A 57,671-nucleotide genomic window follows, 5' to 3' on the forward strand; every position below is an offset into this window, starting at 1 on the left:
GCCGGTGCGCGGGCCTGAGGACAGCAGGCGCAGGTCGTTGCAGATCTTGGACAGCTTGACCGCCAGGCGCTTGAGCATGCCGTGGAACAGCACGAAGGCGCCCATGTCGCTGGTCGCCTCGACCAGGTCCGACGCCGGACGGAAGTCGATGCCGGAACGACGCGCCAGAGCCTCGATCGCCAGTGCGCTGTAGCGCGGGTCGGCATTGATGCCGGTGCCGATCGCGGTCCCGCCCAGATTGACCTCCTTGAGCAACTCATTGAGGTTGGCGATGCGATCGACATCTTCTCGCAGGGTGTTGGCGAAGGCTCGGAATTCCTGGCCCAGCGTCATCGGCACCGCGTCCTGCAGCTGGGTGCGACCCATCTTGACCACGTCATCGAATTCCAGCGCCTTGGTGGCGAAGGCATTGGCCAGTTCGCTCAGCGCGTCCACCAGCATCGAGTGGCTGCGCAGCAGGCCGACACGGATGGCGGTCGGGTAGGCGTCGTTGGTGGACTGCGCCATGTTGACGTGATTGTTGGGATGCAGCTGCTGGTAATCGCCTTTCTCGTAGCCCAGAAATTCCAGGCCCAGATTGGCGATCACTTCGTTGGCATTCATGTTGGTCGATGTGCCGGCGCCGCCCTGGATCATGTCGACCACGAATTGATCATGGTGATCGCAATTCATCAGACGCGCACAGGCGTGCTGAATGGCATCGTGTTCGCGTGTCTTGAGATAGCCCAGCGCATGGTTGGCTTCGGCGGCGGCGGCCTTGACCAGTGCGAGCCCTTCGACGAGACGCGGGAAGTGCGACAATGGCACACCAGAGAGGTGGAAGTTGTTCAGCGCGCGCTGGGTCTGCACACCGTAGTAGGCGTCAGCCGGCACCGGCTCGCGCCCGAGGAGATCCTTTTCAAGTCGGAAGCCGTTGGCCAGTGCCTCACGCTCGGCATGGCTCAAGTCGGCCGGCGTGGAAGTGGCCGGGGTGGCATTGGCGGCGATGGGGGTTTCCGAGAGATGGTTCACTTGGGCGGAACTCCTGGCTGAAGTACACTGTGGCGCTTGAATGGCGGCTAGGTGGACAAGGGTAACCAGCGCAGCCCCTCGGCGGCCAATGCCATTCAACGCTGCCGTATACGTCAAGCGCATAAGACGAAGGTGGTGGTGCGCCGCGACGCACCATTCTCCATGACAAGACCCTGCATGACCGGCCAGGCAAGCCTCGCTCGGGCATGTTCGACATTTTGGGAGTTCGGGTGAACCTGGAAACTAAGTGGTTGGAAGATTTCGTTGCGCTGTCCAATACCCGCAGCTTCTCCACCTCGGCTCGCCTGCGACACGTTACCCAGCCTGCGTTCAGCCGCCGCATCCGTGCGCTTGAACAGGCCGTGGGCACTACGCTGGTCGACCGCTCGACGACCCCGGTCAGTCTGACGCCGGAGGGCCAGTTGTTCCTGGTCACCGCGCGCAACCTGACAGAGCAGCTGTCAGAGTGTCTCGCCCACCTGCGCGGGCTGGGCATGGCCAACGAAACCCTGGATATCGCGGCCGCGCATTCGCTGGCGCTGGCCTTCTTCCCCAAGTGGATCTCGCGTCTCCAGCAGGGCCTGGGGGAGTTGCCGACACGCCTGTCCGCGATGAATGTCGGCGACGCCATTCACTCGCTGCGTGAAGGCAACTGCGACTTGATGCTCGCCTATTACGACCCTTACGCCAGCATGCAGCTGGACGCCGAGGCCTTCCCGTCCTTCTCGGTCGCCAAGGTCAACATGCTGCCGGTGTGCGTGCCGCTTGAGAATGGCGAGCCACGCTTCCCGCTGACCGGGCAGAGCGAGACCAGCCAGGATGCGATTCCCTTGCTGTCCTATACCCAAGGGGCATTTCTGGGCCGCAGCGTGAAGATGCTGCTGAAGAATGATCCGCTGCGCCTGCGCCTGCGCACCGTCTATGAAATGGCGATGGCCGAGGGCCTCAAGGGCATGGCTCTGCAGGGCGTCGGCATGGCGTGGATTCCGGATTTCTGCATTCGTGATGAGCTGGAAAGCGGCAAGTTGGTGCGGGCGGGCAACGAGGCGTGGGATATCCCGCTGGAGATTCGTCTCTATCGTTGCTCCCTTGTCCACAAGCCCGGCATCGACAAGCTATGGAAACAGCTGATGAACCTGCCGCGAGATTTCCTCGAAGCCTGAGCCTGAGTGTTGCAGGCAAAGACAAGGACAAAGGCGAAGGCGAAGACACAAGCAAAGCCAGGTGTCTTGTGACGAAAACGGCAGCCCCGCGGGGCTGCCGTTTTCGTTGTGCTGATGCAGGGAAGTGCGCGCGCGCCTGCGTAGGCCGTTCCGGGTAGTCAGAAACTGCTTTGGCCTGCATGCAGGCCGAGGAAATTCTGAATGATGAAGAAGTGGTCCTCGAAGAGGGTATCGGGCTCCAGATCCGCCAGCGCGACCCAACGTGCCTGCTCCTCGTTCTCGCCGCCGCCGCTTCTGAGCTTGGGAAGCTGCTGCTCCGGGCGCAGGGCGAAGTAGAAGGCCTCTGCCAGAGTGCGTCCGCGCCAGCTGCGATGTGGCGCGTCAAACAGACGCTGTCCGCGCAGAGAGCCACGCAGTACCGGTTCCGGCACCTTGAGGCGCACACGCTCCTTGAGTTCACGCAGACAGGCATCCAGCAGGCGCTCCTGGGGTTGCACGAAGCCGCCAGGCAGAGCGTAAAGCCCCTTGCCGGGTGCCGCGCGACGTGTGGTGAGCAGAACATGGCCGGACTGCACCACCACGGCGTTGACCGTGATGAACAGTGGTGGGTAGGGCGCATCGCTCCAGGCGGCGCGATATTGCTCCAGCAGGCGACGTTCCTCGACCAGCCCTTGCCACGCGGTCTCATCCAGGAAGCCATGCAGGTGCTGAGCCACCGGCGGTGGCAGCAGCTCCAGTCCCTCGTTGTCCAGCCAATCCTCGGCGCGGGCGCGCTCGGTGAAGATGACCTCACGAATACGGCTGGCCTCCATCCCCTCGCGCAGTGGCACCGCCACTGACTCCCATTGCGGGAAGAGGCTCAGGTAGTAGCTTGACTGGCTGTTGCTGTCACGACGATTGGCACCGATCAGCGCGATTCTCGGCATCCGGTTGGCCTGCGGACGCGCGATATCGCGTACCTTGCGCTGCACATCACGCACCCAGACATCGTCGTTGTAGAGCGCATCCAGCAACGGCACGATTTCCAGGCGCGCATTGTCGGCATCGTCAAAGCAGCTGCGGATCATGCGCGTGCGTTCAGAGAAGGTGAACGGGTTGCGCAGTGAACGTGCCTGCCAGGCAGAACCGACCAGCACGATGACCTGCCGCGCGAGGCGCAGGGCCTCTTCCATCACGGCAACATGGCCATGGTGCATGGGCTGGAAGCGACCGATGAAGACCAGGCAGTCGTACTGGGTGTCGGCGATCGCGGGAGAATCCTGAGTGCGAAGCGTTGCAGCGGGGGCAGAGGGCAACGTTGTCGTCGAAGGCATGATGAGCTCCGTGGCAGGCAGGATGGGGCGGCGTATGAGGCGCTTGCCCAGTGAGATTTTGCTAGCGTATCAGATTATGTGCATGCGCCGAACGGCTCGCCATTCACTCTCGTCTGGTAAGGGTTATTCAAAAGTTTATCCCGTTATCTTGCTGAAAGAGTTTCCATAACTCAGCAACTTCTCGGTATTCGGGGCGTAGGAAGGCCGTTGCGGTAAAGGAGAGACGCCAAAGAGGAGAAGAGGGAAGGAGGAAGGGGAAAGTGAACAAGCGCGAGTGCTCAAACCGAGACAACGCCCGCCAGCAATGACGCTGACGGGCGTTGTCTCGGTTTGATGGCAAGGCCGATGGCAGGCCCCAGGAGGGCCTGCCGGGCGCCGGATCAGGACGCCTTGGCGGTCAGCACGTCGGTGATCCACTCGACAACCTTGTCGCCCTGGGCATTGACGCAGACGTCGACCAGCGGCGTCTGGGACCACTGATTGCCGAGGAATTCGCGACCCTCAGGGGCGAACAGCGTCTGACCTTCGGCCAGGCCTTCGACTTCGACATTCAGGTGGCCGCGCTCGGTGGTGAACAGCTCCGGCTTCATCAGCCAGGCGAGGGCGCAGCTGTCGTGCGGGCAGCAACCATCGATGCCGCGCGCTTCCTGATAGAAGGCCTTGTAGAACTGATAGCTGCCGGACAGCACTTCGCCGAGTGCGCCTTGCGCGACACGGATGCGCTCGACATGGGCCGGAGACAGCACGCAGCGGTGCGTCGCATCGAGACCGACCATGGTCAGCGGCCAGCCGGCGGTCAGCACCTTGGCGGCGGCATGCGGGTCATTGAAGATGTTGGCCTCGGCGACCGGTGAGACGTTGCCGCCTTCACGGATGGAACCGCCCATGATGACGACCTGCTTGACCTTGCTGATGATGCTCGGGTCCAGCTGCAGTGCGGTGGCCAGATTGCCCAGCGGGCCGACGGCGACGAGGGTGATCTCGCCCGGACGCGCATTGACCTGCTCGACGATGAACTGCGGTGCGCTGATGGACAGCGCCTTGCCCTTGGGCTCCGGGATCTCCATGTTGCCCAGGCCATTGGCGCCGTGGATGTGCGCCGGCGCAGGGAACTTGTCCTTGACCAGCGGCTGGGCAGCACCCTGGGCGACCGGAATTTCCTGACCCGCCAGTTCGCCCAGCAGCAGGGCGTTGGAGGTGGCCGTCTCGATGGTGACGTTGCCGAAGGTGGTGGTCATGCCGAGGAATTCGATGTCCGGATGCGCCAGACAGATGGCAATCGCTTGGGCATCATCCACGCCCGGATCGGTATCAAAGATAATCGGTGTTTTCATGCTGACCTCGTGAAAGAAGTGACCTGCAATAGAGGGCGTTATTCCAACAGGGCGCCCATGAGATGACACGGGCACGGCACGGGCCACGTGGTGGTGCCCCGTGCAGGTAGTTCAGTTGTTCAAAGACTCAGTAGCCCAGAACGTCAGTTGCTCAGGACGTCGAGCGTCGGCCATTCGGCCAGGGCAGCGGCGACATCACTGGCCAGCGGAATGCTCGGCGCTGCACCTTCGCGGCTCACGCACAGGGCAGAGGCGGTGCTGGCACGACGCAGGCTTTCCTCGATGCTCTGGCCTTCGATCTGGCTTGCCAGGTAATAGCCGATGAAGGTGTCGCCCGCCGCGGTGGTATCCACGGCATTGACGCGGTGTGCCGGCAGCTGGATGCGCTGTTCCCCCAGCTGGTAGCAGACGCCTTCACTGCCCAGGGTCATGACCACTTCGGTGTCAGGCAGGCGTGTGTGCAGCGCGGCGAGCAGGGTGGCGACAGGCGCGCTCTCTTCCAGCTCGACCAGCTGTGCCGCTTCACCGCGATTGAGGAACAGCACCTGGCAGTGTTCCAGCGGCAGGCGCAGGACATCAGCACCCATCGGGGCGGGGTTGAAGGCGATCTTCATGCCCTTGGCATGTGCCAGCTCGATGACCTTGCCCAGTGCGTTGCACTCATTTTGCAGCAGCAGCCAATCTCCCTGCGTCACGCCGGAGAACAGCGTCGCAAGATGTTCATCGGTGAAACCGTGGTTGGCGCCCGGATGCAGAATGATGCTGTTCTCGGCGTGGTCGTCCACCTGGATGATGGCGTGGCCACTGGCGCTGGCGCTCAGCTCGACTTGCGAGGTGATGACACCGGCGCTTTCCAGCGGCTCAAGTGCCCAGCGATCACTGTTGCCAAGGCGGCCCCAGTGCGTGACGTCGCCTCCGGCGCGCGCAAGCGCGAGCGACTGGTTGGCACCCTTGCCACCCAGTACCTGACGGTAGGAGAGACTCGCCAGGGTTTCACCCGGTCGTACCAGGTGAGGTACCCGATAGACATGATCGATATTGATAGAACCGTAGTTGTAAAGCATGCAGCCTCCTTGGGGGCGAGCATCCTAGCAAAGCCTTGGCCGCCTGTCCCCAGTCGTATCACCAAGGTCTGACCTTCAGGTCATGTTTAAGCGTTGAAGCTATTAGCCTCTTGGAACGCAAGAGAAAGTGCATACTTCCTGTCATCTCGCTGGATTCAGGATAGTCGCCCATGTCGGAGTCGAAGCAACCCGCCGTCACGATCAAGAAGTGGGTCTGGCGAGCGCTCTTCACCAGTACCATGATTCCGTTGCTGTTGGTCGAGACCGCCCTGGTAGCGGTGTATTTCGTGTCCAATGACGAGATTCGTGATGCCAACCTCAATTACCTGCAATCCCAGTCGAGCAGTGAGCTCAATCTGGCGATGCTGCGGGAGGCCAAGTCACTCAGCCAGCAACTGGAGCATGTCCAGAACCTGTCGCGCGGGCTCGGTGCCCAGGCAGGCGAACTGGCCATGGGCGACACCGGTACCGGGGTAGCGGCGCGTGAGGTTGCCCGTCACGCAAGCCTGCCCAGCGGTGTCTGGGCCAGTCAGCAGACGGCTGACAATCAGGGCAGCGGCTTCTATCCCGCCTTGCCAGGTCTCGAGCAGGACATCCCCATGGCGCTGCGCATGACGGCGGTCGACCCGATCATGCGCAGTGTCGTGTCCTCGCACTCGGCCGTGGTGCAGTCCTTCGTCACGATGGCCGACTGCTATGTCCGCCTCTTCCCCTATGTCGATCTGGCCTCGCTGGTGCCAGCCGACCACGACTGTCGTGACTTCTCCTTCTTCTATCTGGCCGCACCAGAGGCAAATCCCTCGCGAAACACCATCTGGACCGACATCTACGAAGACCCGGCCGGCAATGGCTGGATGACGTCGGCCGTCAGTCCCTTCTATTCCGAGCAAGGCGAGTTTCTCGGCGTCGCCGGCGTCGACATGACCCTGGACGTGATCGTCAATCAGGTGCTCGCGATGGAGCTGCCCTGGCAAGGCTTCGCGATGCTGTTCGATGCCGAGGGGCGCTCACTCGCCGTCCCGCGCGCCGGTGAGCAGTTGCTGTCGCTGCTGCCGCTGGAGATTCCCGATGCCAATGACCTCCAGGAAGAGGATGTCATTCGGCCCGCCCAGCTGGAGCTGAAAGGTCATGACGTCTTCAAGAGACTCGCGCCCCGTATCCTGGAACAGCGGCGTGGCCTGGAGAGCGTCAATGTGGCGGGAGCGCCCTACAAGGTGGCGTGGGAGCGCTTGCCGGGCAATGGCTGGATCATGTTGAGCATGGTCGAGGAGAGCGCCGTCTTCTTTCGTACCGCCGAGATCGGGCGCAACTTCCAGCTGGTCGGCATGGCGCTGGTCGGTGGCCTGATCCTGTTCTATTTCACCTTCTTCATTCTCATGAGCTGGCGCACGCACCACATCAGCCGTCGTCTTTCGGTGCCGCTGGCCGAGCTGCGTGAGCGTCTGCATCGCATCGGCATGGGCGCGGAAGTCGAATCCGCGGGCGGCAGTGGCATCGTCGAGCTGGATGATGCCAACGCCACCGCCGAAGAGATGTACCAGCGCCTGCGCCAGACCCAGAAGGAATTGCAGTCCAGCGAGCGTCGCTTGCTGGATTCCCTCGAAGCCAGTGGCGATAGCCTGTGGGAAATGGACATTCCTGAGCGCATCGTCCAGATCCACCCCAATCTCTGGAAGATGCTCGGCGCTTCGGGCCACGAGCCGTTGGCGATGCGCGAAATGGACTTCGATCGCTTGATTCACCCGGAGGATCTCGAGCAGGTACATGCGCTCAGACACAAGATCATCACTACCTACGGCGAAAGCTGTGAGTGTCAGTACCGGATGCGTGCGCCGCAGGAAGAGGACCTTCAGCAGATCGAGGCGATGGGGATGAACGAGGTAGGCGTAGACGCCGGGACAGGCAAGGCTGGCGACAAGCTTCTGCAACAGCGGGGCTTGGCCGCTGACGGTGTGCTAGAGGGAGGCGCGCTAGAGGGCGACGAGAAGGAGGGTGAGGAAAGAGCGAGCGGCACCCGGTGGGTACTGTTGAGCTCACGCGGTCGTGTGGTGTCGTGGGACGCTGAAGGCAACGCCCTCAAGGCGGCGGGCATGCATATCCGCATCCGCTGACGCCAGGCCACTCATAAAAAGCCCCCGACTCGGCGCATATGCCGGTTCGGGGGCTTTTTTCGTGACGTACCGCTCACACCTGCCACTCGGCGTCAGTGGCTGTCATCGCGAGGTTGAGGCCGCGAGGCTGTGGCCGTGTCAGGCGTGTTCGCTCAGGAATGTCTCGATATTGGCCAGACTGAGATCGAGCATGTTCTGGCGCGCCTCCTGGCTGATCCAGGCATTGTGCGGCGTGACGATCAGGTTCAAAGGCGCACTCGCCGAATGGTGCTGGCTTTCCAGGGCCGAGAGCAGCGAGTGGCCTTCACGTGGCGGCTCCTCCGGCAGGCTATCCACCGCCAGGCCGCCGAGTTGTCCGGTGGCCAGTGCCTCCAGCGCTGCGTCCTCGTCGATGATGCCCCCGCGGGCGCAATTGACCAGCAATGCACCGGGCTTCATGGCGGCGAGCGCCTGCTCATCGATAAGATGCTGCGTCTCTGGGGTCAGCGGGCAGTGCAGGCTGATGGCGTCAGCCTGGGGCAGCAGGCTTTCCAGCGCGGGGCGCTCGGCAGTGGGGGCGGTGCCCGGACGAGCGGCAAAGGTCACGCGCATGCCGAACGCCTCGGCCAGCCTGCCCACCGCGGTGCCCAGCTCCCCCTTGCCGATGATGACCAGATGCTTGCCGGACAGCTGCACCACGGGGCGGCCCATCAGGCAGAAGGTCGCGCTGCGTTGCCACTCGCCCGCGGCGATGTCGGTCTGGTATTCCGGCAGGCGGCCTGCCAGTGCCAGCAGCAGCATCCAGGTGTGCTGCGCCACCGAATGAGTGCCATAGGCATTGACGTTCATGACCCGAATGCCGCGTGCTTCGGCGGCCGCCATGTCGATATTGTTGGTGCCGGTCGCCATCACCGCGATCAGCTTGAGGGTCGGCAGCTCATCCATGTGGTGCGCCTCGATGCGTACCTTGTTGACCAGCACGATGGAGGCACCGCTCAGTCGTGGCACCACTTCCACGGGCGCGGTCGCGTCATGACAGACCAATCCTTCCAGGCGGGCCTCGAGACGCGAGAAGTCCAGCCCGTCACCGACGGAGCCGGCATCGAGCATGACGGCCTGCGGTGCGCCGGTGGACGAGGCAGGTTCACACTGAGAGGAAGCGGGCGTGGAAGAATGAGAGGGAGACTGCGCAGTACGATCGTGATCGGACATAGGTGCCTCATGATGGCGTAGGAAGATAGATAGGAAGACAGAAAGGCTGGCCCGGAAATGACGAGTACGTAGCGTCTGGGCCGGTTTGTGCTTGGGTGTTGCCCCGCACGGGGCCGAGCACGCTATAATGTGCCCCTTTCGCTTTGACTTGAAAGCCGCTCAACTGGCCTTATTGTAGGCGTCTCTTGCTAGTGCTTGCGAAAGCTCTCATGTTGGGGCCGCAGGTGCGCTGAACGCAAGACGCGCCGCAAGGCATAACATTGTCATGGTTCACGGTGCTCAGACAGCCCCGTGACCAGTATTGTCAGGAAAGAAAACCATGCCGATCTATGAATACCACTGCAAGGCCTGTGGCCATCGGATGGACAAGTTGCAGAAGATCAGCGCTGCGCCGCTGACGGAGTGCCCGGAATGCAAGACGGACCAGCTCGAGAAGCTGGTCTCCGCCGCCGGGTTCCGTCTGGCAGGCAGTGGCTGGTACGAGACGGATTTCAAGTCCGGCAGCAAGAAGAATCTGGCCGGTGGTAGCGACAGCACCGCCTGACACAGCTGGGATAGTGCGTCAGGCATCAGCATGATGAGGGTCAAGGGCGCCCAGTGGGTACCCTTGACCCTCATCGCCAACGGCAGGCCCTCTGAGACAGATGCGCATCAGCGCGTCGATCATGAATTTGAGCAACAAGGAATCAACATGCGCAGCCACTATTGCGGCAAACTGAACGAGACCCTGATCGATCAGGATGTCACTCTGTGCGGGTGGGTGCACCGCCGTCGCGACCACGGTGGCGTCATCTTCCTCGACATGCGCGACCGTGATGGCATCGCCCAGATCGTCGTCGATCCGGACACCGTCGATGCCTTCGCCACTGCCGACAAGGCGCGCAGCGAGTTCGTGCTGCGTATCAAGGGCCGTATCCGTCTGCGCCCGGAAGGCACCCAGAATCCGAACATGCCGACAGGCATGATCGAAGTGCTGGCCAAGGACGTCGAAGTGCTCAACACCGCACAGACGCCGCCGTTCCAGCTCGACGACCACAACAAGGTCGGTGAGGAAGTCCGCCTCAAGTATCGTTATGTCGACCTGCGTCGTCCCGACATGATCGAGAAGCTGCGTCTGCGCTCGCGCATCACTCACAGCGTGCGCGCCCAGCTCGAAGCCCTGGGCTTCCTCGACATCGAAACCCCGATCCTGACACGTGCCACGCCGGAAGGCGCTCGTGATTATCTGGTGCCGAGCCGCACCTACGCCGGCAGCTTCTTCGCACTGCCGCAGTCTCCGCAGCTGTTCAAGCAGCTGCTGATGGTCGCCGGTGTCGATCGTTACTACCAGATCGCCAAATGCTTCCGTGATGAAGACCTGCGTGCTGACCGTCAGCCGGAGTTCACCCAGATCGACCTCGAAGCCAGCTTCGTCGACGAGCAGGACATCATGGGCATGACCGAGACCATGATCCGTGGCCTCTACAAGGAAGTGCTCGATGTCGAGCTGGGCGACTTCCCGACCATGCCGTACTCCGAGGCCATCAGCCGCTTCGGTTCCGACAAGCCGGACCTGCGCATCCCGCTGGAACTGGTCGATGTCGATGACCTGATGAGCGGCGTGGACTTCAAGGTCTTCTCCGGTCCGGCCAAGGACGACAAGGGCCGTGTCGCCGCACTGCGTGTGCCGGGCGGTGCCAGCCTGTCACGCAAGGAAATCGACGCCTACACCAAGTTCGTCGGCATCTACGGTGCCAAGGGCCTGGCGTGGATCAAGGTCAACGAACGTGCCAAGGGCATTGAGGGTCTGCAGTCGCCGATCGTCAAGTTCATGGAAGACGTCGTGGATGAAGTGCTGGACCGCTGTGGCGCCGTCGATGGCGACATCGTGTTCTTCGGCGCTGACAAGGCCAACATCGTGGCCGAGGCCATCGGTGCGCTGCGCGTCAAGCTGGGTGAAGACCTCAACCTCTACACCCGCGAGTGGGCACCGCTGTGGGTCGTCGACTTCCCGATGTTCGAAGCCGATGCCAATGGCCGTCTGAGCGCGCTGCACCACCCGTTCACCGCGCCGTCCTGCACGCCGGAAGAGCTCAAGGCCAACCCGGAAGCGGCACTGTCTCGCGCCTACGACATGGTCATCAACGGCACCGAGCTGGGTGGCGGCTCCATCCGTATCCACGATCAGGCCATGCAGCGTACCGTGTTCGAGGTGCTGGGCATCGGTGAAGAAGAAGCGGAAGAGAAGTTCGGCTTCCTGCTCGACGCCCTGAAGTTCGGCGCGCCGCCCCATGGTGGTCTGGCCTTCGGTCTCGACCGTCTGGTGATGCTGATGACCGGCGCCAAGACCATTCGTGAAGTGATTGCCTTCCCGAAAACCCAGAGCGCCGGCTGCATGATGACCGACGCCCCGGGCGTGGTCAGCGGTGAGCAGCTCAAGGAGCTGAACATCCGTCTGCGTCAGAAGGTCAAGGTCGAGGACGAAAGCGGTCAGGCCTGATTCAGCGGCGCATGACCGAGAGAGTGACAGGTGGGGCCGTCTGGACTGATTCGATCAGACAAGGGCGGTCCCGCAGTGGCAGGTTTGCCCCTTTGGCCTGGTAGGCAAAGGGGCGAGCAAGCCCGACAAGGCGGTGCGAGACTGTTTGCTGGCGTTCACGTCAGGCAATGACAGTGTCGCACCGCCTTTTTTGTGGCATGGTGGCTGGTTATATACACAGTAAGAGCGATGGCGCGATGACGACAGCGAAGACGCAAGGTGTGAGAAGCGAGGCGGCAGCATGATCATTCTTGGCATCGACCCGGGCTCACGTCTGACCGGGTATGGGGTATTGGATGTCTCTGCGGCCCAGCCTCGCTATGTGGACAGTGGCTGCATTCGCATGTCACAGGTCAGCCTGGATCAGCGCCTGGCGCAGATCTATGCCGGTATCAGCGAGGTGATCGCCCTGCATCGCCCCGCGGAATTCGCCATCGAGCAGGTCTTCATGTCCAAGAACGCCGATTCGGCGCTCAAGCTGGGCCAGGCGCGCGGGGCTGCCATCGTGTGTGCGGCCAATCACGGCTTGCCGGTATTCGAATATGGGCCGCGGCAAATCAAGCAGGCCGTGACCGGTACCGGTGCGGCCGAGAAGTCTCAGGTGCAGCATATGGTCACGCATACGCTCAAGCTCTCCGCCACGCCGCAGGCCGATGCCGCCGATGCGCTGGCCATCGCCTTGACGCATTGTTTCGCGCGTCGACGCTTGACGCCCGGCAATGACCAGTTGGAAGCCTTGGGGCTGGGGAATACCAGTCGACGCAAAGGAACCCGTGTACGGCGTAGTAGCAGTTGGCGAGACTTCGAGCCCGACGCCTGACATGCCGCTGAGCGACAAATGCGGTATTGTGCTCAATTAATAGCGATTTTTCAGTCACTTGTAGAGTGTCTGCCGAGCCTGGCAGCAGCCGATTGCGTGATGCGCCAAACCGCGTGGCATCAGGCTTCGTGCCATCACCCAAGGTATGACTGTCAGAAAGATGCGACAAATTCGTCGTGACACTGGGACATGCCGCCTACGCTTCATCTTTGGTAGGCTTGCCCGCATTGTAACAATCCGTGCAGAGAATCGGGTCTGCGAGCAGTACGATCCCACTGAACACGTTCTCTGCCGAGCAAGGACAGCCGCAACATGATTGGACGCCTGACCGGGACATTGCTGGAAAAACAACCGCCGCAGCTGGTGCTTGACGTACAAGGTGTCGGTTATGAACTGGAAGCTTCGATGAACACCCTGTTGGGCTTGCCGGCCGTGGGCGAACATTGCCAGCTTTACACCCACCTGGTGGTGCGCGAAGACGCGCAGTTGCTGTATGGCTTCGGCAAGGAGCCCGAGCGTCGTCTGTTCCGTGAATTGATCAAGATCTCCGGTGTCGGTCCGCGACTGGCGCTGGCGATTCTGTCGGGAATGGAGCAGTCCGATTTCATTCGCTGTGTTCACGATGAAGACAGTCGGGCGCTGACACGTCTACCGGGCGTCGGCAAGAAGACGGCGGATCGCCTGATCATCGAGATGCGTGATCGCCTCAAGCATTGGACGCTGCCGGCGGATGATGGGCTGGATGAAATGGCGCGTGCTTCGCAGCCACAACCGCCGGTCACCCATCCTCTGGCGGATGCCGAAGCCGCGCTGGTGTCTCTGGGCTACAAGCCTGTCGAGGCGGCCAAGATGCTCTCGGGGCTCGAGACCGGCGCCTCCACGGAAGCGCTTATCAAGGCGGCGCTGGCGCGCAAGATGGCCAGCTGAGGCCCCGCCAGGGCAGCAAACATGCGCCCTATAGTTTCCGTGAAGGAAACGGCGCATCGTGATTGGATTTATTGACTAGGGGTTGGCAGGTTACTGGGGTAGAAAGTGCGCGCTTGAACGCAGATGCGCTAGATCGTTGCACCGCCCTGGCAAACCTTGCCACCTGCCACTGACGCACGTTCATGGCCCATGACCCGCGTCATGTGCGTGACCTGCGTCATCAGGAGTTGAGCAAGCATCATGATGGAGTCGGACCGACTGATCTCCGCGGCGACGCATGATCCGGAAGAGCGGATCGATCGCGCCAACCGGCCACGCACGCTGAGTGACTACATCGGACAGCCCATCGTCCGCGAGCAGATGGAAATCTTCATCAGTGCCGCGCGAGGACGAGGCGATAGTCTGGATCACACCCTGGTCTTCGGCCCGCCCGGTCTCGGCAAGACGACGCTGGCGCATATCATCGCCAGCGAGATGAGTGTCGATATCAAGTCGACCTCTGGGCCGGTGCTGGAGCGGGCAGGGGACCTGGCAGCGATGCTGACCAACCTGCAGGAAGGCGATGTCCTGTTCATCGACGAGATTCACCGCCTGTCACCGGCCGTCGAGGAAGTGCTCTATCCGGCGATGGAAGATTATCAGCTCGACATCATGATCGGTGAAGGCCCCGCGGCCCGCTCGATCAAGCTTGAGCTGCCACGATTCACCCTGGTAGGCGCGACGACGCGTGCGGGGCTGCTGACTGCGCCGTTGCGCGATCGCTTCGGCATCGTCCAGCGCCTCGAGTTCTACGATATCGAGTCACTTACCGACATCGTGGCGCGCAGTGCCAGGCTTTCCGGCATGGAAGTCGAGATGGAAGGGGCGCTTGAGATTGCACGTCGCTCCCGCGGTACGCCACGTATCGCCAATCGCCTGCTGCGTCGGGTGCGTGACTTCGCCGAAGTGCGCTCGGATGGTCGCTTGACGCTGGAAGTGGCCGACAAGGCGCTCAACATGCTCAACGTCGACAGCCACGGCCTGGATCACATGGACCGTCGACTGCTGCTGGCGATGATCGAGAAGTTCGATGGCGGGCCGGTCGGGGTCGATTCATTGGCGGCGGCCATCGGGGAAGAGCGCGATACCATCGAGGATGTGCTGGAGCCCTACCTGATTCAGCAAGGCTTCATGATGCGCACGGCGCGTGGGCGACTGGTTACGCGCTCGGCCTATCTGCACTTCGGGATCACCCCGCGTGAAGAGCAGGCGCGGCTGGGACAGGAAGGAAGTGACGCGCCATGACATCTGAAGGCGCAGGAAATACGTTGAAGGGTGAAGCTGCATGTTTTCACCACACTGTGCGCGTCTACATCGAGGATACTGATGCTGGTGGCATCGTCTACTACGTGAATTATCTGCGCTTCATGGAGCGCGCTCGCAGTGAATGGTTGCGAGCAAAGGGTTTCACGCAGCAAGCCTTGCTTGAAAAAGGCATTCAGCTGGTAGTACACAGCGTAACAAATCGTTATCTTCGTCCTGCGCATCTGGATGACCTGCTGACCGTGACGGCAACGGCAGGCGCCTTGCGCGGTGCACGCTTGACGTTCACCCAGAAGGCGCTGCGCGGTGAGCAGATATTGAGCGAAGCGGAAGTCGTGATCGCTTGCGTCGATGCCACGACCTTGCGCCCCAGACGTTGGCCCGGGGAATTGCTTGCGGCTCTTGAGGTCTGAGATCACAAGGCGCAGATGAGGCCGCAGCCAGTCAGGTGCTGAGACGCCAGGCTGATGAACAGATTATTTATCGTGTCACTGATTGACGGTGGCACAGACTGAACCAAGTAAAGAGGGATTTCCGTGGAAGATTCGATGTCGATCATTTCGCTGTTCGTGAACGCCAGTCTGGTCGTTCAGGCAGTCATGTTGCTGTTGCTGGCAGCTTCCATTGCATCCTGGGTGGTGATCTTTCAGCGCGGGATGGCATTGTCCCGTGCCAAGCAGGCTTACGCGGCCTTTGAAAAGCGCTTCTGGTCCGGGGTCGACCTCAATCACCTCTATCGTGAATTGCCGACGGATGAAGAATCCACCCCGGGCGCCTCTGGCGTCTTCCGTGCCGGCTTCCGCGAGTACAGCCGCCTCAAGCCCAAGTCCAGCAATGCCGATGCGGTGATGGATGGCGTGCAACGCAGCATGCGCGTCACGCTGTCACGTGAAGAAGAGCGCCTGAACATTCACCTGCCGTTTCTGGCCACGGTCAGCTCCGTCAGCCCCTATGTCGGTCTGTTCGGTACCGTGTGGGGCATCATGGGCTCCTTCCAGGCACTGGGTACGGCTCAACAGGCAACTCTGACCACCGTCGCCCCCTGGATTGCCGAAGCACTGGTCGCGACTGCCATGGGCCTGTTCGCGGCAATCCCGGCCGTCATCTTCTACAACCGTCTGGCCAGCCGTGCTGATCAGCTGCTGGGTCGCTATGAAGACTTCGCCGAAGAACTTCACTCCATTCTGCATCGTAATCTGCACGGTCGTGGCAGCAACGACGCTTGAAGGGAGGCGAGTCAATGAAAGGACCGTATAGCAGAGGCCACAAGCGCAAGCTGTCCTCCGAGATCAATGTGGTGCCCTTCATCGACGTCATGTTGGTGTTGCTGGTCATCTTCATGATCACCGCGCCGATGATGACGCAGGGGGTTCAGGTCGAATTGCCCAAGGTCACCTCCAAGCCGATCGACAATCCCGATGATGTGACGCCATTGATCGTCTCGCTGGATGATAGCGGCAATTACTACATCGATCTGGGATCGGATGAAGACAAGCGCACGCCGGTGGCACTGGATGAACTGGGCAGCAAGGTCGCGTCCATCGTGGCCGAGAAGCCCAAGACGCCCGTGTTGGTCAAGGGTGCCAAGACGGCACCCTACGGCGATGTCATGGGGCTGATGAGCACGCTGCAGGGTGCCGGTGTTCCCAATGTCGGGCTGATTTCAGAACCACCGACCGAGGGCTGATGGATGAGTCAGCCAGAGATAGAACAGCGGGTCGGGTTGGGATTGCCTGTGGTGCTGGCCGTTGGCCTGCACCTGGGCATCCTGATTCTGACTCTGGTGAGTTGGCCAGAATCCGAACCGGAGAAGACCAACACCACCATCGTCAACGCGACACTGGTCAGTACCGAGACCACGACCAATCAGGCCCAGCAGGCGAAGTCCAGCAAGGCGCGTGATGCGGCCGAAGAATCCGATCAGCGCCAGAGCGCCAAGGAAGAGGCGGCCAGAGAGGCAGAGCTTGCAGCGGAACAGCAGCGCAGCGCCGCTGAGGAAAAGGCGGCTGCCCAGAAGGCGCAACAGCAAAAGGCGGCTGAGCAGGCCAAGGCGGCGGAGCAGTTGAAGGCTGAGCAGGCGGCGGCCGAAAAGGCCAAGGCAGAAGCGGCCAGGCGTGCAGAGGAAGCCAAGGCAATTGCCCTTGATCGCAAGAAAGCCGAAGCGGAAAAGCAGGCCAAGGCCGATGCCTTGAAGAAGGCGGAAGCCGAGAAGGCTGCCAAGGCCAAGGCGGAAGCCGAAAAGGCCGCCAAGGAAAAAGCCGCAGAAGAAGCGCGCAAGAAAGCCGAAGCGGAGAAGGCGGCCAAGGCCAAGGCAGACGCTGAAGCCAAGAAGGCGGAAGCCGAAAAGGCAGCCAAGGCCAAGGCAGCAGCGGAGAAGGCCGAGAAGGAAAAGGCGGCCAAGGCGGCAGCCGACAAGGCCGCCAAGGAGAAGGCAGCCAAGGCCAAGGCGGCGGAAGAAGCGCGCAAGAAGGCGGCCGCTGAAGCCGCACGCCAGAAGGCACTTGCCGAGAAAGCGGCGCAGGCCTCTGCCGGCTCGCTGGATAGCCTGATAGACAATGAAAGCGACGCCATCAGCGGCGCCAAACAGGCCGCTCAGGCAGCCAACAGCTTCGAGAACCTGCTCAAGAAGTATGTCGGACAGAATTGGAATCGGCCCTCGGGCTCTGTTCCCGGCATGACGGTCACGCTGAGAGTGTCATTGTTGCCGACAGGCGAATTGGTAACGGCAGCGGTCAGCAAGAGCAGTGGCAACGCCGCCTTTGATCGCTCCGCGATTCAGGCGATCCAGAAAGCAGCGCCGTTTACCGAGATGCAGGACCTGCCGGCTGGTGCCAAGAGCCAGTTCCGAAACTTCAACCTGTACTTCAATCCAGAGGACCTGGGCCGATGAGACGATTGACCGCATGGATGATGGCAGCCGCCTTGCTGGCAGTGACCAGCCTGGCAAGAGCTGACCTGACCATCGAGATCACCAAGGGCAATGACAGCGCCACACCTATCGCTGTCGTGCCGTTCGAGAATCTGACCGGGGGAAGTCTGCCGCAGGATCTCGCACGCATCATCTCCGATGACCTGGCGCGCAGTGGCCAGTTCGACCCGATCAAGCGCGACAATCTGATTGCCTTGCCGGGTACGACCCAGGACGTCTTCGTCAATGACTGGAAGCGTCTGGGGGCCAGTTACCTCGTGGTGGGTCAGGTAAAGACGGCCAGCAATGGCGGTTATAGCATCCAGTATGAGCTGATGGATGTGCTGGGCAACAAGCGCATGCTTGGCGAAGTCATCACCGGAAGCAATGGTGAGCTGCGCGCGCGCGGCCATTATATGAGTGATGAAATATTTGAGGAAATCACTGGAATTCGCGGTGCTTTCTCGACAAAAATCGCATACATTACCGCCAATGGTGTTGGCGACAATATTCGTTTTGCCCTGTACGTGGCGGATTCAGATGGCCACAATAGTCAGGAGATTCTGGCGTCCGATGAACCGATCATGTCACCGGCATGGTCGCCGGATGGCAAGAAGCTGGCCTATGTCAGTTTTGAAGCCGAACGTCCCGCTATCTATGTGCAGGAATTGGGCAGTGGTCGTCGTGCAAAACTGACAGGTTTCCGAGGCATCAATGGTGCCCCGGCCTGGTCGCCGGACGGACGTAAACTGGCAATGGCATTGTCAAAGGATGGCCAGCCGGAAATCTATGTGATGGATATTGCCAGCCGTCAGTTCCAGCGTCTGACCAACAATCCTGCGATCGATACCGAGCCGGATTGGTTGCCGGATGGCAGCGGTATGGTGTTCACCTCTGATCGTGCAGGCTCCCCACAGATCTATCGTCTTGATCTGTCCGGCGGCACGGAACGTGTGACATATACCGGCAATTACAACTCCCGCGGGCGCATCTCACCCGATGGAGAGAACCTGTTCATGATCAACCGCGCAGGCAACGGTTATCAGGTTGCCAAGCAAGATCTGAAGAGCGGTCGGGTTACCTCCCTGACCGATACTCAGTGGGATGAATCACCAAGTGTTGCGCCGAATGGCACTATGGTGATATATGCCACTCAGCAAGGAACCCGCGGGGTCCTGGGCCAGGTGTCGGCAGACGGAAGGGCACAATTCTCCCTGCCGTCAGCACAAGGCGACGTGCGTGAACCTGCGTGGTCGCCGTTCCTGAACTAAACCACTAGAATGCAACTGAGCCACCAAGAAAGGCTTGGCATTCGTACCCATTAGAGCAAGGAGTTTCACAATGCAGTTCACCCCGTATGCAAAAGGTCTGTTGGTTGCCCTGTCCCTGAGCGTCATGGCAGGTTGTTCCAGCAGCGGCGGCGCTCAGGACGGCGACATGGATTCAGCCAACAGCGGTGCGAACACTGCCGGCATGAACACTGGTGCCAACAGCAACGCCAACCAGATGAGCAACGCCACCATGCCTGACGTGCGTACCATCTACTTCGCCTTCAACAAGGACACCATCCGTCCTGAGTTCGAAAGCGTCCTGATGGGTCACGCTCAGTACCTGAAAGCCAACACCAGCGCCAATGTCGTTCTGGAAGGCCACGCTGATGAGCGCGGTACTCGTGAATACAACCTGGGTCTGGGCGAGCGTCGTGCCAAGTCTGTCGCACGCTTCCTGACTGTCCAGGGCGTGTCTCCGTCACAGATCGAGATCGTCTCCTACGGTGAAGAGCGTCCGGCAGTCCAGGGCCACGGCGAGTCTTCCTACGCCAAGAACCGTCGTGTGGTCTTCGACTACTAAGCGCGGTTCCTCTCCGCGATTCCCTGAGGAGGCGCGGAGACGCTAGAAACTTGTGTTGAGCTGGCCCGGGCAAGAGGCGTGACCTTGAACCCCGGGCTTGCTTGCGCGATACCATGATGATTCGGCGGAGCCGACAGCATGAAACACAGCCTGAAAGGGTTGTTCGGTGCGGGAGCCTTGTTGCTCCCGTTGTCCGTTTTGGCCGCACCGACGGTCGAGGACCTCACTGGGCAATCAAACTCGCTCTATCAGCAGGCCAATACTCGTTTGAGTGGCGGCGGCACCCTGACCCTTCTCAATCAACTCGACGAACAGGCACAGGAAATTGCCCGACTTCGCGGCCGGATCGATGAGCTGGAATACCAGTTCAAGCGTCTGACCGAGATGTCGCAGCAACGCTACCTGGATCTGGAACAGCGGGTTTCTGGCGGCGCTTCCGCCGGGGAGAACGGTCAGGTTGTCAATTCGCAGGCAGCAGCGGCAGTCACTGGCGGCGCAAGTGCCGGTGGTGCAGCGAGCACCAATGGCGCCAGCAATGCCGACAGCGGTGCAGCTGCCCAGAAGGATTACGAGAATGCCTTCGCCAAGGTGCAGTCTCGCGACTTCGACGGTGCCATTGTCGCCTTTGAAGCCTTCGTAGTGGACCATGGGGATTCCAACCTCGCAGCCAATGCCCATTATTGGCTGGGCGAGCTGTATTCGGCCAAGAACCAGCTGGATGCTTCTGCCCAGGCCTTCGACACCGTGATCAGCGAATTCTCGCAATCCAGCAAGGTGCCGGATGCGATGTACAAGCTGGGTCTGGTCAAGGCGCGTCAAGGCAAGGCGCAGGAAAGTCGCTCCTTGCTCGAGAAGCTGGTCCAGCAGTATCCGGACAGCAAGGCTGGCACCATGGCCAAGGACTTCCTGTCCTCCGGCGCCTGAGTGCCCGTGGCCATTGGCTACCTGTATTCCCCAAAGCCCGCGCTTGGTATTCTACCAGGTGCGGGCTTTGTGTTATGTGGCGCTCGGCGCCTCATGCCATCGGCAGGCAACCCGGGTGCCATCGGCAGGCGACCCGGGCGCGCTTCATGTGGCCGAGCAAGTAATAATGTCGGTGCGGAGACAGTCACTCTCATCGGCGGTTGACGACAGATCTCAGACAGGGATATCACCATGGCAGAGTGCAAGATCGACTATCAGGCCCCGGACGACATGCTGAAAGGGCGGATCATTCTGGTGACCGGGGCGGGGTCCGGCATTGGGCGTGAAGCGGCAGTCGAATATGCGCGTCATGGGGCGACGGTGATATTGCTGGGCAGAACCATTGCCAAGCTGGAAGAAGTCTACGACGAGATCGAGGCCTTGGGGGCACCACAACCGGCCATCTATCCGCTCAACTTCGAAGGGGCATCCCTCAAGGATTATCAGCAGATGGCTGATACCCTGCACAGCGAGTTCGGTCGTCTGGATGGCCTGCTGCACAACGCGAGCCTGCTGGGCAAGATCACTCCATTCGAGCAGTATGATCCGGCGCTGTGGGAGCAGGTCATGCAGGTCAATATCAATGGCCCCATCTGGATGATCCAGGCATTGCTGCCGTTGCTCAAGGCCTCGAAGGATGCCTCCGTCGTGCTGACAAGCTCCAGTGTCGGGCGCAAGGGGCGTGCCTTCTGGGGCGCCTACAGTGTCTCCAAGTTCGCTACGGAAGGCTTCTCGCAGATGCTGGCACAGGAACTGGAGAATACCAGCCAGGTGCGCGTCAATACGCTCAATCCCGGTGGGACGCGGACCCCGATGCGCAAGTCGGCGTTCCCGGCCGAAGACCCCGATACCCTGCGTACGCCCGCCGACATCATGCCGACCTATCTGTGGTTGATGGGGCCGGACAGTCGTGGTCATACCGGCGAGATGTTCGACGCCCAGCCGCCGAAAGTCTGAGCCATTGTCAGCTGTCATCTCCTTACTGGATGACGAGTGACGCCGCCAGGCGGGTCAGTCGTCATACCCTGCAACAAGAACGCCGACTGCATTGGCCGTCGGCGTTCTTGTGTCTAGCTGCTTATTTCTAGCTGCTTGTGTCTATCTTCTGATGTTCATCTGCGGATCACTCGCTCATGGGGGCTGGTTCGTGCGAGCTTCGTGTGAGCTACGTGCGTGTCGCTCGGTCAGCGCAGGTCCGCTGCCCGTAGCGCGGCATTGATGACTTCCTCCGAGGTGTCAAACCACACATCGGCAGGCCAGGCATCCACATCGTCGCCCTCACGGACATAGCCGTAGCGCACAGCAACTGCCAGCATGCCCGCCGCACGCGCCGCCTGCATGTCACGGTCGTGATCCCCCAGATACCAGCATTCGGAGGCCTCGACACCGAGGCAGCGTGCCGCCTCCCACAGAGGCTCTGGATGCGGCTTCTTGACCGGCAGGTCATCGGCACACAGCAGGCAGCCGGGCGTGAGCTTGAGCGCGGCGATCAGCGGCTCGGCGAACTGACGGGGCTTGTTGGTCACGATGCCCCACGGCAGGTCTGCGCGCTGACAGACCTCGATCAGGGCGTCATAGCCCGGGAACAGCACACTGTGAGCCGCGACATCGCGGGCATAGAACTCCAGCAGGCGAGTGCGCTCGCTGGCGTGCTCGGGGTGATCGAGCTCATGGCCCAGGGCCAGCGTCACCAGAGCGCTGCCACCATGCGAGACTTCGGCGCGAATCACGTCGTAGTCCAGCGCCGGCAGGGTGTGATGCTGACGCAGCTCATTGGTGGCGCGCGCCAGGTCTGGCGCGGTGTCCACCAGGGTGCCATCGAGGTCGAAGATCAAGGCGGCGGGGCGAGGTAGCGCTACCGGCAGGCTCACGCAAGCTCTTCCTCGGTCGGGCGACGCGTGTGCATCAGGTAGTTGACGGTCAGGTCGGAGGAATTCAGGCGATATTTGCGCGTCAGCGGGTTGTAGGTCATGCCGGTGGAGCCTTCCATCTTGAGGCCCGCATCGCGTGTCCAGCGACCCAGCTCGGCCGGACGGATGAACTTGCGATACTCGTGGGTGCCACGCGGCAGCATCTGCAGCACATATTCCGCGCCGAGAATCGCGAAGGCATACGCCTTGGGATTGCGGTTGATGGTCGAGAAGAACACCATGCCGCCGGGCTTGACCAGCCGTGCGCAGGCCGCGATCACCGAGGATGGGTCCGGCACGTGCTCGAGCATTTCCAGACAGGTGACGATGTCGAACTGGCCGGCCATCTCTTCTGCGGCGGCTTCGGCGGTGGTCTGGCGGTAGTCCACCTCGACACCGGACTCCAGCTGATGCAGGCGGGCAACGGACAGCGGCGCCTCACCCATGTCGATACCCGTTACCTGGGCACCACGATGCGCCATGGCTTCGGAGAGAATGCCGCCGCCGCAGCCGACGTCGATCACGCGCTTGCCTGCCAGGCCAGCGTGGGTGTCGATATAGTCGACCCGCAACGGATTGATGTCATGCAGCGGCTTGAATTCACTGTCACGGTCCCACCAGCGACTGGCCAATGCCGAGAACTTGGCGATCTCGCTGGCATCGACATTGCCCAGATGGTCTTGGGGCTGGGCATCTTGCTGGGTGTCGTTATCGCTCATCTTTGCATCCTTACCGTTACGGAAGTGCTGTTCGGGAAGTGGCAGGCCTGTACAGGCACCTTACCCTCGGGCACGATTCCACCATTCTAATCCGACTGCCGTCGCGGGTCAGCGTCCAGCGCAAAAAACTCATCATGACGGGCACTTGCGTTACGATGGGGCGGGACGTCGCGCCACGCGCGATGACCAGTCGTCATTATTGTCATGTAGCAACGGGGAGTGGTCATGAGCCTGGTTCCGATTCGCTGGGTAAGCCAGCAAGAGTGTGCGTCGCGGGAAGAAGACACGGCAGGCACCCCGCCCGATGCCTGCGCTGACGTCACTCATGATGTCACTTCTGATGTTACTCAGCCGGCGGTGAAGCTTGCGCTGCTCGACCAGCGCCTGCTGCCGGGTGAGACCCGCGAGGTGCTGCTCGAGGATGCACGCGGGGTCGCGACTGCCATTACCGACATGGTGGTCCGCGGTGCACCGGCCATCGGGATCGCCGCCGCCTATGGCGTGGCGCTGGAGGCTTTCGTCATCAACCGTGAGGGCGGCGACTGGCAGTCACGCCTGGCCAGTGCTTGTGATGTGCTGGCTGCCTCGCGCCCGACAGCGGTCAACCTGTTCTGGGCGTTGGATCGCATGCGCACGGTGATTGCCGCACACGCCACCCGGTCGCAGGTCCCGTATGAGGCGCTGCTGAAGGAGGCCGTGCGCATCCATGAGCAGGATCTGGACGACAACCTGCGCATGGCCGAGTTTGGCGCCCAGGTGATTGCGGCCTCCCTCGCGCAAGGCGAGACGCGGTGCGAGGTCATGACCCACTGCAATACCGGCGCGCTGGCCACCGGCGGCCATGGCACGGCATTGGGCGTGATTCGTACCGCCTACGCCCAGGGCATTCTCGGCCGTGTGCATGTCAACGAAACGCGCCCCTGGTGGCAAGGCTCTCGCCTGACGGCGTGGGAGCTGGTGCAGGAGAAGATTCCCGCGCGTCTGGCCGTGGAAGGCGCAGCCTCGCTGATCATGCAGCAGGGTGCCCGGACGCCGGAAGGGGTTCGCTGGTTGATCGTCGGCGCGGACCGCATTGCGGCCAACGGCGATACAGCCAACAAGATCGGTACCTTCTCACTGGCCGTTCAGGCGCGCGCCCACGGCATCAAGGTCATGGTGGTGGCCCCGCTGGCCACGTTCGATGGCAGCCTGGCCAGTGGCGCGGACATCCCTATCGAGACGCGCGACGCCGCCGAGCTGCGCGAGGCAGGCGGTCGTCAGATCGCGCCGCAGGACATCGATGTCTTCAATCCGGTCTTTGATGTCACACCGCATGAGTATATTGATGCCATCGTCACGGAACATGGCGTGGTAGAGTCGCCCGATAGCGACAGTGTCGGTGCGCTGCTCGGGCGCGCCATGCGCCGCTGATGGCGTTTCACAGGGTGGTAGCGCTTACCAAGCCTCGGATAGTGCAGGAATTTCGCACTCCTTGATCAAACTGGCATAATCTCTGCCTATGATGAAGGATGGTCGTTGATTGGCTTCGACGACAGTAACCCGGTGGAGGTCCTTCGACGGGCTTCACCACGACATAGACACAAGGAAGACGCTACATGATACGCAAGGCTGTTCTGCCTGTTGCCGGTCTCGGCACACGTTGCCTCCCGGCCTCCAAGGCCATCCCCAAGGAAATGATCACCATCGTCGACAAGCCGGTGATCCAATATGTGGTGGAAGAAGCGGTCGCAGCCGGTATCAAGGAAATCGTGCTGGTCACCCATTCCAGCAAGAATGCCATCGAGAACCACTTCGACAAGCACTTCGAGCTGGAAACCACCCTGGAAGCCAAGGGCAAGCTCGAGCTGCTCGAACAGCTGCGTAACATCATCCCGGATGACGTCAAGATCATCAGCGTGCGCCAGCCGGAGCCGCTGGGCCTGGGCCACGCCGTGCTGTGTGCCAAGCCGATCGTCGGTGATGAGCCGTTCATCGTCATGCTGCCGGACGTGCTGGTCGATGGCGAAGGGCTCGAGAAGAATGACCTGGCGCGCATGATGGAGGCCTACGAAGCCACCAACGCCGCCCAGATCATGGTCGAGAATGTCCCGCAGGACATGGCCTACAAGTACGGTATCGTCGCGATCGACGGTGACACGCCGGAAGCCGGCAAGTCCGCCCTGATCAACGGCATGGTCGAAAAGCCGGCCCCGGGCACCGAGCCGTCGACCCTGGCGGTCATCGGCCGTTATCTGTTGCCGGGTCGTATCTTCGAGCTTCTGGAGAACACTCCGCCGGGCGCGGGTGGTGAGATCCAGCTGACCGATGCCATCGACGCCCTGCGTGACGACAAGGCCGTCGCGGCCTACCGCATGGCCGGTGATACCTACGATTGCGGCCACCAGCTGGGCTATCTTGAAGCGACTCTTTCCTTCGCCAAGCGTCACCCGACCTTCGGTGAAGGCTTCCGCGAGCTGCTGACTCGCTACCAGGAGAAATAAGCCATGCAGGTGCTGGTGCACGGAAGCGAACTGGCGGCGGCAACGGCCAGCGCCGCTCTGGCGAGCGTGGGTCACCGTGTCTGGTGGTGGCCGCATGAGGACATGGACTGGGCTGCCCTTGAACGCGTCGACTGGTTGAACAGTGAGCCAGGCCTGCGCGAACGTCTTGATCGCCATCGGGAGCGGGGCGATCTCACTCTCATCGAGAACCTCGAGTCACTGCGGCGCATCGATATCCACTGGATCGCCGTCTCGCCGGACCAGCGCGAAAGCGCGCTGAGCCGTGTCGAGCAGCTGGTGGTGACCCTGGATGAGCCGCTGGTGCTGGTCAACAACTCGACCTTCCCGGTGGGCACGACCGAGCGTTTCGAGGCGTTGCTGCCGCGTGACGACCAGTACGCCGTCGCCTTGCCGGACATGCTGGAGGAAGGCCGTTCACTGGCCACCTTCGAGCGTCCGGCCCGTTGGTTGCTGGGCAGCGAAGCGGAACCTGCCACTCTGCGGGTGCAGGAGCTGCTGCGTGCCTTCAACCGGCGTGAAGATGTCTTCCAGATCATGCCGCGCCGCGCCGCCGAACTGACCAAGCTGGCCATCAACGGCATGCTCGCGACGCGTATCAGCTACATGAACGAAGTGGCGGGTCTGTCCGACTCCCTCGGCGTCGATGTGGAATATGTGCGTCAGGGCATGGGCGCCGATCCGCGTATCGGCTTCGGCTATCTCTATCCGGGCTGTGGGTTCGGCGGCCCGAACTTCTCGCGTGACCTGATGCGTCTGGCCGATGTCCAGCACCAGACAGGGCGTGAATCGATGTTGCTCGAGCATGTGCTCGACATCAACGAGGCCAAGAAGGAGACGCTGTTCCGCAAGCTGTGGCAGCACTTCGATGGTGAATTGCGCGGTCGTACCGTGGCGATCTGGGGCGCGGCGTTCAAGCCGGGTACCGCGCGTATCGACCATGCACCGGTCTTGACCTTGCTTGAGGCGCTGTGGGCCCAGGGCGTGCGCGTGCGCGTGCATGATCCCGCGGCCTTGTCGGCGCTGGGTGATGCCTGTGGTGCGCATCCGCTGCTGGAGCTGGTCGATGGCAACATGTATGACGCCCTGGAGGGCGCTGATGCCCTGATGCTGGTCACCGAGTGGAAGTGCTACTGGAACCCGGACTGGCAGCGCCTGAAGCGTGAGCTGGGCGCGGGCCTGGTACTCGATGGCCGCAACATCTTCGACCCGCGTTACGTGGCAAGCCAGGGACTGGTCTATCGCGGCATCGGCCGCCGTGCCAGCCCCTGACGGGCATTTCGGTGGGTCAGGCTGACGCACTCTGCAGCTGATGTTCTTTCAGACTGACGCTCTTTCAGGCTGACCCTTTCGTGCTCGGTATGCAAAAGCCCTCATCCGAAACCGGATGAGGGCTTTTTGTCGTGGGCGTCAGGCTTTTTATCATGGGGCCCAGGCTTTACATCATGAGTGCCAGCCCTTTCATGCAGACCGCCAGGCTGTCTTCAGGCCCAGGGCTCGAGCACGAACTTGCCCACGTGGCCCTTGCTCAGAAACTGCTGTTGGGCAGTGACGATCTCGGTCAACGGGAAGCTGGCCGCGATCAGCGGGCGAATCTCGCCTTGCTCCACATAGCGGATCAGATTGGGGAAGGTGGCTTCACACCAGGCAGTGGTGCCAAGCAGGCGCAGGTTCTTCAGGTAAAGATCGCGCAGATCCAGCGTTACCATCGGGCCGGCGATGGCGCCGGTGGTCACCAGACGGCCGCCACGCGCAAGCAGTTTCATCATGACCGGGAAGTTGTCACCCGCGACATTGTCGACCACCAGGTCGACGCTTTCATGGCCCAGCTGCTCGAGCAGGTCGGCCTTGCGGTCCAGAAGCTTGTCGGCGCCAAGTTCTGCAAGAGCCTCATGTTTGGCGACGCCCGCCACCGCATACACCGTCGCGCCGCGGCGCTTGGCCAGCTGCAGTGCAGCGGAACCGACCCCGCCCGAGGCGCCCAGAATCAGCACACGCTCGCCCGCCTTGAGCTCTGCCTGTTCGAGCATGTTCTCCGCCGTGCCGTAGGCACAGGGCAGGGAGCCAAGCTCGACATCGCTCCAGTCACAGTCCACCGCGAACACTTCACTGGCGCGCACGCTGACGAATTGCGCGAAGGCGCCGTCGAAGTCCGAGCCCATCCATTCATTCTCCAATGAGTCCCAGCCCTCGCTGCGCATGCAGGAGCGTACCAGCACGCGCTTGCCCAGCAGGCTGGCATCCGCATCCGGGCCCAATGCCACCACCTCGCCACAGCAATCCGTGCCCTGTATCAGGGGGAAGGGCGTCTCACCCTTCCAGCCACCTTCCGGCGGCGCCGGCTTGTCAGTCGCCGCGTCTGCATCCGCGTTGTCATGCAGGCTGCTGGCCTGTTGTGTCGCGGTAGTGATCGTGGAGGAATACCAGCCCAGACGCGTATTGATCTCGGTGTTGTTCATGCCAGCCGCCAGCACCTTGATCAGCACCTCGCCTTCACCGGGTGTCGGCACCGGGCGCTGCTGCGTCTCGAGGCATTCATAACCCCCATGGCCGGTGGTCACGATCGCCAGCATGGAGTCGGGCAGTGAGGAGGTCGAGGTGTCAGTGGGCATCGGTATTCCCTTTTTTCAAAGTATGTATTTCGCGCAGTCAAGGAATGCATTTCAAGCAGTGTGTGCCAGCAATGTCGTCGAGTCTCTTGTCGTCGAGTCCCTGTGAGCGATCAAGGGTACGCAACGAGGTAGAGCATGCGTTCTACTTGTCAGTCATTAGATAGGGGCACCGCCGGCATTTGCAAGTCGACAGACGAGATTCTTCTCCTGGTGGTGCACTCCCAAGCTTAGCCAAGCCTTGCGTGTAGCAGGCTCGCGGCTGGGTGACATTGTCTTGAACGAAAAAACCCCGCCAGGTGGCGGGGTTTTCAGAGCAGGGCATCCAGGCGTCATATCAGGGTGACGTTAAATGCCCTAGCTCAGCTGGAGTTCCGAGCGGTAAACGACTCGGCTTCCTGAGGCTAGCCAATCTCGGTCTAGCCAAACTCAATCTGGAAAAGCTCAGGCTGCGAAGTTCTGTGCAGCGAATTCCCAGTTGATGATGTTCCAGATGCTTTCCAGGTACTTCGGACGCGCATTGCGGTAGTCGACGTAGTAGGCGTGCTCCCAGACGTCGACGGTCAGCAGCGGAGTCTGACCAGACTTGGCGATCGGGGTGTCAGCGTCGTCAGTGTTGACGATTTCCAGCTCGCCCTGGGCGTTCTTGACCAGCCAGGTCCAACCGGAACCGAAGTTGCCAGCGGCGGAAGTGTTGAAGGCTTCCTTGAAGTCAGCCACGGAGCCCCACTTGGCCACGATGGCGTCTGCCAGCGGGCCGGACGGCTCGCCACCACCATTCGGGGACAGGCAGTGCCAGTAGAAGGTGTGGTTCCACACCTGAGCTGCCTGGTTGAACAGACCACCCTGGGCGCTCTGGATGATCTCTTCGAGAGATTTTTCTGCGTCAGCAGTGCCTTCGACCATGCTGTTCAGCTTGGTGACATAGGCTTGGTGATGCTTGCCGTAATGGTACTCAAGGGTCTCGGCAGAGATGGTCGGCTCGAGTGCGTTCTTTTCGTACGGCAGTGCTGGAAGTTCAAATGCCATGGGGATCAGCTCCTTTTCCTCACCAATTGGGTCGTACTCTGCCTTCGTGGGGCTTGGGGCTGAGTATTTCAATGCCTGACCTGCCATCGCGTGATGGAAGTGGGTCAGACAAGCACAGACTCAAGCTCCGCGACCAGCATCACTCCCGGCCCTGAAACTGGCCACCCGCTCAGGCAGCGGGCAAGGGCGAAAGTGCATGTCTCGCCGTGCATCCTTCATGCCGTGGCTACGCGCATGAAATGTGCAATCAGCGTGAAAAACCTTGTGAATCCAGATAGCTACGAAGACAGAGGCTGCGCGTATCGCAGTGTCTGGCACTATAGCACCCAGACACCGACAGGCCAACGCTGGTGGGCACTGACCGCGGGATCCTCTCAAGCGTCTTGCAGGGCTCACGTTCATTGCCAGGCTTTTGCCACATTCCTGCCACTCTGCCCACGATGACGGGCCGTGGCGGGAACCTGATGAGATGACCGAGGTCAGCTGTTAGACTCGATTTCCTGTACGTGAACCGTGACTTATCTTTTGCAGAACCTGCATTACTGTATTTTTATACAGCAAGGCGAAAAAGCGCACTTCCGGTCGTCTTGCGCCGCCCTGAAGATGCTGCGCTGAACCTTTCGCTGCTGATCGTTTGCCGGACCTGGAGCCAGAATGCGGCCGCACAACGCTGAACCGTCTCTCAATGACTCACCGGACGATGCGCTGGTCGCGCGTCCCGACGATGCGCTTGGCGTGCATCACACCCGTTCCCCCGCGCCCAGACGCTGGCCGACGTGGCTTTGCCTCCTCGCCCTGGGGGGCGTGGTGGGCTGGCAGCAATGGCAGCTGCATGACCTGCAGACCCTCGGGGGCGATCAACGCGATCAGCTCGGCGCGCGTGTCAGCCAGCTCGAACGTTCCGTGGCCCAGCTTGAGCAGCAGGGCGATGAGCGCCTGAGCGAACTGCGTGATGCACTGGGTGAGCAACTCAGTGCCCTGGACAGCCAGTTGAATGACACTGTCGTGCCGGCGCTGACCACCCTGCAGGAGGACAAGGCGTCCCTGTCGAGTGAGGCCGTCGCGCGCCTCGAGACGCTGGAAGACAAGGTGGCGAAGGACGCTGATGGCGCTCAAGACCGTCTGACCGCCATGGACGAGGCGCTTGATCGCCTTGATAGTCACGTCATGACGCTTGCCCAGACAGGTGACAACCACGCGACCCTGATCACGGCGCTGCAGGGCTCGATGGCGGCGCTGGAATCCCTCAGTCGTGATGGCCGTGCAGCGCTGGGCGCGCGCCTGGACGCCCAGTCGGCCACGCTTGAGCACCTCGAGCCGCTGGTGGACAAGACCTCCAGCACCCTGGACACGCTGGCTACCCGCATCGAGAGCTTGCAGAGCGATGTTGAGAGCGACAGCGCCAAGCAGTTGGCCTCGCTCGAGACACGCTTCACGGCCCTCAAGACGGACCTGGCCACGCAACAGACCCAGACGCGTGACTTGCAGCAATCGCAGCAGCAACTGAGCGAGACGCTGAAGGCACTGCCGGAGCCGGTGGCGGCCGCTGATGGCGATGAACTGGCCAGCAAGCTCAAGGGCCGTTTCGCGCCGCTTGACGAGCTGGCTTCGCTTGAGACCGCGCAACGCTCACTGGCCTCCCAGCTGGGTGAGCTGCGCCGTCAGCAGACAGCACTCAGTGCCGGCCTGGAAGCCAGCTCACAGGGGGCGTCAGAGGACACGCGCGAGCAGTTGCGCTCGCTGGACGCCAGCCGCCGTCAGCTGAGTGGCCGTGTCGCGTCGCTGCTGGGCCAGGTATCTGAGCTTGAGCAGCGCGTCAATCGATTGGAACGTCGCTGAGCCGGTGCCGCAGGGATACAAGTAACGACGATATGGCGTGGTCCGCCACTCTGGCGGGCCATGTGACACGCCCCGTGATGACCGAGCGCCGCACGACATGATGAATGGGAACGATGGACAGTGCTTTCCACCAGCACTCAACAAAGGACGAATCATGAGTGGCGACAACAAAGAGTCTGCTCGAGCGACCGGGACGCGCGGTTTGCCGTATCGCTATCTGACGCCGCTGATCGTGTGTGGCGGCCTGTGCTTCGCGCCGCAGGCGCTGGCGATCGATGCCGCCGTCAAGGGCGTCAAGGGCGCGACGGCCACTAACGTGGTCAACTTCCTGGCCGGGATGACGCTTGAGGGCGATGCGCCGGCCGAGCGCTATGAGGATGAGATCATCCGGCGCACCCAGGAAGCGCTGCAGGCCTTCGGTTACTACGATGCCCAGATCACGCTCAGCTATCCCGAGAAGGGGCTGTTGGGCGGCGATGCTGTGGTCGTGACGGTGGATGCCGGTGAGCCGGTCACCATCGAGACGCTGGAGCTGCGACTCGAAGGCGACGCCGCGCGCGACAAGGTCATGAAGAAGGTGCTGGCCGACGCCGACCTCGAGGAAGGCGATGTGCTGCGTCACTCACGCTATGACAGCCTCAAGTCGACCCTGACGTCGCTCAGCCTCGAACGCGGCTATTTCGACACCTCCTTCTCCCAGCAGCGCATCGAGGTACGCCCCTGGCTGCACTCGGCACGCATCTATCTGGTCATGCAGAGCGGTCAGCGCTACCGCTTCGGTGATATCACCTACCTCAACAGTCAGATAGAGCTGGATCGCGTCAGGGCCATGCAGCCGTTCGAGACTGGCGATTATTACGAAGCCGGCAAGTTGACCCAGTTCAACCAGCGGCTGAGTGAGGCCGGCTGGTTCCGCTCGGCCGCGATCAAGCCACAGCTCAACCCGGGCGCCGAACTCAAGACCACCAGCCCCGACAGCGAGATCAAGACACCTTATGCCGAGGCACAGGGCTATGAGGGGTCATGGCTTGCCGATGTCGAGAGGACTGAAATCGAGAGAGCTGAAGTCGAGGGTGCTGAGGTCGAGCAGACGGGGGATGAGAGTCGTCGCGCTGACGCGGCGTTCCCCTCGGACTCGACGGCGCCCGCCGCGCAGGCCGCCGTGGAGGCTGATGACGCTGGCTCCGCTGTGGCTGGCACTACCGTAGCCGCCGGCAATGACACGCCAGTGCTGACGGGCGATGCGCTGGAGGCCGCGGTCAAGACGGCCAACGGCCCCATCATCCCCGTGGACATCAGCCTGATTCCCGCAGACCGTCACAAGTTCGAGACCGGTATCGGCTACGCGACGGATGTCGGGCCACGCCTGCAGTTCAGCTGGGAGATGCCGTGGGTCAATCGCTATGGCCATAGCCTGACCAACAGCCTGTTCCTGTCCTCGCCGGAACAGACCTTCGAGGGCGAATACCGCATGCCGCTCGAAGACCCGCTCAAGGATAGCTATGTCCTCGAGTACGGGATGTCGAACACCGATGATGAAGATACCGAGAGTCTCGAGACCACCGTGCGCTTCACCCGCGAGTGGAAGTTCGACAATGGCTGGACCCAGCGCGTGTTCTTCGGTTCCACCTATGAGGACTACACCCAGGCGGACGAATCCGGGGCCGTGCTGCTGCTGTATCCCGGCGTGAGCTGGAACCGCACCCGCACCCGCCCCAAGACTTTCCCGATGTGGGGCGACCGCCAACAGCTGACCTTCGAATACGGCGATCAGATGTGGGGCTCGGACGTGACCTTCCTGCGCTCCCAGTTCAACACCAACTGGATACGCTCCATCGGCGACAACCATCGTTTCGTGGCGCGCATGGGCGTCGGCCACGTCGATACCGACAACTTTGATGACATGCCACCCTCGATGCGCTTCTTCACCGGGGGCGACAACAGTGTGCGTGGCTATTCCTACGAGACACTCGCCCCGGAAGATGACGACGGCGATCTGGAAGGCGGTAGCTCGTTGCTCACCAGCAGCCTGGAATACGATTACCGCCTGACCGGCGACTGGTGGGGCGCGACCTTCTACGACGCCGGTAATGCCTTCAATGGCTGGGACGCACTCGAGCTCAAGACGGCGGCCGGCATGGGGATACGCTGGATCTCGCCGGTAGGGCCGATTCGTCTCGATATCGCCCATCCCTTCGATGACGATGACAACGATTACCGTATTCACTTCTCGATCGGGCCGGAATTCTGAGCGGCTCGCGCATCGTGAGCGAGTGTCGTGCGGATCAAGCGCCAGCAAAGGACCATCAGCTGAGCGGGTGAGCTGATAAAAAAGATATGGAGATGTTGGAATTGTCTAATCCCTATGTACGTCGGGGCGGCCTGGTCATCCGGTTGCTGATATGGCTGCTCGTGTTCCTGATCGGGCTGACGATGCTGCTGGTCGGGGGCGTGCTGTCTCCGTGGGGCACCGGGCTGGTGCTCGATCAGGCGCGCTCGCGTGGCTTCATCGATTATTCCCAGGCCTCCGGCTCTCCGCTGGAAGCGCTGTCACTCAAGGATGTCTCGCTGGACCTGCCGGGGCTGGCCGTCAATGCCGACTCGTTGTCGCTGGCCTGGGGTGAGGACTGCCTGCTCAAGGGCAAGCTGTGTCTCGAGTCGCTGGAGTCCAGTGGTCTTGCGATCACCCTGAGCGATAGCGGTGCCAGCAGCGAGCCGGAAGCGGAGAGCGGTGAGAGTCTCAATGTGCCCATCGTGGTGCCGATTCCCATCGAGGTGCGCAAGGTCGCCATTGATGACTTCGCCCTGGCGCTGGCGGATGGCAGTCGCGTCACCTTCGATCACTTCCATACCTCGGCCGCGCTGTCAGTGAGTACGCTGACGCTGGGCGAGACACGCCTGATCACCAGTCGTTTCATTCCGGCCGATGCCGCCGCGGTTCAAGCGACGTCAGACACTGCCACCCTCAAGGGAGTGAGCATCACGCCTGAGGCTCAGCAAGCGGCAAGTGCAGTGGTCAACACTCAGGTCGTGGCGCCTCAAGCCGAGAGCGCCGCCAAGGCTATTTCGAATAAGACCATCTCGAACAAGGCCATCACGGATGAGACCGCCACTGATGACACCGCAGATGTGTCTGACAAGACTGCCGCTGAAACCACGGATGAGACAGCACAGGCCGAGCGCATCTCCTTGCCGGAAGTCTATATTCCGCTGACCATCGAGGTTCCCGACCTCGCCATCGAAGACTTTGCGCTCGAGGGGCCAAGCCCGTATGAGGTCAGTCGCCTGTCGCTGGCGCTCAAGGCGGAAGGGCATGACATCACGCTCTCGCGTCTCGAGGTCGACTCCCGCGACGTGAACGCCGATCTCGTGGCGCAGGTCACCTTGAAGGACGAGTATCCCCTGAGCGCCACGCTCAATGCCGAGACCCTGATTGACCCCGTGCGTCATGAAAAGCTGCGCCTGTCTCTGGAAGGCTCGCTGGCGGATCTTGAAGCCTCCCTCAAAGCCGACGGTCCGCTGGCCGCTGAGCTTGTGGCCAGCGCGGATGTACTGGACAGTGATCTGCCCTTCGAGGCACGCCTGAGCTCCGAGCGGATCACCTGGCCCTTTGCTGCCGTCACTGATGCCTCTGATGCCACCTCCGCGGATGCGCAGACGAGCGCCCAGACAGCGACCCAAGCCAAGGGTGGCAACAACACGTCTGCCTCCGCTGCCGCCTTCACGCCTGACTATAGCGTCGAGAATCTGGCGCTGGTCGCCAAGGGCTCACTGTCGGGGTATACGACCACACTGGATGCCATCATCGAGGGGCGTGACATTCCGCGCGCTACCTTGTCACTGGCAGGCGACGGTGATCTCTCGCATTACCGCTGGCAGCCGCTCAAGATCGCCCTCAAGCGTGGCTCCGCGACCACCCGTGGCGAGATTCACTGGCAGGAAGGTATTCAGGTCGCCGCCGAGCTGGCCCTCGACAAGCTGCATCCCGAAGACTTGCTGCCGGCCCCGGCCGGAGGCGGTCAGAAAGCCGTGCGCGGTGAGCTGAGCGGCAATCTCGTGGCCAGCTTCAATCAGCCGCAGCAAGGTCCGTGGGCCGTCGATGTCAGCAAGCTGGATATCCATGGCACCTTGCTCGAGCGTCCGCTCACGCTGACCGGCAAGCTTTCAGGCAATGCCGACATGCAGTGGGACGTCAACGCTCTGGAGCTGCGTCAGGGCCAGAACCGGCTGAGCGCCAATGGCAAGATTGCCAAGACCATCACCCTGGCGGCCAACATCGATTTCCCGGCACTCTCGACCCTGATGCCGGATATCGCGGGTGAGCTCAAGGGCAAGATCGATGCCTCGGGCACGCTCGACAAGCCTCAGCTGGCGAGCAACTTCACCGCACGGCGCCTGCAGATCGGTGAGAACCGAATCTCCGACATGGCGCTGTCGGCCGGGGTCGATGCTCGCAAGCGGGGGATTGATGACCCGGCACTGGATATCGCCCTGAATGCCGATGATGTCAGAGCTGGCGGACAGCAGGTCGCGACGGTCGCGCTGACGCTGGGAGGATTCCTGAGCGATCACACCCTTCAGTTCGATACCGAGATGGCCGGTGAGATGCCGTTGTCCCGTCTGGGACTGACCCTCAAGGGTGGGCTCGACAAGGCGCGTGAGCATTATCGTGGTGCGCTGTCTCCGCTGACGGCGAATACCGATTTCGGGGACTTCAACTTCGACACGCCGGCGAGCTTCGATGCCAATCTCGCCAAGGGCAGCGTGCTGGTGCAGCCGTTCTGTCTGAGTCGCGAACAGGGCGGCCAGATCTGTGTCGCCGAGCCATTGAGCGCGGGTAACGACGGTCAGGCCGTGGTGACTCTCGAGGGGATTCCCCTGGACATGGCCCAGAGCGCCATGCCGGAGAGCTGGACCATCGGCGGTGCCACGGGCGGCAAGATCACGGCAAGCTGGAAGCAGGGTGGCCAACGCTGGAATGCTGACGCGGAGCTGGCGGGCAAGTTGACGCTGGCCGGCGAAGACGCCGACGGCAATGCCTGGTCACTGCCCGAGACCACCCTGCAACTGGCGCTGGAGGCCACACCCGACAAGGCCGATCTCGATACCCAGATTCGCCTGGACAGCGCTGGCGGCATCGGTCTCACCGTGTCGGTCCTCGACCCGGCAGGCGCAGGTCAGCTGGATGGCTCGCTGGCCATCCGCGACATCGACCTCTCGCCGTATCGTCCGCTGGTGGCGGGCATGACCCAGCTGGAAGGCAAGCTGGCGGGTGACGTCGAGGTCGGCGGCAACCTGAGCCTGCCGTCGTTGACCGGCCCGATCGCGCTGACCGGTGTCAAGGTGCAGGGCGAAGGCCTGCCGGTGTCGCTGTCGGATGCCCAGTTCACCGTCGACTTCGATGGCAACAATGCCGATATCGATGGCTATCTGGTGGGCAATGATGCGCGCTGGGGCATCGATGGCGAGGCGGCGTGGCCGACGCTTGAGGACTGGACGGCGTCATTGAACCTCGACGGCGCGAAGAATCCGCTCGAACTGCATATCGCCGGGATCGGCCGCATGCGCGTCGCGCCGGATCTCGAAATCAATGCCAGCCCCACGCTGCTCAAGCTGCGGGGGGACGTCAAGGTGCCGTGGACACGCATCGAAGTGGACCAGGTGCCGCCGTCTGCCGTGTCACCCTCCAGTGACACCATCATCATCGAGCGTCCCAGTGGTGAGGACACCTCCAACCCGGCCGAGCTTGCCGATGGCAGCGATACCGCCAAGGCGCTCAACGAGGCCGGCATGGCGCTGGATGTGCGTATCGGCATCCATATCGGGCCGGATGCGCGTCTGGAGGCGATGGGGCTCAAGACCAAGCTCAGAGGCGACCTCGATGTGCGTCAGTCCAAGGGCGGCGTGCAGGTCTTCGGTGAGGTCAATCTGGTCGACGGAACCTACAAGAGCTTCGGGCAGGACCTGCAGATCAGCAAGGGGCAGGTCTTGCTGGCCGGGCCGCCTTCTAGCCCGCGTCTGAATATCGAGGCGATCCGTGATCCTGACAACACCGAGGACGACGTGACTGCAGGGGTGCGTGTGACAGGACTTGCCTCGTCACCCAGCGTCGAGATCTTCTCGGACCCGTCGATGGATGAGTCCTCGGCACTGAGTTATCTGCTGCGCGGTGAGGGCCTGGACAGCGACACCAGCAGTGACAGTGCGGTCACATCCGCCTTGATCGGCATGTCGCTGGCGCAAAGTGGTCAGGTGGTCGGCCAGATCGGGGAAACCTTCGGTGTGCGCGACCTGAGTCTGGACAGCTCCGGCAGCGGGGATGACAGCCAGGTGGTGGTCAGCGGCTATATCGCTCCGGACCTGAAGCTCAGTTACGGCGTCGGGCTGTTCTCGCCGATCGCGGAGCTGACAGTGCGCTACAAGCTGTTCCGCAATCTGTATGCCGAAGCGGTGTCCGGCACGGCGCAGGCCGTGGATCTGCTCTACAGCTTCTCGCTGGGTCGCAGTGAGTTGGCGCCCAGAGTCGGCAAGGACAGATGACACGCAGGGCCAATTGATTGCCACAGGTTCAGCCCCCATCGACAAGTTCGGTGGGGGCTGTCTCGTTTTGGAGGGGGCGTTTCGGAGAACTCGTTTCAGGAGGTGCTCGAGAGATCGTGCTCACGCGTGTCAGCACAAGACGCTGACGGTCACGCAGTGCAGCAACGCTTGATCTTCTTGCCGCTGCCACAGGGACACAGGCTGTTGCGCCCCGGCGTCAGTGTCTGCCACTCGGCATCACCGTCGACATAACGCCAGTGATGGCCATCGTGATGAAAGCGGCTAAGTTCCTGCAATTGTTGGAACTTTCCCTGCTCGAAGAAGGTGGCATGAAAGCGTACCATGCCGGTATCGGCGTCTTGTCCGCTGTCCAGAATCTCCAATGCCAGCCACTGCGGGCCAGCACCTTCGAGATCGGCGCGCGCCGGGCAATGTGCCGGATCCCAGCTGTCGATCAGGAAGTCACTCAGCGACAGGCAGAAGGCACTGTAGCGGGCGCGCATCAATTGCTCGGGGCGTTCGGCGAGGGTGATGTCAGCATGAATCGGCTGACAGCAATCGACGTAGCGTCGCGCCGCAGCGCTGTTGGGCTGGCAGGGGCAGATCTTGGGGGGCAGAGATGACATCATTGAACCTATACACGATTGCACGACGCGACACAGGAGAGAGTCCGCCATGTGGATAACGGAAGATAAGCAGACCATTCCTTCAGCACAGGACAGCTTGCCAGGGCGCAGTGAAGCGGTTCGCATCAGCGGCGTTCATCACGTCAATGGCCGCTCGATTGTACCGCCGTTCGACAGTGAGTGTGAGGAGATCGTGCTGGGACTGGGCTGCTTCTGGGGAGCTGAGCGCCTCTTCTGGCAGCTGCCGGGCGTCAAGGTGACGGCGGTCGGTTATGCCGGCGGCCATACGCCGAATCCGAGCTATGAAGAGACCTGCACCGGCAAGACAGGCCACACCGAGGTCGTGCGTGTGATCTTTGACCCGACGGTGATCGGTCTGCCGGAAATCCTGCGGGCCAGCTTCGAGGCCCATGACCCGACCCAAGGCATGCGTCAGGGCAATGACATCGGCAACCAGTACCGCAGCGCGATCTATTACACCCGCGAAGACCAGCGCGCCATCGTCGAGAAGAGCATGGCCGACTACCAGCAGGCGCTGGACCAGTCCGGTCTCGGCCGCATCACCACCGAGGTCGCACCGCTGCGCGAGTTCTACTACGCCGAGGAATATCACCAGCAGTATCTGGCCAAGAATCCGGGTGGCTACTGCGGCCTGAAAGGCACGGGAATCAGCTGCCCCATCGGCTGATAGCCCGGCAGTCATGACAGGCAGGGCATGCCGTCATGAGACTGTTGGTGTGAGATTGCCGCTGAGAGACACGAAAGCCTCATGGTCGCCGCGCAGTACACGGCCGCCATGAGGCTTTTTTTCTTTCAGGAACAGCTTTTTGTCAGAAACAGCTTTTGTAAGAAACCGCTATCGGTTAAATGTGGCGAGGCACAGTGTCAGCGGTAGCGCTGTCGATCCTGCTCGGCTTCTGCAAAGCGATCGATCCACTGCACCAGGGCACCATCGCCGGTGACGTTGCACGCGGTGCCGAAGCTGTCCTGCGCCAGATAGAGCGCCATCATCAGGCCGACGGCGGCGGCATCGAAGCCCAGCAGGCTCTGCAATACGCCCACCGAGGTCATCGCGGCCCCGCCGGGCGAGCCAGGCGCGGCAATGATGGTCACGCCCAGCGCGGCGATAAATGGCAGCAGGGTGGTGAGCTCGGGCGTTGCCAGTGAGGGAGTGACCAGCATCACGCCAATGGCGCACACGGTCAGCGTGATGGCACTGCCGCACATGTGGATGGTGGCCAGCAACGGCACCGCAAAGCTCGCCACGGACGGCGAGATGTGATTGAGGTGCATCTGGCGCACGGTGACCGGAATCGTGGCCGCGGAAGACATGGTGCCGGCGGCGGTGAAGTAGGCGGGCAGCATGTGGGCCAACGCCTTCATGGGCGAGCGGCCGGTGCTGGTGCCGCTGGTGACGTAGAGCACGCTCAGCCACAGCCAGTGCAGGGTCAGCGCCAGCAGCAGGATCATGCCGAAGCTCTTGAGGGTATTGGCCACCGTGCCGGCGATCGTCATCTCGCAGAACAGGCCGGCGATATAGAACGGCAGGGCAGGAATCAACGCCTTGGCGATGAAGCGCTCGACGATGTCACGGCCGCCGTCGGCCAGCTGACGCATGCCGTCATGCTCGGTGGCGGAAATGCCGATGCCGAACAGGAAGGCCGTCACCAGGGCGGTGCTGATATCGGTCAGCGGCGGAATATCCAGCGTGAAGTAGGGGCTCAAGTGCTTGATGGCATGACTGACCGGCAGCTGGTCCTGTTGCACGATATGCGGCACGACCTCCAGCCCGACGATGCCTGCCAACAGTCCTGCCAGCGTCGTCGAGGCATAGGCCAGCACGATGGTCAGGGTCAGCAGACGGCCCGAGGAGCGCTCGAGACGTGCGATCCCGCTCATGATGAAGAACAGGATGATCAGCGGAATGGCATATTCCAGCAGCTCACCGAACAGTACCTTGAAGGTCAGCAGGGCGCGGATCAGGGATTCGGGAGCCCATTGTCCCAGCAGTATGCCAGCCACGATGCCGAGCACCAGGCGAAAAATCAGGTTCATTATCAGGCCAGTAGAGTCTTGAACGTAGGATGGGCGCGCAGTCTACCATTCTCCCTGAATCGTGACAGTGATCCGTGTCACCCTACACGCGATACAATCTGTATACCGTTATCGTTTTTTTGCTCAAAATTTGGCCATCCCGAAAAGCATGCGGTTGTAGTCAGGGTTAAGGGCTTCCCACCGGACTTGAAGGTGGGAAGGCGAGCAAGGGCGGGAGAAGCAACAAGAGGCGAGGAATACCAAGGACAAGAAAGCCAGGGAGGGGAAAGCGTGTTGGCGTCTGAATGGCGGACAATGCTGCCAGTTCGATGCACGACAGTTCAATGCAGCCGGTTCAATACAGGCAGTTCAGTGCGCTTCGCTCTGCACCTCGGCCTGCGCTTGTGGCTTGGGCAGCCCGCTCCAGGCATCCAGTTGCTGACTGACACGGCGAGCCAACCAGGAGCTCAGTCGTCCACGGCGCCACTCGACAAAGCCGACATGCCCACCGCGCTCACTGAGCTCGATACGCACGGCCTCGGAGGGCTGGTGGAAGCGTGCGAAGAGATCGCGTGGCATGAAGGGGTCGTCCAGTGATTGCAGTATCAGCGTCGGCAGTTCGATCTCGCTCAGCAGACGGCCCGCCGAGGAGCGCGTGTAGTAATCACTCGCCGAGGTGAAGCCATGCAGGGGTGCGGTGACTTCGTTGTCATAGGCCCAGAAACTGTTCAGCTGGGTCAGCTGATGCGCTCCGATCGAGATGGGTAACGGACCATTGGCAAGCTTCGCTGCCACCTTGGCCTTCAAGCCCTTGAGCAGATGGCGCTGGTAGAGGCGCGAGAAGCCCTGGTTGAGCACGTCCGCGCTGGCTGCCAGGTCCAGCGGGGCGCTGATGGCGATCGCGCCGGCCAGGTCCAGACCATCACCGCCTTGCTCCGCCACCAGCTTGAGCAGCATGTTGGCGCCCAGCGATACGCCACAGGCGACCTTGATGGCGTGCGGATAGCGTCGCCCCAGCTCGCCGAGCACCCAATAGGCGTCTGCGGTATCTCCGCTGTGATAGGCGCGTGGCAGGCGGTTGGGAGATTGCCCGCAGCCACGGAAATGCATCATCACCGGTCGCCAGCCCATCCGGGCGGCTGCATTGAGCAGCTCACGGGCGTAGGGCGAGCTCAAGTCACCCTCAAGGCCATGAAACAGCACGAACAGGGGCGCATCGTCGCTCAGGGGCGTCGTACGCTCCCGCTTTTCATGACCGTCACTGATGACCCAGGCGAGCTCGACGAAGTCACCATCGGGAAGATTGAGAATCTCGGTGCGTCGACTCAGGGGCGCGCGGGGCAGAAATCGGGGCAACAAGGTCTGGACATGGCGATTGCGCAGGCCAAGGGCAGGGCGAAACTCTGACGTGAAGATGGAGTGCGGCATGTAAGGTAGCTCCAGTGGCAGGCCAGGGCGATGACGTTGGTGGTCGGGTGATGGACATGCCCTTGATGGCGGTGGCCTGCAGCAAGATCTGACAGGAATTTCTGCACGGATATCGTTGGCATCATTTCACTTGGCGACGCCAATCGCTAGTCGCAGTGCAGCATACGCATCGACGCCCATGGTGATAGCTCGGCCCTGGATCACATTCCTGGCCTGGCGCTCGAATACTCAGCCTGACGACACGCGACAAAAAACCGCCATCGGCACAGGGCCCATGGCGGCGTGAGGCAGGCGTGTGACGGTAAGCGTCACAGCGAGAGACCCAGACAGTGGTGTGACAGTCCTGATTACAGACCCGTGGCGGGGCTGCGTGTCAGATTGAGGGCACCGTCTGCGGTGATGACCAGATTGTCCTCGATACGCACACCGCCATGTGGTGCCAGCGCCTCGACCAGCTTCCAGTCGATATGCTCACCGCGTGCATCGTTGCGCAGCGGCTCCAGCAGCATGGGAATGATGTAGCAGCCCGGTTCGATGGTGATGGCCATGCCGGTCTCGAGCACACGCGTCAGGCGCAGCATCGGGTGACCTTGCGGCGGATGACGGATGTCGCCGGTGGTGTGATCAGGAATGCGACCCGCCACATCATGGACCTGCAATCCCAGCAGGTGCCCGAGGCCATGCGGGCAGAAGGCTGCCGTGATGCCTTGGGCGACCTGATCCTCGGCGGGCAGGGACACCACGCCCAGTTCCCGCAGCAGCTCACCCAGCTCACGATGCATCTCGAGGTGCAGGTCGACGTAGTCCACCCCGGGCGCGAGTCTTGCGATCAGGCGCTTCTGCAGCGCCTCCACGCCCTCTACCAGCGCGCGATAGAGCGGCAGGGCATCATCGCCCGCCCAGCTGCGTGTGATGTCAGAGGCATAGCCGTGCACGCTGGCGCCGGCATCCACCAGCAGGCTGTGACGGGCGGCGGGAGCCTGCAAGCCATAATGCTGGTAATGCAGGACCGCGGCATGCGCGTTGAGACCAACGATATTGCCGTAGGGCACATCCGATTCCCGTTGCCGAGACGCGCCAAGATAGGCCAGCTGGATATCGAGCTCCGCGCCGCCCTCCATGAAAGTGCGCCGGGCAGCTAGATGGCCACGCGCGGCGCGCAGGCTGGCTTCTTCAAGACAGGCGATCTCGAATTCGCTCTTGCAGACGCGCCCCTCGTCGAGCTGGCGCACCAGGCCGACCGGGTTGGGCAGTGCCTCAAGCTCGCTGACCACCTGCGGCTGAAGCTCTGCGATCTCGCCCAGCAGCGCCACGCGGCCCTCGGGACGCTGTGGCAGTGTGGGCTTGCGCAGATGGACGATCTCGAACTGCTCGGCCCAGGGCGCAGTGTCCGACGTCGGCAGGCTGGGTGACAGATGCCAGAAGTCATCGGGGGCATAGAGGTAGAGCGTCGGGCGCTCACCCGGACGAATCACCAGCCAGCTATCGCTGAGGCCCGCCATCGGCACCCAGTGCAGGAAATGGGCATGGGATTTGAAGCTGGCATCCTGATCATCGGCGAAATGCCGCTTCGGCTTGCCACTGTGCAGCACGATGGCGTCCAGATCATGCTGCTGCATGGCGATTTCATAGCCGGATTGCAGCGCCGCCAGATGCGCACGATGTGCCTCGGCGTGGGTGAGTGTCGGGTCGTTGAGCTGGCTGTCAGACATCATGTTTCCTTGCAAACGGTCGGCACGCCTGACCTGGAGGAGTGAACGTCAATGGCGTGAGGTGATGGAGAATGTAGGAATGAAGGGGAGAGCGCCGCGGAGTCGGCGCCGTCGTCCCTCCTGCCCGGATGACTCACGAGAAATGGGCTTCCAGCTGGTGCCAGAGTTCACTGACACTGTCGTGGCGCGGCACGCGCGGGCGATACAGGCGGATATGCAGACTCAGGTCCCAACGCGGGTCACCGGCACGTACCAGCTTGCCGCTGGCGATTTCCTCTGCGGCCAGCCGCTGCGGCAACCAGCCGATGCCATAGCCCTGCAGCACCAGCGCCTTGATGTTGGCCGCCTGGATATTCTCGTTCATGGTGACCAGATGCGCCTGAATCGGGACCTGAGCGAGATGCGCCATCAGCGAGGTGGCGATGACGGCGCGCGGATGCGGGCTGATGAACGGCAGCGGATTGCGCCGCGTGCCCGGCAACTGATGGCGGGGTTCGCCATCCGCGCCGGGCGCGCACAGCGGAATGAAGGTTTCTTCGCCGACCACCAGGTATTGGTAACTGTCCAGCTCAAAGCCCAGGTCCACACGTGCCTGGGGCCAATAGCACAGCGCCAGATCACATTCGCCGCGATCCAGCCCGTGGAAATAGTCGGCCGCCAGCCAGCCGGTGGCACGCAGATAGGGCAGCACCTGTTCACGCAGTTGAAGCTGATCGAGCCAATCAGGCAGGAAGTGGGACACCAGAGACTGCGGTGCCCCCAGCGATATCTTGCTGGCTTGCTGCTGGGCCATGTCCTGCAGGCGTTCGCGTGTGATGCGCACGCGCTCGGTGATCTGCTCGCACAGCTGGAGAAACTCGTCTCCGGCGGGAGTGAGCGACAGCGGCAGGGTCTGACGATTGATCAAGGTGGTGCCCATCTCCTCTTCCAGCAACTTGATGCGGCGGGAAAAGGTGGGCTGAGAGACATTCTGTGCATCGGCTGCCCGCGAGAAATGTCGGGTCTGAGCCAGAACGATGAAATCTTCGAGCCAGCGAATTTCCATGTAATCGGAGTGCCTCGTCGGCCTGGGAACAGGCCATGTCAGGAGGTCGGGCGCACATCTCTTCGGACGTGTCACACCAGAGTATCTTGGGGATGCGTCATCGGGGCCCGGTGCCACGCTGAATCTTCTTCAAGCATCGTGGGCAATGGCGCCAATTGACCTGTTGGTCAGTAGCGGATGTGCGAAATCTTGCCCACACAAAACGCGAGATGCAATCGTCAATGAGCGCAAGACGCAAGGTTGCCGATGACAATGGCAACCTTGCGCGGTCTTTCCTTGCTTGGGCCGGAAACGCAATGATCGATGGCGCCCATCACATCGCCGTCATCACTTGCGTCACTGCCATCCCATCAGTCGATGCGGCCTTCTTCCACGGCGTGGCAGGCGACCTGACCAGTGTCCGTGGCGATCAGGCGCGGAATCTCCGTGCGGCAACGCTGATTGGCATGCGGACAACGGCCATGGAAGACACAGCCCGAAGGCAGATTGACCGGCGTCGGCACCTCACCCTCGAGGCGAATGTGGTTGGGCTTGTCATCGTGCAGCCGCGGGATCGCCGACATCAACGCCTGGGTGTAGGGGTGACGCGGGCGGGCGAACAGTGAACGGGTGTCCGCCAGCTCGCACAGCGTGCCCAGATACATCACCGCGACGCGGGTGCCGAAGTGCTCGACCACGGCGAGGTCGTGGGTGATGAACAGATACGTCAGGTTGCGTTGCTCCTGCGCTTCCATCATCAGGTTGAGCACCTGCGCCTGGATCGACACGTCCAGCGCCGAGATCGGCTCATCGGCGACGATGAATTCCGGGTCCACCGCCAGCGCGCGGGCGATCGAGATACGCTGACGCTGACCGCCGGAGAATTCGTGCGCGAAGCGCTTGCCCCAGTCGGGGTCGATGCCCACCGAGCGCATCACCTCCTCGATCTTGTCGCGCACCTCGCCATCCTTGAGCGTCGGCTGATGGAAGCGCAGCGGCTCCTCCAGTGTCTGCTGGATGGTCATGCGCGGATTCAGCGACGCATAGGGGTTCTGGAAGATCATCTGCATGCGACGACGGTAGGGCAGCAGGTCCCGTGGGGCCATATTGTCGATGCGGGTGCCGTCAAAACGCACCTCCCCACCACTGGGCTTGAGCAGCCCCATCACCGTGCGCGCGACCGTCGACTTGCCGCAGCCGGATTCCCCGACCACGCACAGCGCCTCACCGCGTTTGACGTCCAGGGTGACGCCATTGATGGCGTGCACGTATTCCTGCTTGCGACGCAGGCGTCCCTTCTCGAAGGTCAGCTGTTCGAGAAAGTCGCCGGACAACGAGAAGCGCTTCTCGAGATCACGAATTTCCACCAGGGTTTCGCCAAGCTCGGCGCTATCCACACGCGTGGAGGCCTGGGAGGAGGACTGAGCGTCCTTCAGAATTGCCGCGCTCATGCGTTCACCTCCGTGCGGTGGCTGTCAGTGGGAGTGGCGCCATTGCCGTTGGCATCGGTGATGATCGGGGTCCAGCGCTCGCCGGCCACCATGGCATCGACCATATGACAGGCCACCTTGCAGTTGCCGGAATGGGCAAAGGCCGGCACCTTCTCGAGGCAGATATTCGCCGCGAAATCACAGCGCGGATTGAAGGCGCAGCCGGCTGGAATCTTGGTCAGGGTCGGCATCGAGCCACGAATCTGGTTCAGACGGCTGCCCGGAGTGGCCATCTGGGGCAGGGCGTTGATCAACCCCTGGGTGTAGGGGTGCTGAGCATCATTGATGATCTCGCGGGTCGGTCCCTGCTCGATGACGCGCCCGGCATACATCACCAGGGTGCGCTGGGTGACCTGGCTGACCACGCCCAGGTCGTGGGTGATCAGGATCAGCCCGACGTTGTGCTTCTCGCACAGCAGCAGCAACAGCTCCATGATCTCGGCCTGGATGGTCACATCCAGCGCGGTGGTCGGCTCATCGGCGACGATGATGTCCGGGTCCAGCAGCAGCGCGATGGCGATGATGATGCGCTGACGCATGCCGCCGGACAGTTCATGGGGGTACTGATCCAGGCGCTTTTCCGGTGAGGGAATGAAGACCTGATTGAGCTTGTGCAGGGCGATGGCGCGCGCATCCTTGCGCGAGATGCGGCGGTGCGCCTTCAGGCACTCGATCATCTGCTCGCCGATGGTCAGCACCGGATTGAGCGTCATCATCGGGTCCTGGAAGATCATCGAGATGCGGTTGCCGCGAATCGACTGCATCGCCTTGGGCTTGAGGGTGTTGAGCACTTCGCCATCGAACTTGATCTCGCCGCCGGCGATGTAGCCGGGCTTGGCGATCAGATTCAGGATGGTGAAGGCCGCGACCGACTTGCCAGCCCCTGATTCACCGACGATTCCCAGACGCTCACCGCGTTCCAGGGTGAAACTGACGTCGCGCAGGGCGCGCACCTCACCGCCTCGCATGGCGAAGCGGACGTCGAGGTTGTTGACTTCAAGTAGTGCCATTGTCTTGACTCCTCTCGGCTTCAGCCCTTGTAGAGACGCGGGTTCATGACATCACGCAGCCAGTCGCCCAGCAGGTTGATGACCAGGACCAGCACGATCAGCACGCCACCGGGGATCAGCGTGATCCACCAGCTGCCTGACTGCAGGTAGTCGAAGCCGGACTTGATCAGTGACCCCAGCGACGGCTGGGTCTCCGGCATGCCGAGACCGAGGAAGGACAGCGCCGCCTCCGAGATGATCGCGTTGGCGATCTGCACCGTTGAGATGACGAAGATCGGCGACAGGGTGTTGGGCAGGATGTGACGGAACATGATGCGACGGGAGCGGAAGCCCATTACCCGCGCGGCATCGACGTATTCCTTGTTCTTCTCCGCCAGCACCGAGGCGCGGACGGTACGCGCATACTGCGGCCATTCCGCCAGCCCGATGATCAGGATCAACAGGATCAGCGCGTAATTCGAGAAGGCGGCGCCGCCGAAGGTCGCCTTGATGATGGCGCCCACCACGATGGCCACCATCAGGGTCGAGAACGACAGCTGGATATCGGCCATGCGCATCAGGAAGGCATCGATACGCCCGCCCAGATAGCCCGCCAGCAGCCCGAAGGTCACGCCGAGCAATGCCTGCAGGATGACCGCACCGAAGCCGATCAACAGCGACACGCGCGTGCCGTAGAGGATGGTGGAGAGCAGATCACGCCCCTGGGCATCGGTGCCCAGCAGGAAGGCCGGATCACCGCCCGCCATCCACGCCGGCGGCAGCTCCGAATTCATGATGTCGATACTGGCCAGGTCATAGGGGTCGGCCGGGGCGATCCACGGCGCGAGGAAGGCCCCGAGCACCATGGCGATGAACACCAGCAGACAGGCCTGAGCCATCCAGTCACGCTTGAAGCTGTAGACCAGGTAGGACTCGCGGAAACGCTGCCAACGGCCGGGGACCACGATGGAGCTGGTCTTCGGGGTGACGGGCGCGTTGCTCGATTGGGTATTGGATTGGCTCATGCCGGTTTCCCCGCAAGCTTGACGGTGGGGTTGACCAGTCCGTAGATCAGATCGACGAGGGTGTTGGTGATCACGAAGATCACGCCGACCATCATCAGGTAGGCCACGATCAGCGGGATGTCGGAGCGGGTGATGGCCTCGAGGAACATCAGGCCCATGCCCGGCCACTGGAAGACGGTCTCGGTCAGGATGGTGTAGGCGACCATGGTGCCGATCTGCACGCCGCCGACGGTGATCACCGGCAGCATGGTGTTCTTCAGTGCGTGCAGGAAGTAGATACGCTTGAGGCCGATGCCCTTGGCGCGCGCGAACTTGATGTAGTCCGACTGCAGCACTTCCATCATCTCGGCACGAATCAGGCGGATGAACAGCGGCAGCATGATCGAGGCCAGCGAGATGGCCGGTAGGACCAGGTGCCAGAGGCCATCGGCGGTGAAGAAGCCGCTCGACCAGGTGCCCGCGACGTGCACCAGCTCACCGCGCCCGTAGGAGGGCATGCCGCCATCGGTGGACAGCATGCCGTTCAGGACACTGCCCCAGGTGGTGTCGCTGGGGAACCAGTCCACCGTCACGCCGATCGCGAACAGCTGGATCAACACGATGGCGGTCAGGAAGACCGGCACAGAGATGCCAATGATCGAGGTGCCCATGAACAGGCGTGACAGCCAGTTGCGCGGGCGAATCGCCGCGAACACCCCGATGGGCGCCGAGAGCAGGATGATGATCAGGCTCGAGGCCATCACCAGTTCCAGCGTGGCGGGCAGGTGCTTGAGAATCACCTCGGTCGCCGGCTGCTTGTAGAAATACGAGTTGCCGAGATCGCCCTGCAGGGCATTGCCGGCAAAACGCAGATATTGGGTGATGAAGGGGTCGTTGAGGCCCATTTCATCGCGCATGACTTCACGCTGGGCTTCCGACACGGCCTGGCCGGTCATCTCGCGCAGCGGGTCGCCCAGGTTGTCCTGGATGGCGAAGCTGATGATGCTGATCACGAACATGACCAGTACGGCGTGCATCAGGCGTTTGATCAGAAAGGCAATCATGGATCGCCACCTTCCTCGTGAACATCACGGTCTCGCGCGCGTCGGCCCTATCCATGCTGGCCGATCACGCTGGGTGTCAGGTATCCCGCCTGTCGCTGGCCAGTCATCGGGCACAGGCTCCCCAACCCATCACCGAGAGGCGATGACCAAGGGGGAAGAACAGGCGGGGGTAAGTCGTCACGTTCAGGTCAGCAGGGCAACCAGAGAGTTCGCTTAGGCTATCTCCGGTTGCCTGACTTGCCTGTCGCGAGGGGTGCGTGGCCAGGAACATGGCGCTGAACGATGCAAGGCGGTTCAGTGCCTGTCACTCACTCACGCGGTGGGATCACTCCTGGTCGATGACCAGATCCCCCAGGTACGGGAAGTTCATCACGTTCAGCACCGGCTCGATGTTGACGCCATCACGCGCGCCCCAGGCCAGGTTCTGCCAGTGCAGCGGCACGAAACCGGCATCGTCGTAGACGGCTTTCTCGGCGGCCTGCAGCATCTTGGCGCGCTTCTCGGTGTCGGTCTCCAGGTTGGCCTCGGTGACCATCTTGTCGACGTCCGGATTGCAGTAGTTGCCGGAGTTGTACTGACCGACACCGCTGTCGGCATCCGGGCAGAAGGTCAGGAATTCGAAGAAGTTGGCACTGTCTTCGGTGTCCGAGTGCCAGCCGATCATCATCATGTCGGCGGCACGCGCATCATATTCCGGCCAGTACTGAGCCTTGGGCAGGGTCTTCAGGTCCACCGTGATGTTGATCCTGGCCAGCATAGAGGCCACGGCCTGGGCGATCTTGGCGTCGTTCACATAGCGGTTGTTGGGCGCCATCATGCTGATCTCGAAGCCATCCTCGTAGCCGGCTTCCTTCATCAGCTCCTTGGCCTTGGCCACGTCATAGCGCGGCGTCAGCTCGGGGTTGTGGCCCTGATAGCCATCCGGTGACATCTGGGCTGCGGGGGTCGCGAAGCCTTTCATCAGCTTCTGGGCGATGCCTTCCTGATTGATGGCGTAGTTGACGGCCTGACGGACGCGCTTGTCCTTGAAGGCTTCGACACGCTCCTGGTTCATCTGGAAGGTGATGATGCGGGTGCCGCCCATCTCGACCAGGTGCACGCCGTCCTGCTTGCGAATGCGTTCCAGATCGGTCGGCGGTACCGGCGCGATGAAGTCCATGTCGCCGGAGAGCAGCGCCGCGACACGCGTGGCGTTTTCCTTGATCGGCGTCAGCACGATGTCATCGACGTTACCCGGCGACTCGGTATCCCAGTAATCCTCGAAGCGCTCGAAACTGATCTTCACGCCCTGCTGACGGTCCGCGACCTTGTAGGGGCCCGTGCCGGACTCGTTGCGTGAGGCGAAGGTGTTGGCCGCCTTGGCGATCTCATCCTTGGCCTTGCCGTCTTCGGTCTCGCCGGAATAGAACGCGCTGTCCATCGGGAAGATGTAGGTGGCGGCATTCAGCACCAGCGGGAACGGCTTGTCAGTCACCAGGTCCACGGTGTAGTCATCGACTGCCTTGACGTCGGTGAACGGCGCGAAGATGGCCTTGAAGTCGGCACTCTTCTTGAGGCGCTCGATGGTCCAGACCACATCCTTGGCGGAGAAATCATTACCGGAGTGGAACTTGACGCCTTCGCGCAGATGGAAGCGCATGGTGTTGTCATCGACACGCTCCCAGCTCTTGGCCAGGCGGCCATCGAAGCCGAGGTCCTTGTTCCAGCGAATCAGCGGGTCGTAGACCATGTGCGACAGCTGCAGGGTGCCGCCGGAGAGCTGCTCGTGGATATCGAGGGTCACGGGGTCAGCGTCGTAGGCCATGCGCAGGGTGACGTCTTCGGCCATTGCCGGAGCCGCCATGGCCAATGTCGCGCTGCCGATCAGCGCACACAGGGTCTTCTTGGGCAAGAAAGACTGGAGGGCATTCTGACGGGTCATGAGCATCCCTTTGCTTGTGTAGTTTGATTGTTGTTGTGGCGATCCTGCGCGGCTGTCGAGGCAGACGCGCAGGATGCGTTCTAACAGTAGAGAGTCACTTGGTCGCGGGACAATCGAAATGTTGAGTAGCCGGATGCAGGTGGTGAATAGCCTTTTCCTGACCACGCAACGTCATCCAGGCTGGTGCAGGGCGCGCAATGGACGAGGCGACACCTCGGATGTCACACGGCGTCGCCATTTTTCACCTCAATAACGCCGCGAGCTGAGGGCGCTTCCTCTCAGGGCAATACGGAGCAATTCAGCACTGCCATATGCTGGGCAAGCCGCCGTGACACTGGCCTGCCTCGTTCACGCTGCAAGCCTTGATGACAAGTCAATTCCAATAGAATCAACTATTTGAAGCAATATTGATGATCGAGATCTGGGGGAATTCTCGGGCGCTGCATAGCCGTGGTGTGTATCAGTTCCGTCAGCCGACATCGCCTGATTGAGAGACATTGCGTACGCTGAATACCGCCAATCCGGCTTCACGCCACCTGGCGATAAACAGACACCATCAGCGGCAGAAAAGCCGACAGGATAGGCAGTGATTTTCCAATGCGTGCAGTCTCTGCACTTGATTGGTGCGCATGGCGTTCTGCGACCAAAGTTGCGCCTCAGAGGCCCTCCACGAAGGCCTGCAAGGGCGATACTGCGCTGTAAAATTCCCAAACGCTGCGCTGAAAACACGTGAAAGGCTTTCCAGTGCCGGTGGCTGCCAGGCCTGATTCCATTCGATAGACGCCAAGGCAGTCGATGTTGGAAAGCACTGACAGTGGGAGAAAGGCGCTGGAGGGTCGGTCTTGATAAGAGGGAGGCCTGAAACGCGGCGCGCCTCCTGAATGGGAGGCGCGTTGGAGGGCGCTGATGTTGCTACCGGCATCCTGAGCACCGGCAGCTGGATCACGTCGGCCTGATCAGTCCTGCTGCGGCAAAGGCTCGATGCGGTCCACACGATACAGCTGCGGCACCTGTGACAGGTTGCTGATGGTGCAATCGAGGTTGTTCACTCGACCATCGGACAGGCCGTAGACCCAGCCGTGCACTTCCAGCTTCTGACCGCGCTCCCAGGCACGCTGCAGGATCTTGGTTCTGGCCAGGTTCTGCACCTGAGAGCGGACATTGAGTTCGCACATGCGATCAACCTGCTCATCCAGCGGCAGGTGCTTGAGCTCGTCATAGTGCAGGTTGTAGAGCTCACGCAGGGTGTGCAACCAGTAGTCGACCATGCCATTGTCACCGCCGGTGATCGAGGCACGCACGCCACCACAACCGTAATGGCCGACGATCATGATGTGTTCGACCTTCAGCACATCGACGGCGTACTGGATGACCGACAACGCGTTCATGTCGTTGTAGTGGATCAGGTTGGCGACATTGCGATGAACGAAGACTTCGCCGGGCGGCAGGTCGATGATCTGGTTGGCCGGTACGCGGGAATCCGAGCAGCCGATCCACAGAAAGTCAGGATTCTGCTGGTCCGAGAGGCGCTTGAAGAACTCAGGGTCGCGCTCGGTCATGGATTGAGCCCAGACCTTGTTTTGCTCAAGCAGCTTTTCGATATTGCTCATGGCAGGGAGACCACTTTTTCAAATGACGGGGGCAGGGGACGGTTGTCGCACAGGGACGTTGGCCGTGGCGCCTCTAGGGCGCAGAGCCTCTTGGCTCAGGCCCATGAGACAGGCGTTCACGGCAGCGTCAGGCAAGACGTCAGAGCGCTATGGTTACGAGCGACAGTGTTACGAGCAACAATGTTACGCGTCCGCGGAGCGCTTCGCCAATGACGGTGCTAGCCCCTGTGCCAGCACGTTGTAACTTTTGTCTAACATGCTTGTTGGACATATTTACCGTGTCAGAGGCCACAGGGTCAACCTGAAGGCCGATACGCGGGTAACCGTGCCCAGCGACACGGGACTCCCGAGGCCGCGCGAGTCCTGATACCATGTGGCCAATTCATCAAGGAGATTCCCGTGACCGATCAGACCCATCAGCCTGCGACAGGCCAGTTTGACTTCGACCTGTTCGTCATTGGTGCCGGCTCCGGCGGCGTTCGCGCTGCCCGGACCGCCGCCGCGACCGGCGCCCGCGTTGCCGTGGCAGAAGACCGCTACCTCGGCGGTACCTGTGTCAATGTCGGTTGCGTGCCCAAGAAGCTCTACTCCTATGCTGCCCACTACCATGATTCCTTCAAGGACAGCGCCGGCTTCGGTTGGGATCTAGGCGACGCCCCGCGCTTTGACTGGGCGACCCTGCGCGATCGCAAGACCGCCGAGATCTCTCGTCTGAACGGTATCTATCGCAATCTGCTCAACAATTCCGGCGCCACGCTGATCGAAGGCCGTGCCAGCATCGCCGATGCCAACACCGTCGTCGTCAATGGCGAGCGTCACACCGCGGCCAAGATCCTGGTCGCCACCGGTGGCTGGCCGTTCCTGCCGGACTTCCCGGGTCGTGAACATGCGCTGGATTCCAACCGCATCTTCGATCTGGAAAGCTTCCCGAAGCGCTTCTTCGTCATCGGTGGCGGCTATATCGCCGTCGAGTTCGCCAGCATCTTCAATGGTCTGGGTGCCGAGACGCACCTAAGCTATCGCGGTGACCTGTTCCTGCGCGGCTTCGACAACGAAGTGCGCGAGTTCACGCGTGACGAGATGGCCAAGAAAGGCGTCAACCTGCACTTCAACACCACGGTCGAGTCCATCGACAAGCAGGGCGACATCTACAGCGTGCGCCTGAGCGATGGCCAGGTGCTGGAAGTGGATTGCATCCTCGCCGCCACCGGTCGCAAGCCGAACATCGAAGGCCTGGGGCTCGAGAATGTCGATGTGGCGCTGAATGTCGATGGCACCGTGCGCGTCAACGAGCGCTTCGAGACCACCACCCCGTCCATCCTCGCGCTGGGCGACATCATCGGTGGCCCGGAACTGACGCCGGTGGCACTTGAAGAAGCCATGCACCTGGTACGTGCGCACTTCGGCGACGGCGTCGTGGGTGGTCTGGACTACGACAGCATCGCGACAGCGGTATTCTGTCATCCGAACATCGGTACCGTCGGCCTCAGCGAGGAAGCGGCGCGCGAGAAGTTCGACAGCATCCGCGTCTACACCGCTGACTTCCGTCCGCTCAAGCACACCCTGTCCGGCAGCGATGAGCGCAGCCTGATGAAGCTGATCGTCGATGATGCCAGCGACAAGGTCGTCGGCGTGCACATGGTCGGTGATGAAGCCGGTGAGATCATGCAGGGCATCGGCATCGCCGTGCGTGCCGGCCTGACCAAGGCCGACTTCGACCTGACCGTGGGCATTCACCCGACGGCAGCGGAAGAGTTCGTCACCATGCGCAGTGTCACGCGCACCTGACAAGTCAGTCGCAAAGACGGCTCGTCGAAATGACTGAGCTTCGAAAAGACTGAACGTCGAAACAGAACATCGAAAACAGAACGCCCCACGGCCTTGCCGTGGGGCGTTTTTGCATGCGTCTTCTGCGTGCTCCCAGGAGCAAATCATCTGAGAAAGGGGAGTCATGGTTACTGAGTAACGGTGCAGGTTACACAGTCAGCAGCAGCGACTATCTGAATCCGCGCTGAAAGTTGCACGCAATGAGGAAGCGGCAATTCTCGTCTGGCGGGACAAGTCGTTGTCTGCGCAGTTCACTGCCAACACCTACACCTTTCGTAGCATAAAGCATGACAAGCTGGTACTCGCGCACTTCAGCTATGCTAGTCTCAGTGCAGCGTTATGCACCTCAAATTACTGAAATATCAGCCATGTGGCAGTGGATAAGCCTGAAAATCGGCCTGTTTCACACGCGATACAAGCAAGGGCCTGGCCGGTATCGAGGTGCACGACGGCAAGACCAATAACAAGCCAGCAAAGGGAGTTTCAACATGACCATGATCAAGAAGTCGCTGACAGCGGCGGTCGCGACCGCAGGTCTTGGCCTGATGGGGATCTCCGGAGGCGCCAGCGCCGCCGAGCAGACCTTCGTAACCATCGGCACCGGCGGTGTAACAGGCGTTTACTATCCGGCTGGTGGTGCAATCTGCCGCTTGGTCAACCGTGGCAAGGCCGAACACGGCATTCGCTGCAGCGTCGAGTCCACGGGCGGTTCCGGCTACAACCTGAACAGCATCCGTACCGGCGAGCTGGACATGGGCGTTGCCCAGTCTGACGCGCATTACAATGCCTATGAAGGCAAGGGCGATTTCGAAGACTTCGGCCCGAACAAGGACCTACGTTCACTGTTCTCCCTGCACCCGGAACCGTTCACCGTCGTCGCTCGCAAGGACAGCGGCGTGACCGAGTTCGACCAGCTGGAAGGCAAGCGCATGAACATCGGCAACCCGGGGTCCGGTCAGCGTTCGACCATCGACACTCTGCTGTCCTCTCAGGACAAGGACACCAGCGTGTATTCCGTGGCCTCCGAGCTCAAGGCCTCCGAGATGTCTTCCGCACTGTGTGACAACAAGATCGACGGTTACGTCTACGTCGTGGGTCACCCGTCCGGTTCCATCAAGGAAGCGACCACCACCTGTGACGCCAACATCGTCAATGTCACCGGCGACGCCGTCACCAAGCTGGTCGAAGAGAAGCCTTACTTCTCCGTCGCGACCATCCCGGGTGGCATGTACCGCGGCAACGATGACGACGTGACCACCTTCGGTGTTCGCGCAACTATCGTTTCCAGTGCCGAAGTCGAAGACCGCGTCGCCTACGAAGTGGTCAAGGCCGTGTTCGACAACTTCGATCAGTTCCAGCGCCTGCACCCGGCGTTCCAGGTCCTGAAGAAGGAAGAGATGGTCAATGCTTCCCTGACAGCGCCGCTGCACGATGGCGCCAAGCAGTACTACAAGGAAGCTGGCCTGCTGAGCGAGTGATATGCCCTGCGCGCCTCGCCTGCGAGGCGCCGTGCATGAGCGCTCATCCTGCGCTCAGGGATCCGAGCACAGGGAGCACAGGGAATTCCCGGAGACCGCACTCGTTGCGGTCTCCGTGCTTGTGGAAAGTCTGCATTCCCGGGCGGCCACTTAAGTCGAGCAGGAAAAGGCCGCGCAGGAAAGGGCCAACCAGGAAAAGGCCGAGCAGGGAAAGCGCAGCAGAGACACCCGCCGTCATTGCGCAATCAAGACTTGCCTGCGAGTGGCAAGTGGCGTGACGGCAGCCGCAGCATGGACAAGCGTGACCAGGCAAGGTCTCACGCTCGTCACGAGCCTAGCTCACTGCCCGTTCAGGAAATCGTTCAGGAAATTTACGCCCTGATCGGGTGAATCAATGGAAACATCTGTCAGGCCGGACATACTGAAGACGTAACCAGCTTGATAAGCATGTGGTTGAGCAGGGCCTTCTGGTCGAGCAAGAAGGAGACCTGTCAGCCATCGCCTGACTCGCGTACCGGATCACAAAAAATGACCAAAACCCAAACTGCAGCAACGTCTCAGTCGCCAGACGCCGAGACGCATCATGATGCTGAAGTCCTCGAGATGCTGGAGTCGGAAACCGGCGGCCGTCATCCCGTGGGCTTCGTGGGCCGCCACTTCATGTGGCTGATTCCACTGGCATGGTCGTTGTTTCAGCTTTATCACGCCTCGCCGCTGTCACTGCTCAATTCCGACACCGCGCGCGCCGTGCATCTCTGTTTTGCCATCTCGCTGGCCTTCGTGGCGTACCCGGCCTACAAGGGGGCTCCCGCCAACCGCATTCCCCTCTATGACTGGGCCCTGGCGATCTTCGCCGTGGCGGGTGTCGCCTATGTGCTGATCTTCAGTGATGAACTGGCACGTCGCGCTGGCGCCTATACCACCGTGGACCTGGTGTTCTCGGGAATCGGCCTGGTCCTGCTGCTGGAAGCCACACGGCGCGCACTCGGGCCGCCCCTTGCGGTCGTCGCCAGCGTCTTTCTGCTCTACAGCCTGTTCGGCGCCTACATGCCCGATGTCATCGCGCATGCCGGGGCCAGCCTCAACAAGCTGCTCGGCCACCAGTGGCTGACCACGGAAGGGGTATTCGGGGTCGCGCTCGGCGTTTCCACCGACTTCGTGTTCCTGTTCGTGCTGTTCGGTGCCTTGCTGGAACGTGCTGGCGCCGGCAACTACTTCATCCGCATGGCCTTCTCCATGCTCGGCCACATGCGGGGCGGGCCGGCCAAGGCCGCCGTCGTCGCCTCTGGCCTGTCCGGCATCATCTCCGGCTCCTCCATCGCCAACGTCGTCACCACCGGCACCTTCACCATCCCGCTGATGAAGAAGGTCGGCTTCCCGGCCACCAAGGCGGGCGCCGTGGAAGTGGCCGCGTCCACCAATGGCCAGCTGACGCCGCCGATCATGGGTGCCGCGGCCTTCCTGATGGTCGAATACGTCGGCATTCCTTACCTTGACGTCATCAAGCATGCCTTGCTGCCGGCATTGATCTCCTACATCGCCCTGATCTACATCGTGCACCTGGAAGCGTGCAAGGCCGGCATGGAAGGCCTCAAGCGCACCCAGAAGACCAGCATGATCGCGACCTTGCTGACCTTCCTGACCGTCTTCATCGGCATGGGAATACTCACGCTGGTCGTCTACTACGGCATCGGCTGGATCAAGACCCTGGCGGGGGATGGCGCGGTCTGGATCGTGCTGCCGCTGCTGCTGGCCTCCTATGTGGCACTGATCGCCTATTCAGCACGCTTCCCGGAACTTGGGGAAGGCGACATCGATGAACTGCCGCCGGTCGGCCCGACCGT

The 57,671-nt window shown here is 61.7% G+C and carries 45 protein-coding genes (2 of these 45 cut by a window edge); 25 read left to right on the top strand and 20 right to left on the bottom strand.

Annotated elements, in window-relative coordinates:
- Positions 1 to 921, bottom strand: the 5' portion of a protein-coding gene (locus QD280_RS04085; protein WP_279838793.1) for an aspartate ammonia-lyase. 489 nt of this gene lie to the left of the window's left edge; 921 of the gene's 1,410 nt are visible here — the first part of the coding sequence; the start codon lies at positions 919 to 921; its stop codon lies off the left edge, out of view.
- A 320-nt stretch (positions 922 to 1,241) separates the two neighbouring features.
- Between QD280_RS04085 and QD280_RS04090 the strand changes: the two genes are divergently transcribed.
- Entirely contained in the window at positions 1,242 to 2,174 is a 933-nt protein-coding gene (locus QD280_RS04090; RefSeq protein WP_054556694.1) for a LysR substrate-binding domain-containing protein, read from the top strand.
- 158 nt (positions 2,175 to 2,332) lie between these two features.
- Here QD280_RS04090 and QD280_RS04095 read toward each other — a convergent pair whose 3' ends face one another.
- From QD280_RS04095 to QD280_RS04105, 3 genes are all read right to left on the bottom strand, one after another.
- Positions 2,333 to 3,487 carry a bifunctional nicotinamide-nucleotide adenylyltransferase/Nudix hydroxylase gene (locus QD280_RS04095; RefSeq protein WP_107334817.1) on the bottom strand — a complete coding sequence of 385 codons (1,155 nt, stop codon included), beginning with the start codon at positions 3,485 to 3,487 and terminating at the stop codon, positions 2,333 to 2,335.
- A 380-nt stretch (positions 3,488 to 3,867) separates the two neighbouring features.
- Complete coding sequence (locus QD280_RS04100) at positions 3,868 to 4,821, bottom strand: nucleoside hydrolase (RefSeq protein ID WP_131432025.1); 954 nt, start codon at positions 4,819 to 4,821, stop codon at positions 3,868 to 3,870.
- A gap of 143 nt (positions 4,822 to 4,964) precedes the next feature.
- Entirely contained in the window at positions 4,965 to 5,885 is a 921-nt protein-coding gene (locus tag QD280_RS04105; protein ID WP_054556692.1) for a ribokinase, read from the bottom strand.
- Between the two features lie 170 nt (positions 5,886 to 6,055).
- Between QD280_RS04105 and QD280_RS04110 the strand changes: the two genes are divergently transcribed.
- Positions 6,056 to 7,996: a hypothetical protein gene (locus QD280_RS04110; RefSeq protein ID WP_279838418.1), complete on the top strand. Its 1,941-nt coding sequence runs from the start codon at positions 6,056 to 6,058 to the stop codon at positions 7,994 to 7,996.
- A 138-nt stretch (positions 7,997 to 8,134) separates the two neighbouring features.
- Here QD280_RS04110 and QD280_RS04115 read toward each other — a convergent pair whose 3' ends face one another.
- Positions 8,135 to 9,187, bottom strand: a complete 1,053-nt coding sequence (locus QD280_RS04115; RefSeq protein ID WP_347881952.1) for a D-2-hydroxyacid dehydrogenase — start codon at positions 9,185 to 9,187, stop codon at positions 8,135 to 8,137.
- Positions 9,188 to 9,506: 319 nt separating this feature from the next.
- Between QD280_RS04115 and QD280_RS04120 the strand changes: the two genes are divergently transcribed.
- From QD280_RS04120 to QD280_RS04180, 13 genes are all read left to right on the top strand, one after another.
- On the top strand, positions 9,507 to 9,731 hold the full coding sequence (locus QD280_RS04120; RefSeq protein ID WP_043333602.1) for a zinc ribbon domain-containing protein: 225 nt from the start codon (positions 9,507 to 9,509) through the stop codon (positions 9,729 to 9,731).
- A gap of 147 nt (positions 9,732 to 9,878) precedes the next feature.
- Positions 9,879 to 11,666, top strand: coding sequence for an aspartate--tRNA ligase (aspS, locus tag QD280_RS04125; RefSeq protein WP_043333603.1), 1,788 nt, complete (start codon positions 9,879 to 9,881; stop codon positions 11,664 to 11,666).
- 280 nt (positions 11,667 to 11,946) lie between these two features.
- Complete coding sequence (ruvC, locus tag QD280_RS04130; protein WP_043333606.1) at positions 11,947 to 12,525, top strand: crossover junction endodeoxyribonuclease RuvC; 579 nt, start codon at positions 11,947 to 11,949, stop codon at positions 12,523 to 12,525.
- 312 nt (positions 12,526 to 12,837) lie between these two features.
- On the top strand, positions 12,838 to 13,452 hold the full coding sequence (gene ruvA / locus QD280_RS04135) for a Holliday junction branch migration protein RuvA (protein WP_043333607.1): 615 nt from the start codon (positions 12,838 to 12,840) through the stop codon (positions 13,450 to 13,452).
- 240 nt (positions 13,453 to 13,692) lie between these two features.
- Complete coding sequence (ruvB, locus tag QD280_RS04140; protein WP_192838774.1) at positions 13,693 to 14,736, top strand: Holliday junction branch migration DNA helicase RuvB; 1,044 nt, start codon at positions 13,693 to 13,695, stop codon at positions 14,734 to 14,736.
- Entirely contained in the window at positions 14,733 to 15,167 is a 435-nt protein-coding gene (gene ybgC, locus QD280_RS04145; RefSeq protein ID WP_131432032.1) for a tol-pal system-associated acyl-CoA thioesterase, read from the top strand. The genes ruvB and ybgC overlap by 4 nt, the downstream gene beginning before the upstream one ends.
- Before the next feature lie 135 nt (positions 15,168 to 15,302).
- Positions 15,303 to 15,980 carry a protein TolQ gene (gene tolQ / locus QD280_RS04150; RefSeq protein WP_054556734.1) on the top strand — a complete coding sequence of 226 codons (678 nt, stop codon included), beginning with the start codon at positions 15,303 to 15,305 and terminating at the stop codon, positions 15,978 to 15,980.
- 14 nt (positions 15,981 to 15,994) lie between these two features.
- Positions 15,995 to 16,441 (top strand): protein TolR, encoded by a 447-nt coding sequence (tolR, locus tag QD280_RS04155; RefSeq protein ID WP_054556687.1) that lies wholly within the window; start codon positions 15,995 to 15,997, stop codon positions 16,439 to 16,441.
- 3 nt (positions 16,442 to 16,444) lie between these two features.
- Entirely contained in the window at positions 16,445 to 17,644 is a 1,200-nt protein-coding gene (gene tolA / locus QD280_RS04160) for a cell envelope integrity protein TolA (protein WP_279838419.1), read from the top strand.
- Entirely contained in the window at positions 17,641 to 18,933 is a 1,293-nt protein-coding gene (gene tolB, locus QD280_RS04165) for a Tol-Pal system beta propeller repeat protein TolB (protein ID WP_107334808.1), read from the top strand. The genes tolA and tolB overlap by 4 nt, the downstream gene beginning before the upstream one ends.
- 70 nt (positions 18,934 to 19,003) lie before the next feature.
- Positions 19,004 to 19,513, top strand: coding sequence for a peptidoglycan-associated lipoprotein Pal (gene pal / locus QD280_RS04170; RefSeq protein ID WP_054556684.1), 510 nt, complete (start codon positions 19,004 to 19,006; stop codon positions 19,511 to 19,513).
- A gap of 138 nt (positions 19,514 to 19,651) precedes the next feature.
- Positions 19,652 to 20,437 (top strand): tol-pal system protein YbgF, encoded by a 786-nt coding sequence (ybgF, locus tag QD280_RS04175; protein ID WP_279838420.1) that lies wholly within the window; start codon positions 19,652 to 19,654, stop codon positions 20,435 to 20,437.
- A 231-nt stretch (positions 20,438 to 20,668) separates the two neighbouring features.
- Positions 20,669 to 21,433 (top strand): YciK family oxidoreductase, encoded by a 765-nt coding sequence (locus tag QD280_RS04180; RefSeq protein ID WP_192838776.1) that lies wholly within the window; start codon positions 20,669 to 20,671, stop codon positions 21,431 to 21,433.
- A gap of 227 nt (positions 21,434 to 21,660) precedes the next feature.
- Here QD280_RS04180 and QD280_RS04185 read toward each other — a convergent pair whose 3' ends face one another.
- Entirely contained in the window at positions 21,661 to 22,341 is a 681-nt protein-coding gene (locus tag QD280_RS04185; protein WP_279838795.1) for an HAD-IA family hydrolase, read from the bottom strand.
- Positions 22,342 to 22,343: 2 nt separating this feature from the next.
- Positions 22,344 to 23,060 carry a bifunctional 2-polyprenyl-6-hydroxyphenol methylase/3-demethylubiquinol 3-O-methyltransferase UbiG gene (gene ubiG, locus QD280_RS04190; protein ID WP_192838960.1) on the bottom strand — a complete coding sequence of 239 codons (717 nt, stop codon included), beginning with the start codon at positions 23,058 to 23,060 and terminating at the stop codon, positions 22,344 to 22,346.
- A 270-nt stretch (positions 23,061 to 23,330) separates the two neighbouring features.
- On the opposite strand from ubiG, the gene mtnA reads away from it, so the two are divergent.
- The 3 genes from mtnA (at position 23,331) to QD280_RS04205 (ending at position 26,875) form a co-directional block, all read left to right on the top strand.
- Entirely contained in the window at positions 23,331 to 24,515 is a 1,185-nt protein-coding gene (mtnA, locus tag QD280_RS04195) for an S-methyl-5-thioribose-1-phosphate isomerase (protein ID WP_279838421.1), read from the top strand.
- A 185-nt stretch (positions 24,516 to 24,700) separates the two neighbouring features.
- Positions 24,701 to 25,585 (top strand): UTP--glucose-1-phosphate uridylyltransferase GalU, encoded by an 885-nt coding sequence (gene galU, locus QD280_RS04200; protein ID WP_192838778.1) that lies wholly within the window; start codon positions 24,701 to 24,703, stop codon positions 25,583 to 25,585.
- A 3-nt stretch (positions 25,586 to 25,588) separates the two neighbouring features.
- Positions 25,589 to 26,875 carry a nucleotide sugar dehydrogenase gene (locus tag QD280_RS04205; RefSeq protein WP_279838422.1) on the top strand — a complete coding sequence of 429 codons (1,287 nt, stop codon included), beginning with the start codon at positions 25,589 to 25,591 and terminating at the stop codon, positions 26,873 to 26,875.
- 212 nt (positions 26,876 to 27,087) lie between these two features.
- On the opposite strand, the gene QD280_RS04210 is transcribed toward QD280_RS04205, so the two are convergent.
- Together QD280_RS04210 and QD280_RS04215 are read right to left on the bottom strand one after the other, a co-directional pair.
- Complete coding sequence (locus QD280_RS04210; protein WP_279838423.1) at positions 27,088 to 28,215, bottom strand: alcohol dehydrogenase family protein; 1,128 nt, start codon at positions 28,213 to 28,215, stop codon at positions 27,088 to 27,090.
- Between the two features lie 441 nt (positions 28,216 to 28,656).
- Positions 28,657 to 29,241: a Fe-Mn family superoxide dismutase gene (locus QD280_RS04215; RefSeq protein ID WP_043334256.1), complete on the bottom strand. Its 585-nt coding sequence runs from the start codon at positions 29,239 to 29,241 to the stop codon at positions 28,657 to 28,659.
- Between the two features lie 654 nt (positions 29,242 to 29,895).
- On the opposite strand from QD280_RS04215, the gene QD280_RS04220 reads away from it, so the two are divergent.
- The 3 genes from QD280_RS04220 (at position 29,896) to QD280_RS04230 (ending at position 37,620) form a co-directional block, all read left to right on the top strand.
- The gene (locus QD280_RS04220) at positions 29,896 to 31,080 is read left to right on the top strand and encodes a hypothetical protein (RefSeq protein ID WP_279838424.1); all 1,185 of its coding nucleotides are present in this window, start codon (positions 29,896 to 29,898) and stop codon (positions 31,078 to 31,080) included.
- Between the two features lie 154 nt (positions 31,081 to 31,234).
- Complete coding sequence (locus QD280_RS04225; protein WP_279838425.1) at positions 31,235 to 33,331, top strand: autotransporter assembly complex protein TamA; 2,097 nt, start codon at positions 31,235 to 31,237, stop codon at positions 33,329 to 33,331.
- Between the two features lie 92 nt (positions 33,332 to 33,423).
- Positions 33,424 to 37,620, top strand: a complete 4,197-nt coding sequence (locus QD280_RS04230; RefSeq protein WP_279838426.1) for a translocation/assembly module TamB — start codon at positions 33,424 to 33,426, stop codon at positions 37,618 to 37,620.
- A 149-nt stretch (positions 37,621 to 37,769) separates the two neighbouring features.
- Here the strand turns inward: QD280_RS04230 and QD280_RS04235 are convergent, their stop codons facing one another.
- Positions 37,770 to 38,246 carry a YchJ family metal-binding protein gene (locus QD280_RS04235; RefSeq protein ID WP_279838427.1) on the bottom strand — a complete coding sequence of 159 codons (477 nt, stop codon included), beginning with the start codon at positions 38,244 to 38,246 and terminating at the stop codon, positions 37,770 to 37,772.
- Positions 38,247 to 38,295: 49 nt separating this feature from the next.
- Between QD280_RS04235 and msrA the strand changes: the two genes are divergently transcribed.
- Positions 38,296 to 38,934, top strand: a complete 639-nt coding sequence (gene msrA, locus QD280_RS04240) for a peptide-methionine (S)-S-oxide reductase MsrA (protein ID WP_131432038.1) — start codon at positions 38,296 to 38,298, stop codon at positions 38,932 to 38,934.
- Between the two features lie 197 nt (positions 38,935 to 39,131).
- Here msrA and QD280_RS04245 read toward each other — a convergent pair whose 3' ends face one another.
- From QD280_RS04245 to can, 10 genes are all read right to left on the bottom strand, one after another.
- The gene (locus tag QD280_RS04245) at positions 39,132 to 40,301 is read right to left on the bottom strand and encodes a dicarboxylate/amino acid:cation symporter (protein WP_043334254.1); all 1,170 of its coding nucleotides are present in this window, start codon (positions 40,299 to 40,301) and stop codon (positions 39,132 to 39,134) included.
- A gap of 348 nt (positions 40,302 to 40,649) precedes the next feature.
- Positions 40,650 to 41,708, bottom strand: a complete 1,059-nt coding sequence (locus QD280_RS04250; RefSeq protein WP_279836488.1) for a hydrolase — start codon at positions 41,706 to 41,708, stop codon at positions 40,650 to 40,652.
- 347 nt (positions 41,709 to 42,055) lie between these two features.
- The gene (gene pepQ, locus QD280_RS04255) at positions 42,056 to 43,420 is read right to left on the bottom strand and encodes a Xaa-Pro dipeptidase (RefSeq protein WP_279838428.1); all 1,365 of its coding nucleotides are present in this window, start codon (positions 43,418 to 43,420) and stop codon (positions 42,056 to 42,058) included.
- A gap of 133 nt (positions 43,421 to 43,553) precedes the next feature.
- Positions 43,554 to 44,465 (bottom strand): LysR family transcriptional regulator, encoded by a 912-nt coding sequence (locus QD280_RS04260; RefSeq protein ID WP_279838429.1) that lies wholly within the window; start codon positions 44,463 to 44,465, stop codon positions 43,554 to 43,556.
- 350 nt (positions 44,466 to 44,815) lie between these two features.
- On the bottom strand, positions 44,816 to 45,895 hold the full coding sequence (locus QD280_RS04265) for an oligopeptide/dipeptide ABC transporter ATP-binding protein (RefSeq protein ID WP_107334800.1): 1,080 nt from the start codon (positions 45,893 to 45,895) through the stop codon (positions 44,816 to 44,818).
- Positions 45,892 to 46,944: an ABC transporter ATP-binding protein gene (locus QD280_RS04270; RefSeq protein ID WP_082388765.1), complete on the bottom strand. Its 1,053-nt coding sequence runs from the start codon at positions 46,942 to 46,944 to the stop codon at positions 45,892 to 45,894. The genes QD280_RS04265 and QD280_RS04270 overlap by 4 nt, the downstream gene beginning before the upstream one ends.
- Positions 46,945 to 46,964: 20 nt before the next feature.
- Positions 46,965 to 47,948: an ABC transporter permease gene (locus QD280_RS04275; protein ID WP_279838430.1), complete on the bottom strand. Its 984-nt coding sequence runs from the start codon at positions 47,946 to 47,948 to the stop codon at positions 46,965 to 46,967.
- Positions 47,945 to 48,991 (bottom strand): ABC transporter permease, encoded by a 1,047-nt coding sequence (locus QD280_RS04280; protein WP_054556671.1) that lies wholly within the window; start codon positions 48,989 to 48,991, stop codon positions 47,945 to 47,947. The genes QD280_RS04275 and QD280_RS04280 overlap by 4 nt, the downstream gene beginning before the upstream one ends.
- 325 nt (positions 48,992 to 49,316) lie before the next feature.
- On the bottom strand, positions 49,317 to 50,912 hold the full coding sequence (locus tag QD280_RS04285) for an ABC transporter substrate-binding protein (RefSeq protein WP_107334799.1): 1,596 nt from the start codon (positions 50,910 to 50,912) through the stop codon (positions 49,317 to 49,319).
- 956 nt (positions 50,913 to 51,868) lie between these two features.
- The gene (can, locus tag QD280_RS04290; protein ID WP_192838789.1) at positions 51,869 to 52,522 is read right to left on the bottom strand and encodes a carbonate dehydratase; all 654 of its coding nucleotides are present in this window, start codon (positions 52,520 to 52,522) and stop codon (positions 51,869 to 51,871) included.
- A 399-nt stretch (positions 52,523 to 52,921) separates the two neighbouring features.
- Here can and gorA point away from each other — a divergent pair, with 399 nt between their 5' ends.
- From gorA to QD280_RS04305, 3 genes are all read left to right on the top strand, one after another.
- Positions 52,922 to 54,310, top strand: coding sequence for a glutathione-disulfide reductase (gorA, locus tag QD280_RS04295; protein WP_192838790.1), 1,389 nt, complete (start codon positions 52,922 to 52,924; stop codon positions 54,308 to 54,310).
- 527 nt (positions 54,311 to 54,837) lie between these two features.
- Complete coding sequence (locus QD280_RS04300) at positions 54,838 to 55,827, top strand: TAXI family TRAP transporter solute-binding subunit (RefSeq protein WP_054556669.1); 990 nt, start codon at positions 54,838 to 54,840, stop codon at positions 55,825 to 55,827.
- Between the two features lie 528 nt (positions 55,828 to 56,355).
- Positions 56,356 to 57,671, top strand: partial view of a TRAP transporter permease gene (locus QD280_RS04305; RefSeq protein ID WP_279838431.1) — the 5' portion only. The gene runs 1,267 nt beyond the window's last position; the window shows 1,316 of its 2,583 coding nt (coding positions 1–1,316); it begins with the start codon at positions 56,356 to 56,358; its stop codon lies off the right edge, out of view.

It is taken from the genome of Cobetia sp. 1AS1 (assembly GCF_029846435.1).
Lineage (GTDB): Bacteria > Pseudomonadota > Gammaproteobacteria > Pseudomonadales > Halomonadaceae > Cobetia > Cobetia amphilecti.

What these genes read in the sequence shown, in the direction of transcription:
- tolR (WP_054556687.1), top strand. Translation starts at nt 15,995, where the DNA reads ATGAAAGGACCGTATAGCAGAGGCCACAAGCGCAAGCTGTCCTCCGAG.
- tolQ (WP_054556734.1), top strand. Translation starts at nt 15,303, where the DNA reads ATGTCGATCATTTCGCTGTTCGTGAACGCCAGTCTGGTCGTTCAGGCA.
- can (WP_192838789.1), bottom strand. Translation starts at nt 52,522, where the DNA reads ATGAGCAATATCGAAAAGCTGCTTGAGCAAAACAAGGTCTGGGCTCAA.
- QD280_RS04115 (WP_347881952.1), bottom strand. Translation starts at nt 9,187, where the DNA reads ATGTCCGATCACGATCGTACTGCGCAGTCTCCCTCTCATTCTTCCACG.
- QD280_RS04110 (WP_279838418.1), top strand. Translation starts at nt 6,056, where the DNA reads ATGTCGGAGTCGAAGCAACCCGCCGTCACGATCAAGAAGTGGGTCTGG.
- pal (WP_054556684.1), top strand. Translation starts at nt 19,004, where the DNA reads ATGCAGTTCACCCCGTATGCAAAAGGTCTGTTGGTTGCCCTGTCCCTG.
- QD280_RS04235 (WP_279838427.1), bottom strand. Translation starts at nt 38,246, where the DNA reads ATGTCATCTCTGCCCCCCAAGATCTGCCCCTGCCAGCCCAACAGCGCT.
- ruvC (WP_043333606.1), top strand. Translation starts at nt 11,947, where the DNA reads ATGATCATTCTTGGCATCGACCCGGGCTCACGTCTGACCGGGTATGGG.
- QD280_RS04225 (WP_279838425.1), top strand. Translation starts at nt 31,235, where the DNA reads ATGAGTGGCGACAACAAAGAGTCTGCTCGAGCGACCGGGACGCGCGGT.
- tolB (WP_107334808.1), top strand. Translation starts at nt 17,641, where the DNA reads ATGAGACGATTGACCGCATGGATGATGGCAGCCGCCTTGCTGGCAGTG.
- QD280_RS04265 (WP_107334800.1), bottom strand. Translation starts at nt 45,895, where the DNA reads ATGAGCGCGGCAATTCTGAAGGACGCTCAGTCCTCCTCCCAGGCCTCC.
- ybgF (WP_279838420.1), top strand. Translation starts at nt 19,652, where the DNA reads ATGAAACACAGCCTGAAAGGGTTGTTCGGTGCGGGAGCCTTGTTGCTC.
- QD280_RS04205 (WP_279838422.1), top strand. Translation starts at nt 25,589, where the DNA reads ATGCAGGTGCTGGTGCACGGAAGCGAACTGGCGGCGGCAACGGCCAGC.
- galU (WP_192838778.1), top strand. Translation starts at nt 24,701, where the DNA reads ATGATACGCAAGGCTGTTCTGCCTGTTGCCGGTCTCGGCACACGTTGC.
- tolA (WP_279838419.1), top strand. Translation starts at nt 16,445, where the DNA reads ATGAGTCAGCCAGAGATAGAACAGCGGGTCGGGTTGGGATTGCCTGTG.
- QD280_RS04120 (WP_043333602.1), top strand. Translation starts at nt 9,507, where the DNA reads ATGCCGATCTATGAATACCACTGCAAGGCCTGTGGCCATCGGATGGAC.
- QD280_RS04095 (WP_107334817.1), bottom strand. Translation starts at nt 3,487, where the DNA reads ATGCCTTCGACGACAACGTTGCCCTCTGCCCCCGCTGCAACGCTTCGC.
- pepQ (WP_279838428.1), bottom strand. Translation starts at nt 43,420, where the DNA reads ATGTCTGACAGCCAGCTCAACGACCCGACACTCACCCACGCCGAGGCA.
- QD280_RS04275 (WP_279838430.1), bottom strand. Translation starts at nt 47,948, where the DNA reads ATGAGCCAATCCAATACCCAATCGAGCAACGCGCCCGTCACCCCGAAG.
- QD280_RS04280 (WP_054556671.1), bottom strand. Translation starts at nt 48,991, where the DNA reads ATGATTGCCTTTCTGATCAAACGCCTGATGCACGCCGTACTGGTCATG.
- QD280_RS04270 (WP_082388765.1), bottom strand. Translation starts at nt 46,944, where the DNA reads ATGGCACTACTTGAAGTCAACAACCTCGACGTCCGCTTCGCCATGCGA.
- QD280_RS04105 (WP_054556692.1), bottom strand. Translation starts at nt 5,885, where the DNA reads ATGCTTTACAACTACGGTTCTATCAATATCGATCATGTCTATCGGGTA.
- QD280_RS04210 (WP_279838423.1), bottom strand. Translation starts at nt 28,215, where the DNA reads ATGCCCACTGACACCTCGACCTCCTCACTGCCCGACTCCATGCTGGCG.
- QD280_RS04245 (WP_043334254.1), bottom strand. Translation starts at nt 40,301, where the DNA reads ATGAACCTGATTTTTCGCCTGGTGCTCGGCATCGTGGCTGGCATACTG.
- msrA (WP_131432038.1), top strand. Translation starts at nt 38,296, where the DNA reads ATGTGGATAACGGAAGATAAGCAGACCATTCCTTCAGCACAGGACAGC.
- QD280_RS04260 (WP_279838429.1), bottom strand. Translation starts at nt 44,465, where the DNA reads ATGGAAATTCGCTGGCTCGAAGATTTCATCGTTCTGGCTCAGACCCGA.
- QD280_RS04230 (WP_279838426.1), top strand. Translation starts at nt 33,424, where the DNA reads ATGTTGGAATTGTCTAATCCCTATGTACGTCGGGGCGGCCTGGTCATC.
- mtnA (WP_279838421.1), top strand. Translation starts at nt 23,331, where the DNA reads ATGAGCCTGGTTCCGATTCGCTGGGTAAGCCAGCAAGAGTGTGCGTCG.
- QD280_RS04250 (WP_279836488.1), bottom strand. Translation starts at nt 41,708, where the DNA reads ATGCCGCACTCCATCTTCACGTCAGAGTTTCGCCCTGCCCTTGGCCTG.
- QD280_RS04300 (WP_054556669.1), top strand. Translation starts at nt 54,838, where the DNA reads ATGACCATGATCAAGAAGTCGCTGACAGCGGCGGTCGCGACCGCAGGT.
- QD280_RS04180 (WP_192838776.1), top strand. Translation starts at nt 20,669, where the DNA reads ATGGCAGAGTGCAAGATCGACTATCAGGCCCCGGACGACATGCTGAAA.
- QD280_RS04285 (WP_107334799.1), bottom strand. Translation starts at nt 50,912, where the DNA reads ATGACCCGTCAGAATGCCCTCCAGTCTTTCTTGCCCAAGAAGACCCTG.
- aspS (WP_043333603.1), top strand. Translation starts at nt 9,879, where the DNA reads ATGCGCAGCCACTATTGCGGCAAACTGAACGAGACCCTGATCGATCAG.
- ybgC (WP_131432032.1), top strand. Translation starts at nt 14,733, where the DNA reads ATGACATCTGAAGGCGCAGGAAATACGTTGAAGGGTGAAGCTGCATGT.
- QD280_RS04100 (WP_131432025.1), bottom strand. Translation starts at nt 4,821, where the DNA reads ATGAAAACACCGATTATCTTTGATACCGATCCGGGCGTGGATGATGCC.
- QD280_RS04220 (WP_279838424.1), top strand. Translation starts at nt 29,896, where the DNA reads ATGCGGCCGCACAACGCTGAACCGTCTCTCAATGACTCACCGGACGAT.
- ruvA (WP_043333607.1), top strand. Translation starts at nt 12,838, where the DNA reads ATGATTGGACGCCTGACCGGGACATTGCTGGAAAAACAACCGCCGCAG.
- QD280_RS04215 (WP_043334256.1), bottom strand. Translation starts at nt 29,241, where the DNA reads ATGGCATTTGAACTTCCAGCACTGCCGTACGAAAAGAACGCACTCGAG.
- ruvB (WP_192838774.1), top strand. Translation starts at nt 13,693, where the DNA reads ATGATGGAGTCGGACCGACTGATCTCCGCGGCGACGCATGATCCGGAA.